Here is a 57671-nt window from a genome sequence, read left to right as displayed (position 1 = left end):
AGAGCGGGGATCAATTTTATAACGATGCTACCTGGAATGTTACTTATATTGACTCCCATGACTATGCGCCTGACCAAGCACCAGAAAATCAAAGATTTGCGGGGACACAAGACACTTGGGCTGAGAATCTCGCTTTGATGTTCACCTTCCGAGGAATACCTGCGATCTACTATGGTTCTGAAGTTGAATTCAAAAAAGGATCAGTCATCGATGTAGGTCCAAATGCACCACTCAGTTCAACAGGGCGTGCTTACTTTGGAGATCTCATTGAGGGTAGTGTTACGGTTCAAGATTACGGTAAATATACCAATGCTACCGGCACACTTGCGGATTCATTGAATTATCCTTTGGCAAAACATATCAGACAACTCAATTTAATCAGAAGAGCTGTCCCAGCCTTGCAAAAAGGCCAATATTCTACAGAGAATGTAACGGGTGATTTGGCATTTAAAAGAAGATACACCGACAGTACGAAAGGAATTGATAGCTTTGCACTGGTTACAATTTCGGGAAATGCTACATTTACCGGAATTCCGAACGGAACCTATGTGGATGCGGTAACTGGCGATACCAAGACTGTTACGAGCGGCACGATTACTCTGATATGCTCCGGCAAAGGAAATGCAAGAGTATATGTATTGAACGGTAACGGTGGAATTGGAGTGACAGGAACCTACCTGAAGTAGAGTGAATATCCATATTATTACCTGTGTTTAACGCAAACTTCATGGCACTTCACTATTCTTGAGATGATTTGAAAATGCCTAATCGCAATAATAAGTAGACAATGCTAAAAGACCACGGAACCTTGGGAATAGGTTTCGTGGCCTTTTAAATTTATTCTTTTGGCAACTCTTTTGGAGAGAAAGCTCCTTACGTTTCATCTCGGTTTAATCAATTCACAGGAGTTAAAAGGCGGATTAAACCGCTAATTTCTGTGGTTCATTTCCAGAGTGACGTCCGCTTACCACAAGCATGATTGTAGAAATAATGACGAGTATTAAACAGAATACAAATGAATAACGGTAGCCTACAATACTGGCTAATCCCCCGCCAACAAGACTACCAATTAATCTTCCGATCGTTGATGAATTAGAGTAGAGCGTGGATGCATACCCAGGCATGCTTGGAAGCAGATCCTGGATGTAGCTAATGCCAATCGCTGAAATGACAGCAACAAAAACAGCGAGCAGAATTTGGGCTGCAAGCATCTGCCACATCGCTCCTGAGAAAATGACAACGAGATAATAAGCTCCTCCTAGAATGGCCCCACACATCATCAAGATTCGGTTACTGTACTTTGCGCTGAGTAGACCGAGCATAATCATAAAAGGGATTTCTAGCGCAGCGCAAATACTGCTAATTAGACCGACATCACTTGTCGTTCCCCCTAGATTGTTTGTAATAAAGAGGGCGGTATTGAGGCTGCTCGTCCAGTGAGCTATATACATGAGTATGAGAATCAGAAAAGGAATCAGAATATTACGGTTCTGACTCAGCCGGAAACTGGATACTTTTACTTCAGCAGTACTGGTTTTTAGTTCTGTATTTGATTTGAGAAATAGGAAAATAAGTAAAGCAACAAGCAGGAAAACTCCGATCGTACCCGAGAATATCCCCTTAAACCCAACAGCGGCGATTAGCAAGGTGCCGATTAAAGGACCTGTTATAAAGCCGAGAGAGAAAGCAGATCGCAAGGTAGAATTAGCAAAGGCATGATCAGTAAAATCGCTCTTAGTCACTGCTTCTCTAGCAATGGCGAATAATTGAGGCATCCCTGGTGCACCAAGGGCGGTGAACACAATCATGTAAATGAACAAGATTGTAAAATCCTGAATGATCAAGTATCCGCAATAAGCAAGAGCATTACAGAGCGTGGCGACAAGGTAAATGCTTTTTCGGTTCAAACCGAGGTCAGAGCGTCTCCCAATTAGAGTACTGATCCATATCCCGGCAATTAATGTGGCCGCTAGAAAAATACCAAATATCCCGACTGAAACACCAAGTTGTTCAGTGAAATAAATCGATAAGAAGGGTACGCTAAGTGAAACGCCCATTCCCTGTAGAAACATACATAAAAAAAGTAAGGCATAAGAGGGGATGGAAAATAGTTCAGTGAGTCGTTTGATCATAATCGTAATGTTACTCCTCTGTGGTTGTTTAGATAGTCAATCTGATTATAGTATACTTGAAAAAGACAGTAACAATATATGCGATATTTGACTGAAACCTTATCATTTAAGGGAGGGGAAAGGAGGGAAAGTGACGGAGAGTAGAGAATACTAATTAAAACTGGTTCGGCGTGATTCAAGAAATGAATACTCTGATGCACTTAGCAGCAAAATAAATGATGAGTTCACTATTTTGTAACAGTTCTCAGATTAGAATCATTATAAAATAGCTTGACTTATTCCGTTATTTAGTTGAGAATGATTATTAACAAGTGTATTCAAATTGTTTTGTTAACAGCTCAAGAATATACTATCAACTATAAAACAAACTAAAAGGAGATATAAAAAACATGTCACTAATTGGAACAGAAATTCTACCATTCAAAGCAAACGCATTTCAGGACGGCAAATTCATCGAGGTTTCCGAAGAAAATTTCAAAGGTAAATGGAGTGTAGTATGCTTCTATCCAGCTGACTTTACATTCGTTTGTCCTACAGAGCTTGAAGATCTACAGAACCAATACGAAACTTTAAAGAGCCTTGGAGTTGAAGTGTATTCCGTTTCAACGGATACTCACTTTACACACAAAGCATGGCATGAAAGCTCTGCTGCAATTGGTAAGGTTAAGTACATTATGATCGGTGATCCTTCCCATGTGGTTTCTCGTAACTTTGATGTCCTGATCGAAGCTGATGGTCTAGCTGATCGTGGTACATTCATCATTGACCCAGACGGTGTGATCCAAACTGTTGAGATTACAGCTGGTGGCATTGGCCGTGATGCAAGTACTCTTGTAAACAAAATTAAAGCAGCGCAATATGTTCGTAACCATCCAGGTGAAGTTTGCCCAGCAAAATGGTCGGAAGGCGCAGAAACACTGAAACCAAGCCTAGATCTTGTAGGTAAAATTTAAGGTGGTAATATAAATGGCACTAGATCAAGAAATAAAAAACCATTTAGTACAATATCTCGGTCTTTTGGAAAGTGATATTGTACTTAAAGTTAGTGCAGGCGCCGATGATGCATCTGCTGAGATGCTTGCTCTGGTAAATGAACTTGCCAGCATGTCTTCTAAGATCACGTTGGAGCAAACAGAATTACCTAGAACACCAAGCTTTAGTGTCAATCGTATAGGTGAAGACACAGGTGTAATATTTGCTGGAACACCATTGGGACACGAGTTTACTTCATTAGTACTCGCTCTACTACAAGTTAGCGGACGCGCTCCCAAGGTTGAACAGAATGTAATTGATCAAATCAAAAGCATTCGTGGCGAATATACATTTGAAACTTATATCAGCCTAAGCTGTCATAACTGTCCTGATGTTGTGCAAGCTCTTAACTTGATGAGTGTCCTCAATCCTGGTATTACTCATACGATGATTGACGGTGGAGCATTCAAAGAAGAGGTTGAAAGCAAGGATATTATGTCTGTACCAAGCGTTTACCTAAATGGTGAATTTTTCGAAAGCGGTCGTATGACCGTTGAAGAAATTCTTGCTAAGCTGGGTAATGCTCCAGACGCATCAGAGTTTGATAATAAAGCTCCTTATGATGTACTTGTTGTTGGCGGTGGCCCAGCAGGTGCAAGTGCTGCGATTTATGCGGCACGTAAAGGTATTCGGACAGGTATTGTTGCTGAACGCTTTGGCGGCCAGGTCAATGATACATTGGGCATTGAGAACTTTATCAGTGTGAAACATACTGAAGGTCCTCAGCTCGTGGCGAATATTGAACAACAAGTGAAAGAGTACGACATTGATGTGATGAAACTTCAACGCGCTAAGCGTCTAGAAAAGAAGGATCTCATTGAAATCGAACTCGAAAACGGTGCTGTTCTCAAGAGTAAGACAGTAATCCTTTCGACAGGCGCACGTTGGCGTAATATGGGTGTACCTGGTGAAGTAGAGTTCAAGAACAAAGGTGTGGCTTACTGCCCGCATTGTGACGGTCCTTTATTCATCGGTAAGGATGTTGCGGTTGTTGGCGGCGGTAATTCAGGTATCGAGGCGGCAATTGATCTTGCTGGTATTGTGAAGCATGTAACCGTTCTTGAGTTTGCTCCAGAGCTTAAAGCTGATGCTGTTTTACAAGACCGTCTTTACAGCTTACCTAATGTGACTGTGCATAAGAACGTTCAAACCAAAGAAATTACCGGAACGGACAAAGTCGACGGTATTTCCTATATTGATCGTGAGACAGGCGAAACACATCATGTTGATTTACAGGGTGTATTCGTACAAATCGGTCTTGTTCCAAATACAGATTGGTTAGGTGACACAGTTGAACGCATTCGCGGAGAGATCGTTGTTAATAGCCATGGTGCTACGAACGTTCCTGGCGTGTTTGCTGCCGGCGATTGTACCAATGGTCCGTATAAACAGATCATCATTTCAATGGGATCTGGCGCTACTGCGGCTTTAGGTGCTTTCGATTATCTAATCCGAAATTAAGCGGTATTTTTTTAAAAGTAAATTGCGATGGTATACCCCTTTAGATATGATTATCTAAGGGGGTATTTTTATGTCTAACAGGTGAGGGTGACTTTTTAAAATACTATCGTTGAAAAAAGAAACATAATAGAAAAATATAGAGATTTATGATAGTGTTTCTACATACATATATTAGCATTAAGAGGGAAAAAATAGATGGAGGTAGATATGGAGAATATACAACCAGAATTCAGACGAGGCCACACAGTAGATCGGAATGGCTGTGCAGTAGCCTCATTTATTTCAAGTCTAGTGGGCTTATTTTTATTTGTTATCTTGTTAGTTAATGATGTTGATGATATCCCAGATAGTATATTTATAGTATTGTTTCTACCCATGATTATCCTACCTATTTTGGGAGTGATATTTGGTTCTTTGTCTTTTAACTCCATGAGGGGTAAAGGAATGGGGATAGCTGGATTTGTTATAAGCGTAATTTTACTTTTGCTTATCTTTCTTCTATTGATTGCTGGTAGTATGGTATAGAGCGATCGCCGCATAAGTTATAATTTTTTCTGTTACTTCTGCTTTTGATGATGTCGAGTTGTACAAGCAGTAAGATATTTAATTAAGCTAATTCAGAAAAAAGAGGTTATCCTACGCAGGCCATAATCATGGTTGCTACAGGATAACCTCTTTAATTACCGATCTGACTATTAATTTCTCATTCCCAATTTATATTGCAGAAAGTGTTCGTATTAGCCGATTCGTTCGCCTTTAAGCACATTAATGCGCTTAGGAGACCGTCATCCAGTGTAGTGAGAGATTGCTCTTGTCCTCGCATAACCTGGATAAAGTTATGGAGAAGCTTGGAGTCTCCTCCCGAATGTCCATTGGGATCAACATCAAGTTGATGCGTTTCAATTCGTGGTTCATGATGCATATGGATCTCCAGTTTATTCGTATACCAATCAAATTCCAACGTTCCCTTATAGCCGAGTAACCGTACTCCTCGTTTTGCTGCGCCACGGCGGGCGAAGAAGTTTTGCGAGTAAGAGAGATGCATCCCTGACTCATAATGAATTAGCGCGCTACCTGAATCTTCGTTACCTGTATCCTCTGCAAAGCTGCAGTATTCTCCAATTTGATTCACAATCGTACTTTCGGCGCAAGTATACTTTTCATCACAATCCGTACACTTCAGATTGGCGGGTTTATCTCCTTTAAAGATCTGCTTAGATTTCATTGCGCAAATGGCTAAGGGCTTATGTCCTACTAAATAGTTAATATAGTCGAAATCATGTGTAGCTTTCTGCAGAAATAAGCCTCCGGTAATCTGCTCGTCTCGATACCAACTGTGATAGTATACACCGCCATAGGGAACATTGTTCACAGCTTGTACGTGCTCTACAGTGCCAATTTTACCAGAGTCAACGATCTCCTTAGCTAGTTCAACCAATGCTGTATGGCGCAAGGGGAAGGAGACAACAACTTGCGACTTCGAGTTTTCATATCCTGCTTTTAATCGAGTTAAATCATAGATGTTCGTAGCCACCGGTTTTTCGAGAAAAAGTGGCAAATTCCTCTCCAGTATCTTAAGTGCGATATCCGTATGTAAATCACATCGTGTACCCACCATGACGCCATCTAATTGCATATGCTGAAGCATCTCATCTGCACTTTCAAAAAAAGTGATAGATTCCGCTTCAGCCCCCAGATCTGTTCTGATCTCCTCTATACGAGGATCGACAATAGCGACGACTTTGCAATCCGGGAATACTTTCGATAAGAGAACGTGCAGAGACCTAATCCGTAACCCGTATCCAATTATACCAATTTTCATAGTGATCCCCCTTAGGATAGCTCCATAAGAATTTCGCTGATAATTTCCTCATAATCTGCATTCTGCAATGAGAAGAGTTCTTCTCTTTTCTTCCTAGCGCTTGGATGAAGTTCATCAATTGTCTGCCATAGGAATACCTTTTTCATTTGCTGACCAAGCTTATCCCGATCCCCACCTTGCTTGATGTAACTATTGAGGATTTCGTAATCCCGAATTCCTTTTTGGAGATGTTTATACCTCAGTGTAAGCAAGGGCTGTCCGTCTCTTCCGGGATAGACAAAGTTAGTATCACCTGCCGCGAAGATTGGATAATGGTAAGCGATCTTATGGAGTGGATCATTTGGCCAAACCGTATAATTCCATCTTAAGAAGCCATCCATGTTCATGTGAAAGGCTAGCCAAGGAATAAGTCTACTTTCTAGCAAATGAGAGCTAATGAATGTGTTGGGAAGTTCAGGAACACAGCAGACATAATAGGTCATGCTTCCCTTAATTTCATTCTTCAATTGTTGTATTTTTTCGAATTCACTGGTGATACAGTCCAGAACGGGAACATAATCTACAATTCCTTCGATCTTTTGCTCTATGAAGGAGGCATGATTAATGGCCGCTTTATATTTTAAGGAGGGTGCCATTTTTTTTAACTCGTCAAGTCGGTCTGTGAAGATCTCGATATCAGAGGGTTCATCTGCGATTACACGTACCTTATCGATCCAACCCTTATGGATGAAATTTTGTTCTAAGGCCTGAACATATTTCTCGAAATCCTTCTTATGCTTCATAAACTTGTAGGTATTGCTATGCTCATCCCAATACCGGATTCGGACTGCATCATTGTAATCCTTCATCACGCCGCCGAAACCTGCATCCTCAAGAACCCAAATATTAATCAGTCCGAATACCTCAATTTCTTGAGTTATCCCGTGCTTCATACCCAATTCTATATATCGATTCAAGGCATTGAAGTCAAAGTACCAATCGCCATTTTTCAACAGCGTTGCTTTCACAATATTGTATTCAAACATGTTAGCAGGATCAATTTGATCATAGCTGGACGCCTGTCCCGACCAGGGGATTTCTGAGACAATAACGCTTAGGGCCTTTTGCCCGAGATCGGCCAAAGAGGAGATATAGTTATCCATGATGGCAAAATGCTCATCACTCCATAGGCTTAGGTCGTATTTTCTAGCAATATTAGAATTGTGCTGCCATAAGTTCAGGTTAAATGAATAATCCTTCGCATCGCTTAGCGTCGTATTCATGACCTGTATTTCAAATGACAATTGTCTAATCAATTCCTCGTCTTCAAACATTCGATGTCCTAGTACGGTGATCTGAGGAGTATAAATACCAGGTTCAACATCTTTATCAATCTCAACTTCGATCCATACGGGTTGTATTCTTCTACCAACGACATGAATGAATGGCTGCTGAAGGATTATATCGGATTTTAATTGTCGATCATCATCCTCGACAAGCCCAATTAGGTTAGCTTTAATGCTACCCTTTTTCAGACCAGGAACTTCCACACTCACGCGGACAATGTCGATAGCACCTCTTTCATAGAAGCAAGTATCCTCATTTACACATACCAGCATTTCCTGCTCGGAATAGACAAGGAGTTGAACGGCAACACGATCATTTTTACCGCACACAAGTGAAATGTGCTTATTTTCGTTCATAGAAAAGCTAGGTTTGTTCAAAACTCCATATACGTACTTATAGCTTGCATCTTCTAAACCCAGTGATATATTCATAGGGAACCCTCCAGCTAATTCAAGTATTTGTCATTAAAAGTATAGATCCCTATTGACCGAAACCATATGCATATTTCCCTTATATATATGGATTTTTCACGTATCAAAAGAAGATTATGCTAGAATATATTCAAGAGGTGACGAGGGTGAAATATTCTAGCACATATCGTATTCCGGACGAAGATGATAGGGGAAGTATTGATTTAAGTAGCTTTTTACTTGTAAATTCCGTCGGTTTCTACGAATATGAAGCTTATTTTAGAATGACCCATAGGAAAGAAGGGCGTAAGGACTTTTACCTTGCCTATAATTATTCTGGACCGATGACAATACGCAGTAAAGGGCAAGAGCATATCTTACAACCAGGTAGCTTGTTTATATATCGTCCACATGAAGAGCAGTACTACGGTCATTACGCCGAACAGAAGTTTATTTCCTACTGGGTGCATTTTACTGGTTACGGAGTAGATGAGCTTCTTATTAACGCCAAGCTTGCCGAAGATGGCCCATTCTTTGTGGGTATTGATAACGATATAGCTGCAAAATTTGAAGATATGATGAATGAAATTCGTGATAAGAAAGTAGGATATGAACTTGCTTCTGCCTCAATTCTTTCTTACTTGCTGTCGATGATATCCAGACAGATTGAGCAAGGGTCGAACGTTAGAGCCAATAACAACCGAACAGAGATCTATGAATCGATCAAATATATACACGATAACTATGCGCAGGAAATATACGTGACTAAGCTTGCCGAAATCGCGTACCTTAGCACCGATAGGTATACAACACTGTTCAAAATCATGATGGGGACGACTCCGTTGCAATATATCAATAGATTCAGGTTGCAGAAGGCGTGTGAGCTCATGAAGCATACGCACTTAAATATTCAACAGATCTCAAACCTTGTAGGCTTTGAAGATCAGCTTTATTTCAGCAGACTGTTTAAGAAGTACTATCATGTGACGCCTTCTGAGTACCTTACAAGGTTTAATTAAATATTAGCTAGTCAAGAAAGAATTTGAGCCCGTGCAGGGTTATAGATTAGGGGGATTTTTGACATGGATTTGCAATCATTTTGTGAGGGGATAAGACTTATCCCAGACGCCAGACAGGTTTTGTTCGATTTTCATATGGATGAAGAAGTATATCAATTACATAAACAACAGTTTTATAACGATAGATTTTCTTTCTTTGAAACTGTAAGGCAGTCTCCGAATCATCGACAGTTATTCTTATATTTGTATGTCAGATTTGCTGTAGACGCTTATGAAGAGTATGTCATCAGAGGCATCGATGATCAGATTTATTTCGACACGTTTTCAGACATAGAGCTCTGGTGCTCTAACTGCAGACGAGATTTTGGTGAATATGGTATTCAAGAATATGAATGGTTACAAGAACATATCCAGCTGCGGTTATTCCGATTGGGAAGATTACAATTTCAACCCTGCGTTTTTGATCGTGAATTAGAGGTAGAGGGCGATATAATCTATAAAAACCAAATTGTACTAAATGTGCACATCCCATCGGGAGAGCCGTTGGAATCTCAACAAGTCGAAGAATCCTTTGAAAGTGCAAGGAGATTCTTCAGAGGGATTACGCCGGTCTTCATTTGTAACTCATGGATGCTTTGCCCGCATTTAAGCGAAGTATTACAACCAAGCTCTAATATTATGAAGTTCCAAAAGAAGTTCTTTATCTATCAGGTGGATCATGAAGCAAGACAGGCCGAAGAACGGATATTTAGTAAGGTAAGTTCCGACCCGTCCGAATACGAGGAGCAGTCATCTTTGCAACGAAACGCGAAGTCCTATCTGATGGCAGGAAATAAACTGGGCACTGGTTATGGAATCATGGTAAGTAAAATTTGCATATAAAAATATGACAAAACGCTTGGATATAAATCCAAGCGTTTTCAATGCGTCAAGGTTGAAAAAAAGATGAAAAGTAGACGAATTTGGCTGTTTAGGTTATATTGTGATACACCTCAAATTTGGCTGCTAAGCTTGCAAAGAAAGAAGGATGTATAACCGTGTTAAAAGATGTGAAATTAAAAACCTTATTCTCAAAGCTTGTACTTCTTATTTTTATTTTGATTTTTGTTATGGGATATAATGCTCTGTTTGGAGATGTTAATTTACTCATGGGGGTAGCCATTATCACGGGGCTACTTATGTTTTTGAACATGGATATTGGAATTAAAAAGATACAAGCATCTCTACTCATTGCAATTACATTTCCCGTTATTGGAGTCTTATCGTATGTATCTGGCATGAATCCAGTGCTGGGTCTGATGGTTCACCTTGTTACCATATTCCTTATTATGATGCTATTCTCAGAGAAGATGGAGACAAAGGCATTTTTGCCTATTATGCTATGTTATGTGTTTGCTCAAGGAAATCCAGTAGTGTATTCCCAAACTGGGTCCAGAATATTTGGTTTGCTGGTGGGTGGTGTACTAATTAGTATTATTTATTATGTTAAGCACCGTAAAAGTGATGATACGACTTATGCGAATTTATGGAGTCTTTTTGGTCAATTTGATAAAAATGCTGTTCGTATTGAATATGCCATCAAGATGGCGGTAGGTGTAAGCTTAGGGATGCTAATTGGTGATTTATCTCATGTTCAAAAGGGCATGTGGATTAGCCTTACGATATTCTCTATCCTGCAACCACATTATACTCATAGCAAGCAGCGGGTAAAGCACAGACTTATGGGAAACATCATTGGTGCTGTTGTATTTGTTGTTCTATTCATAATGTTGCCTCCACAGTTTAGCATGGTTATCACACTAGCACTCAGCTATATTTATATGTTTGTTGTAGAGTACCGTATTCAGATGATTTTTGTAACCATTAATGCATTAAGTGCCGCACTCGTATTATTTGATTATTCGGTCTCTATTCCGATGCGAATCAGTTTTATTATCATAGGAGCTTGTATCGGAATCGGAATTAGTATAATCGATCTAAAGGGTATATTCGCAAGAAGAGGTAACGCTAATAGTTAAGTTATATGATATTGAATTGAATATAAAAAAATAGGCGATCTCCTTCCGGGTAAAATACGGAAAGGTGATCGCCTTTTAATTTACTTAAAAACAAGTAAATGAACTGATTTGGTTCAAATCAATCCCAAAGTACGCCCATCTTCCTCCGAAAAATCTAAAACCGGCGACGGACCTAGGTCCGACAAAAATGGGGAAAAACCAGAAGCTATCTCTATTTCTCAACCATACGTAAGTATTTCGAAATAAACATCCGGAAATAGCTCCTGGGTCAACAGCATAGGGCGATATCTGTGGTACAAACGAAGGGGGAGGAGCAGTTGGTGCCTGTTGTCCAATAGATCCTGGAGGCCCTGGTGGTGGCCCCGGAGGTCCGGGTTGTGGAAAAAATGGTCCGAACGGTCCTTGAGAAGGTGGTGGCGGTGGTGTAAACCCCATAAGACTTCACTCCTTTTAAAGTAGGCTAAAACAATGTATGTTGGAATGAATTCATGGGTTTGGGCAGATACCTAATAAAGAGCAATTAACTTTGTAGGTGGTATGGAAACCATTAGTCTTGATGAAATGAAAGTAGTTCCATCCCATGTCAGCAGGTTTTGAATATAGCCTAATGTGTCCGCATTAATTGTACCAATGATTCGTTGCAAAGCTATTAAATCATAACTCGAACTTTGTAAATCTGTAACAATGGGATACAGTCCGCCTAGCGCAAGAACCTCGCCTTGGACCGGACTTTTGAGCTTTCCATTATCATTGTAATATTGGGATAAATAATCGGCGCCCTTATTACTTATATCTATTATGAACAGCACATCTAGTTGAGGACTTCCGATACTAACTTTGTAGTAGTCTTCATAATTCACATTGAACTTATATTGACGATTATAGGCTTCGCTATCAAACAATTCCCGAAGATGGTTATCTCTGAAGGAATAGATATAAGCACTAATGTATCCTCCGCTTCCCCCTGAATCAATATTTACTAGAATATCTGCTATACGGTCCTTATTGAAATCCCCAAGAAACAGTCTCGCGTTATATCCGGCGTTATCCTTAAGATTAACCACTGTTCTTTGGTGAGAGTACCCGTCTTGGATGACAAGGGTAATGTTATCAGCAAAGATGCCTGATGCGCCATCGGGTTTATTTCCATACAAAAAAACGGTATCCAATAGTCCATCTCCGTTTATATCAGCTTGTTTCATATCCAATAAGAAAATAGTACTAGAAACTGTATTCGTTCCAAATCTTTGATGGGGGTATTCATATAATTGCCAACTCATTGTAGAACCTCCGTTTACGATTAGCATAGTTTCTTCATCATACGCAGATGCCTAATGGAGGGTGCTTTTATATTTAAGGTTGATGTAAGGTTCACATTAAAAGGGTGTAAGATGGACAAATTATAATAGCCTTAACACAGTTAACAGGAGGTACTTATGAGATCCATACTAAAGGCTATAAATGTACAAAAAGTATTTGGTGTTAAAGGCAATGTATACAAAGCATTGGAAGATATAAATTTAGAGATTCAAGAAGGTGAGTTTGTTGGGATCATGGGTCCATCAGGTTCTGGCAAATCAACATTACTCAATATTTTGTCTACAATTGATACACCAACATCAGGTGATATCATTATCGATAATCAGAATATTATCAAAATGAATGAGGAACAATTGTCTGATTTCCGTCGCAATAAGTTAGGCTTTATTTTTCAAGATTACAACTTACTTGATACGTTAACCGTTAAAGAAAACATTTTGCTTCCCCTTGCCTTGTCTAAGGTACCTGCTAAGGAAATCGAACAACGCGTAAATGAGATGGCCGATACCTTTGGGATTCGGGAAATTCTAAATAAATATCCATACCATATTTCTGGAGGTCAGAAGCAAAGAACAGCGGTCTCGCGGGCGATTGTTGCAAATCCCAGCTTAATCTTGGCCGATGAACCAACAGGCGCATTGGATTCGAAATCTGCTACAAGCTTACTCGAAAGCTTAAGCACGTTAAACAAAGTGAAACAAGCGACCATTATGATGGTCACCCATGATGTGTATGCAGCAAGCTTCTGCAAACGGGTGTTATTTATTAAAGACGGTAGGCTTGTTACGGAACTTCATAAGGGACAACTGCAACGTAAGGAGTTCTTTCAGAAAATATTAGACATCCTCGCTTCCCTCGGAGGTGGTGACAATGACGTTATTTAGTATTGCTAGTAAAAGCATAAAGAAGAATTTTAGTAATTATTTTCTTTACTTTGCATCGATGATATTTAGTATTGTCATTTACTTTGTATTCGTGTCGTTGAAATACGATACTACGATTCAGGCTACAACTGAAGCTTCACAAAAAATCAGCTCCGTATTTAGCGGAGCGTCAGTTGTGTTAATCATTTTTGTAGCTATTTTTATTTGGTACTCTAACTCGTTCTTTACACGGAAACGTAAAAAAGAAGTCGGATTATATTCCCTACTCGGAGTACGTAAGAAACAAATTGGTCGCATGCTTTTTTATGAGAATTTTATTATGGGAGCTTTAGCCCTAATTGTTGGAATTGTGCTAGGTTCGGTATTGTCGAAGTTTTTTGTGATGATCTTAATGAAGGTTATGGGCTATAGCGTTATTACGAATTTCACCATTTCAATTGAAGCGATTCTGAACACGATTGTTGTATTCACTATCATTACGCTCGTTAAATCGTTCCATGGATATCGTTTAATTTATCGTTTTAAATTGATTGAGCTTTTCCAAGCAGACAAAGAAGGGGAACAAGAGCCGAGAGGATCTTTGATCATAGCTTTGTTATCCGTAATATTCATTGGGATTGGTTATGGACTTGCACTCCAAGATTTGATGGATTCAGCGCTGTGGAGAACAATGGGGTTTATGATTACCCCGCTGGTCATCTTAATCACCGTGATCCTCGGGACGTACTTCTTATTTAGTACCTTAACGGTATATTTATTGAGGATTTCTCGAAAGAACACGAAGAAATATTGGAGTGGGATTAACTTAATTGGCACATCCCAGCTATTATTTAGGATCAAAGGCAATGCCCGCACCCTAACGGTAATCGCCGTGCTTAGTGCTACGACATTAACAGCCGTTGGAACAGCTTATAGCTTGTATTACAACAACAGAAGTACTGTAGAAATGGCTGATCCAAGTAGCATGATGTTTATTATGGTAGACAATAACGTAGATGAAAAAGTAAAAGACTTAGTCACAAATAGTAAAGACCATGAACTGGTCTATCATGAGACGATACCGACGCTTCAAATAGATGCAGATGTAACCAACCTAAATAGTCTATTTTCAAGTGATGAAATGATTTATACCGTTATTTCAAACGGTGGTTATAATAAATTAGCAAAATTACAGTCCAGAAATGAGATGCTTTCTTTAAAAGCAAATGAAGCAGCTGTTTTGGATGCTGCCTACAACGAAAAGTTTTCACCTGCATATGTCGGGTCAACGGTTTCTTTAAAGGTGAATGGTCAAAATGAGGATATTACGTTTAAGTTTTTGAAGAAGTTTAATGTACTCAACTTAAGAACTGCTGGCGCAACTATTGTTGTTAGTGATGAGTTGTTTACCAGTTTGAAACAAGAAACAACCCAAGAGAACATGGTCGCATATAAAATCACCAAAGAAGATGATGCAAAGAAATTAACTGAAGAAATTCAAGCGATCATGCCAGAGCAAGCTAACTTCTCTAGTTTCTATGAAGATTATGCTGCGGGCTTAGAGTCATCAGGTTTAATGATATTTATGGGCGGGTTTTTAGGACTAGTGTTCCTTACGGCAACAGGTAGCATTATCTACTTCAAACAATTAACAGAAGCCAGCTCAGACAAAGAGCGTTATGAGATTCTACACAAAATCGGTGTGAATAAAAGAGAAGTAAAAAGAACCATTGCCAAGCAAATGTTATTTATCTTTGGCCTACCTTTGCTGGCCGGCATTGCGCATTGTGCTGTGGCATTAACTGCTTTTTCAAGGTTGCTACAGATGAACTTAGTTATTCCAGTACTGATATGTATGGGGGTTTACACATGTATCTACATCGTTTATTACTTCTTAACTGTACATGCTTACTATAAAACCGTGACGACAACAAAATAAAAGAATGTGAGGGAATAATTCATGAAAAAGGTAATCATAGTTGTATCAGCCATGATCGTAGTAGTCGCTGGACTATTGATTTTTTTGCAAAATGTTAATTTAAACAGACTAGGTGCAGATAATTATTATGTTCAGATTAAAGGTGGGGGAGAGAAGACAGAAAGTAAATTAGGTAATGGGGAGAAGTTTGTAACGTATGAATATACATTACCCGCCTTTAATGAAGCAGGAGAAGAAAAAGTATTTACATTTACAAGTAGTAAGCAACTTCGTGAAGAAGCGTATCTAAACTTATTTGTGAAGGATGATAAAGGGGTAACTTCCTATCAAGAGGTACAGAAAGAAGAGATTCCAGATAAAGCAAAGGCAAAACTAGAAGGGATCTCTTGAGAAACGTGTGACGAAGGACTTAGTTATTCTGATCAAAGATAACTAAGTCCTTTTTTTCACTATGAAATAACACATCAATGAAATGCTGTTGTTTCGTTTTCTTTTGTTTAAACGGGTGATCTATGCATTATACTAACACTACTAAAGAGGATTTGTGGGGGAAGGAGTCGTTAATTACATGTCACTTAAAGAAGCCAAGGTTTTGATTATAGATGATGAAGAGGATATTTTAAGAATTTTGAAAACCGTGTTAACCAAAGAAGGAATAGATCGTGTATATACCTCGACAACTGTAAAAGACGGATTTATGCAATTTAAGCAAACACAACCTGATATTGTTTTACTGGATATCATGCTGCCTGATGGAGAAGGGTACGAAGTTTGTAAACAAATAAGAAGCATCTCTAATGTTCCCATTCTATTCTTGTCTGCAAAGACAGAGGAGATTGATAAGATTCTGGGATTTGCTATTGGTGGGGATGACTATATTGTAAAGCCATTTAGCCCTAAAGAAGTTGCTTATCGTGTAAAGGCACAATTACGTAGAGCTGAATATATTCAGACCGATAAAGAAGATCATCTATTGAAAGCGGGTCCCTTCGAATTAGATGAGCAAAGAACAGAGTTCAAAAAAAATGGGGAAACCATTGAATTAAGGCCTAAAGAACTTGGGCTAATAACGTATCTGCTTAAGAATGTGAATCGAATTATTAGCAAAGAGAGCCTATGTGAGCAGGTGTGGGGAGAAGACTTCATAGGTTTTGATAATACGGTCATGGTACACATCCGCAGGTTAAGGGAGAAAATTGAGGAGCAACCTTCAGATCCACAGTATCTAATTACAGTAAAAGGCTTGGGTTATAAACTTGTTGTGAGGGACGAATAATCTATGAAGTGGTGGTTAACTGGAAGATATTTATTATCTGTTGTTTTAGTCGTCATACTAGTGATTATTATTAATATTGTGCTTGTATTGGTGTTACTTGTGGCTCAGACTACGGCTAAGAAACCTCTTTTTTTCCAAAACTCAGAGATCTCTGCAGAAGCATTTACGACAGCATTTCGTGATTATGTAACGATGACTAATGATCAGGTGACAGTTACTGAAACAGGAAAGGAAGAGCTTGAAGCCAAGAAGGCTTGGATACAAATATTAGATGAAGATGGTAGTGAAATATATAGCTATAGACTGCCTGAACAGGTACAGAAGAAATATACACCGTTAGATGCTATTCAAATGTACAAGTATAAGGAAGTTGATGGAGAGACTACTGTTTTTGCTAGTGGAAAAGAAATAAATCAAAAATACTACAGTTACTTTATTGGCATTGTAGATCGTAACATCGGTAAATATGTCTTGTCATACGATTATCGGACCATTTTCCAAATTTTCAAAGTAGGCAGCGTTACTTTTATAATTGTTGATGGATTAATTGCTTTATTGATCGGCTATTTTTTCAGTAAAAGGCTTGCCAAGCCAGTAAACTCGTTAATTGAGGGGATCAAACGGTTAGCTAATAAAGAATACAATTTAAATTATGAGCCAAAAGGAATCTATAAAGATGTGTTTTATAATGTTAATTATTTATCCAATGAACTCAGAGTAAACGAGAACGAACGAAAAAAACTAGATAAGATGAAGGAAGAGTGGATTTCGAACATTTCTCATGATATTAAAACGCCTTTAGCTTCCATTCTAGGTTATGCGGAAATGATGAAAGATGCCGAATACTATTTTTCATTAGAGGAAATGATGGAATACGCTGAAATTATTGAGAGTAAATCACTATATATTAAAGAAGTAATTGAAGATTTAAACTTAACCACGAGATTGAAGAGTAAAGAATTAACTTTAAACACAAAGACGATCAATATGGTGACTCTTTTACGGAATATGGTAATCGATATCCTGAATGACGCCAAGTATGCTGACCGACACATTGAATTTCAGTGTAATCAAGAAACGATATTGAGCGATGTTGACGAGATCTTGATTCGGAGAGCCGTTAATAATTTGATCTATAATGCGATTGTCCATAATGATAACAATGTAAAAATTGTTGTTCGTATTGAAAAAAAGGAACGGATCCACATTACCATACAAGACGATGGAAAAGGGATTCAGAAACAAGAACTCGATAGAATCTTTGATCGCTATTACCGAGGAACAAACACAGGCGAGTTACATAAAGGTTCGGGGCTCGGTATGGCTATTGCAAATGATATTGTCAAAGCACACCATGGAGAAATAAAAGTTAATAGTATTATGGATCAGGGGACAACGATTGAGATTCAATTATAAAACAAGCTCTAGAATTATTTCTAGGGCTTTTTTACGTATGGGAGTCAAATTTGACCTATAAGAGGTAAAAATATGACCTGTCTAAGGTCAGTATTCATCCTAGGATTTCGCATTGCTTACTCTATATTAGAGGCTAGGTGCTAAATATTGAACAGACTGAATCAGGGGTGAAATTATGGGTAATAGCAACTGTAAATTAATAGAGAATCGGCCAGCTAGTGTTTGGACAGAAGCATTTCCTATTGGTAATGGTCGTTTGGGCGGGATGGTTTTCGGTGGCGTGCAGAATGAACGAATTCAATTAAATGAAGATTCTATATGGTACGGTGGCCCCTTGGGGAACGACAACCCGGCATCTGTAGGAAAGCTGGAGGAAATCAGAAGGTTGATACAGGAAGGTAAGCCACAGGAGGCTGAAAGATTGGCCCTACTAAACATGACCAACGCACCTCATTATTTTGGTCCATATCAACCGTTAGGCGATGTATTAATCAAAATTGAAGGTGCAGAGACAACGTCCGACTATCAGCGAGAACTTGATATTCAGACAGGTGTGGCTTCAGTTAAATATAAGGTAGGCACTACTGAGTTTAGTAGAGAAGTCTTTTCAAGCGCAGTCAGTCAAGTTGTGGTCCTGCATTTGACGGCTTCGCAACCAGGCGCTCTTTCATTGACAGCAAGGCTGAGTCGCAGACCCTTCGAAGGAGAAGTTGGCAAGGTAGATGGCGGTATACTCACAATGCAGGGTCAGTGCGGACCGGATGGAGTAAGTTATGCAGCAGTATTACAAGCCGTTGTTGATGGGGGCGGAACACAGGTTGTTGGAAATTATCTAGACATTCGCCAAGCTAATTCCGTTACCTTAATCCTTGCGGCACAGACCTCTTTTCGATATAACGATCCTTATAGTGAGGCGATAATGCAGGCAGCTTGGGCAGCTTCAATACCGTATGCAGAGCTTAAGAAAATGCATGTTCAGGATCACCGCCAATTATTTGATAGGGTTTTATTAAAATTAGGCAGTAATGACAATAAAGAGATTGAAGAAATATCTACTTCTGATCGACTTTTGAGTTACAAGAAGGGGAATACCGATCAGGGTCTTGAAGCACTATTCTATCAATACGGGCGCTATCTTCTTATCGCAAGTTCGAGACCTGGTAGTCTGCCCGCCAATCTGCAAGGGATATGGAACGAAAGCTTCACACCGCCTTGGGAATCCGATTTTCACTTGAATATCAATTTGCAGATGAATTATTGGATCGCGGAGACTGGTAATTTACCAGAATGTCACGAACCGCTATTCGATCTAGTTGATCGTTTGGTTGTGAACGGTCGGGATACAGCGCATAAATTATATGGTGCAAGGGGATTTGTCGCCCATTCTGCAACTAATATTTGGGCGGAAAGCGGAATTTTCAGCGCATGGGTTCCGGCCATTTTTTGGCCGACAGGAGGTGCCTGGCTAGCACTTCACTTATGGGAGCATTACAGGTACAACGGTTCGGAATCATTTCTGCGTGAACGGGCATATCCGGTACTTAAAGAAGCTGCGCTATTCTTCTTGGACTATGTAGTCGAAGATGGAAGTGGTCAGCTTGTAACTTCACCATCTCTTTCCCCAGAGAACAGCTATCTAACAGAAGATGGGGAGATTGGTGTGTTATGTGCTGGACCTTCTATGGATTCACAGATATTGTTTGCTCTATTAACCGCCAATATGGAGGCAGCAGAACTTCTCGGTCTTGATCAATCATTCCAGCAAGAATGTATGGAAGCTCGGAGTCGGCTTCCTAAACCGCAAATTGGTCGTCATGGTCAGATCATGGAATGGTCAGTTGATTATGAAGAAGCGGAGCCCGGTCATCGCCATATTTCACATTTGTTTGCCTTGCATCCGGGCGAACAAATTCTGCCTCATCGTATGCCGGAATTAGGAGCAGCAGCACGGGCTACACTTGAACGGAGGTTGGCGCATGGAGGCGGACATACCGGGTGGAGCCAAGCTTGGATCGCGAATTTTTGGGCCCGGTTGGGTGATGGTGATAACTCGCATAATAGTCTGCAAGACCTTCTAAGCAAAGCTGTGCATCCCAATTTATTCGGCGATCATCCTCCGTTCCAGATTGATGCCAACTTTGGAGGAGCAGCAGCAATTCAAGAGATGCTCTTGCAGTCGCATGGGGGCGAACTCCGCCTGTTGCCTGCACTTCCATCTGCATGGACCTCAGGTATTGTTAAAGGGTTGCGGGCAAGAGGTGGGTATACCATCGATATTGATTGGTGTGATGGTATTTTACACGAAGCGAAGATTTGTGCAGAATCCGAAAGGGAGTGCGCGATTTATAGCGAAGTGCCGCTTGAGATTCGCGGGCCTGAAGGTAATCTTATAACGGTTAATAAGATGGAGTATACTCATTATTTCATTATTCCAGCTGGAGTAATGTACCGAATTAGCATATTAAGAGCGCCCATTTGATATTTCAGAGAGCTCCGACCTTTATATTCTGTTTGATCATCATGGTGCACGAAAAGGTCAAAATTTTGCACATCCCTACAATAATTTAAACCTATTAAACTAGAATATGTTTGCTATGATGGATCGTATTCAATGATCAAGTATATGGGGGTTATGATACCATGATGTGGAAAAATGCGATTAATGACGCTATTACCAAGACGTTAAGAAATATAGACAGATTCGGTGAGAAATTCCCTCACATCAGTCGTAATGCAAATTATGAATTAATTGATAATAATGACTGGACCAACGGATTCTGGACCGGAATGCTCTGGTTATGCTACGAATATTCCAATGACGAGCGTTTTCGCAATGCGGCGGATAAATCGGTGGCTAGCTTTGATCAACGGTTACAAGATCATGTAGTGCTTGATCACCATGATATCGGTTTTCTGTACTCGTTATCCTCCAAAGCACAGTGGATTGTGGAGAAGGACGATTCCGCTCGGCAATTAACGCTGCAAGCAGCAGACGTACTTATGAATCGGTGGCGTGAACCAGGTCGCTATATTCAAGCATGGGGGAAGAAGGGAGATTCTAAGGAGGAAGGGCGGATTATTATCGATTGTCTGCTGAACCTTCCGCTGTTGTACTGGGCGAGTGAACAAACAGGTGACTTAACATATAAAGATGTTGCTGTAACCCAAGCAGAGAAATCAAGACGCTACCTCGTAAGAGGCGATGACAGTTCCTATCATACATTCTTCTTCAACTCGGAAACGGGGGAGCCGATCGGAGGGGCGACGCATCAAGGTTATACGAACGGATCAACATGGACGAGGGGGCAGGCCTGGGGCGTATACGGATTCGCACTCTCTTATCGATATACGAAAGATCCCCTATTCTTGGATACCTCCAAGCGACTTGCCCGGTACTTCCTTGAACATTTACCGGAAGATCATGTAGCTTACTGGGACTTTAATGCTCCTGTAGGGGCAGATACCTATCGGGACAGCTCGGCTTCTGCGATTGTAGCTGCTGGTCTGCTAGAGTTGATATCCCACATGGATGAGCAGGACACCGAGCGTGATTACTTTCAGGAAATGTGCATGAAGTCGATGACATCACTTGTTGAACGTTATGCCACGATCGGGGAAGAAGATGCAGAGGGATTACTCAAGCATGGTTCGTATTATGTACATGGAGGGTTATCACCTGATGATTATATGATCTGGGGAGACTATTTCTACTTGGAAGCACTAATAAGACTGGAGAAAGGAATAGGGGGTTATTGGTATGAACGTGAATAACCCAATAGGTTATGAAAATAGTCGTCTATTTAGTCCGCTTAACCTTGATCATCCGGGTTTGGCTCGTGTCAAGAAGGCTGCTCTTAATGAACGGTATGATGAAGGCTTGATAGCGTTCAAACAATATTTGTTGTCCAGAACCTATCCTAAGATGTTTCTCTGTAAGGAAGATCTAGCAGAAGTTTGTGAGTATGTAAGTTTGCATTGTCCAGAAGAATTACGGGAAGTGATGAAAGCGGCGGATGAAGTCGTTGCTCAAACTTTCCTCTTCCGTTTCCCATGGGATATGGAACGTACTTGTGTACCCGTAACCTTTGACGGTCCAATAGACTGGGATCATATCCCCGACGGAGATATCGAATGGGCTTACATGCTCAATCGCCACAGATACTGGCTGGCACTTGGACAAGCATATCAGATGACCGGAGATGAGAAATATGCGAGTACCTTCTGCCTCCAACTAGAGGATTGGATCGAACGGAATCCTGTTCCCTCTGAGCAAACTACGGGTACGTTAACGTGGCGTTCTATCGAAGCTGGGTTGCGTTGCGGCAACTGGATCAAAACATTGCCTTTTGTGATAAACAGCCCACATATGACATCGCATCTCCTAACGAAGGTATTCATCTCAATGCATGAGCATGCCGAATATCTAGCCTCTTCATTTACAGGCTGGAAACATATTAGCAATTGGGGCGTACTTGAAACATGTGGATTGTTTGAGATGTCTGTATTTATGCCAGAATTCAAACGATCGTTTCATTGGCAACAGTTGAGTATCGAGAGAATGGGAGAAACGGCCAGGCTACAAGTAATGAAGGATGGAATCCATTGGGAGCAGTCTCCCACTTATCATCATGAAGTATTGAATTGCTATCTAGATATGTTGACCCTGACTATCAATAATAAGATTGAAATAGAGTATTCCATTACGGAAACTATTCGGAAGATGGCAATTGCTTCCCTCTACTGGGCTAAGCCAAATCATAGGCAGATCATGCTAGGAGACAGTGATAATAATGATATCCGGTCGGTTCTGACCGCTTCGGCAATTGTGTTACAGGATGCTACGCTTCGGTTCGGCGGATATGATCGTATCGATTTTGATAATGTATGGAATTTCGGATCAAACGGCATCCGCTATTATGATGAATGTCCTGTTTTGGTGCCACCACGGCTATCCCACGCATTTGGACATTCGGGACATTATGTGATGCGATCTGGTTGGGATGAGCAAGCTTTATATTTGTATTTTCGCTGCGGTCCTCTTGGAGGGGGACACGGACATGCCGATATGCTTCATATTGATATTCATGCGTACGGTAAAGAACTGCTTACTGATCTAGGTAGGTATAATTATAGTGATCATACGCCTCTGCGTAGGCAACTTAAACTATGCAGTTCCCATAATACAACTGTGGTTGATGATATCGAATTTACGGAAGTTATCGATACATGGCAATTTGGGAGAGTAGCTTCAAAGACATGTAGCGAATGGATTACGGAGACCGGCTATGATTACGTAAGTGGGAGCCATAATGGATATAAACATCTCGATGATCCAGTATATCCCTCCAGACAAATTATTTTTATTAAGCCATACTATTGGTTATTGGTAGATTACTTTGATAGTCAGCATGAACATACATGTAAGCAATACTTTCATTTTGCACCGGGTGAAATAAGTACTTCGCAGGAAACGGGCATTTGCCGAACTGAAAATAAGCATGAGGCCAATCTTTGTATCATTCCTGTTCATGCTTCAGAATTAAAGGTAGAGCTAAGCGAGGGTGTTATTTCTTATGAATATAATCTGGTAGAACCAAACTATCATGTAAGTTACGAACGGACCCACTCCGGAGCGTTCTCTATGATGCAGGTTCTGTACCCTTTACGGGCCGGGGAAACTACTCTTCCGATCGTCAAGAAAATACCGGTATTCCTGTACACCGGGGAATTAGCCGACGACAGTAGCGTAGAAGCGTGCAAGATTATGTTGCCACAATCCGATGAGGAACATATTATTGTTGTATGTCATAGACCACCTGCCCGAGCTATCGACTCTTATGTGGTTGATGGGATACAAATATTCGGTGAGGTCGTGCTTATAGTAACAAAGGGCGAAGGTAAAGAGATCACGGTTATAAAGTGAAAAAGCAGCATGAGAGAGGCGCGGTAAATCATGTTTAAGTTGACCTTTTACCGAAGAATACAGCTATCGTTTCTTCTTTTCATTATCGTACCCATCATTACCGTTTCGGTCATCTCTTTTATTCTAATTAAAGAAACAATGGTAGAGAAGCTGCAGTTAAGTAATGAGAACTTCTTGAATGTAATTATTGATGAAATTGGAAAGACGATTGATGATGTTACGTTTTCCTCACATTTTATTGTTAACGATACGAGTTTTAGGACGTATTTGAAAAAATTTGCGGATGCGGACAAGCTGCGTACTTATGATGATTATATAAATTTTAACGAAATCAAAGGTGTATTTTCCTTAATTACATCTAAACCATTAAATAATAACATTAGTATGTATCTGGTAAATAGAAAGCGCTTTATCATTCCTTCTAATGAAGAAGACTTGAAGCTAGTCAATCGGAACCTAGATCATTTGTATGAAAAAATCGATTTCAACAAGCCTGAAACCCTTCAATGGCTCGGTATGGTCACAGGTAAGTCTAGTAACGAGGGTACCTATTATATGGCCAGAGTGATTCATGGTAGTCATGAAAAAGAGTATCTATCTGTTCTTATCATTGGGATTTCGGAATCGTATTTTGAAAGACTACTTAAGCCAGTCGAGTTTGGGAAGATTGTTCTTTTTGACGCGGGAGGAAATCGAATCGCAGGAAATACTAAACTTTCGTCGCATGATTCAGACCCAAAGAGTTCTAACCTTCGCTCTGAGGTCACATTAGACAAAACGGATTGGACTCTTGTGTATGAAGCGAATAAAGAAGCATTTACGGGTAAAATTTCAAGAACATTTTTTACGGGTATTGGAGGGGTTATTCTTTTCTTTATCCTTTTCAGCATAACATCCTTATTTATGGCCAGAAGACTGCACAGACCTATTCAAAAGTTGCAGCGAGTGATTCGACAGTTTGGAATGGGGAACCTGGACGTAAGGATTGAAGTGAAGGGGGAGATGAAATCGCCGAGTTAGGACACACGTTAAATACGATGATGGATCAACTTAAGGGACTCATTTACGATATTGAGCAAGAGCAGGAACAAAAAAGGGTTATGGAACTGGATGCATTGTTTATGCAGATTCGGCCACACTTTTTGATTAATACGCTAAACTCCATCAAATGCAGCCTGATATTGCAAAAGGATCAATTGCATAGCGGAGTGATTGATTCATTAATGAGTCTGCTCCGCGCCTATTTGAAGATCAATGAACCTACAACATTACTGGAAGAGTGCGAATTGCTAGGGCATTATATAGATATCATGAAGATCAGGAATGAAATTCCCTTGGAACTGGTGGTTGATTTAGAGCCCGACTTGAAACAATGGGTTATTCCTAAGTTGATGCTGCAGCCATTAATTGAAAATGCAATTGTACATGGTTTAGTGGACAATCCTGATGCGAAAATATCGATTCATGCTAGAAGAGATCAAAATTGTATTATGATCGATATCGAGGATAACGGAAGTGGTATGGAGGAAGAACAACTATCAGTGCTGAATCAACAGCTCCAATCAAACGATTCGGATCAGCACGCCTCTTATACAAGAGTAGGGCTTATTAATGTGGTCCAAAGGTTGAGGCTTTCATTCGGTCCAACTGCAACTTTATGTCTATATCAAAATAATATGGGTGGAGTAACTGCCTTCCTCCAAATTCCTGTTCATGATCATCAAGTTTTCATACCGGGAGGACGAAGCTATGATGCATAAAGTTATGTTAATTGATGATGATGTCCCTATGCTTAAAGTTTTGCAACAGATGGTAGAGTGGGAGTCGCTCAATCTACATGTTGTTGGATCAACCTACTCGAGTGCAAAGGCTCTTCTAATGTTTAAGGAAACATCACCTGATATTGTCATCACTGACATCGGATTGCCCAAAAAAAGCGGAATTGAACTTGCAGCTATCTTCCGTCAAATGAAGCCGGATATTAGAGTGATATTTTTGACCTGTCATGAGGATTTTCATTATGCTCAGCAAGCAGTAAAGCTGAATGCCGACGATTATCTTCTCAAGGATAAATTGACTGCGGAGCAGCTCGAACAAAGTTTGAAAAATTCAATACGCTTGTTAGAAAAGACAGCAAGTAGATTAGATAAGGATGTATCAAGTTATAACAGGGAACTGTTCAAACAAGGTCTAATTCAAAAAGTCATCGATGGAGCTCCTCCTGAATCAACTGTGGAATATGCAGCCCAACTTGGTATTTCATGGGGATACCCTTGCTTTATGATGGGGACGGTGAATATCAAGTTCTCAACATACGAACGACTGTATGATCAGAGCAACCTTCCTTTAATATTCTATGCCATTTACAATATTGCAATGGAGTTATCTGTGTCTTATGAGGGAATCACACCATTTATGGATCAAGAAAAACTTGTTGTTTTATATAATTACAGGGTCAACCTGGCGAGTAATGCCTACCTCCATTTTCAAAAGTATTTGCAGGAGCTGGAGGATCGTTGTTCCCGGTTCTTGAAATTGCAATTAAGCATGGTTACCGTGACAGATAGAATAGGATTACAGTCGCTTGGATCTTTCTATCATCAGATTGTTCAACATAAAAATGAGTTTTATGAGAGTAATGAACTAGTAGTTAAGGATGTGCAACTCTTGTTACAGCATATATTCTTACCCTCACCTCAAGGGTTGTTGGATCCTTATAAGAGTGATATTGAACGTGCAATACTGAAGGATGATACAGAAAGTATACGTAACATTGTCTCAACCATGGGAAGGAACGCACAAGAGAAACGTATTGAGCCAAGTGAATTCGTCCAGGATTTATTAATTCTATTGCGCAGTATTGATATCATGTTTTCAAAATGGAAGTCGAATGAAGCGATCTATTCTTACCTGTCATTTGCAAGGACGTTAGAGGATGTAACGGAACTGGTAGTAAGTAAACTTACACATATTACACAATATCGCCAGAAGGGTTCTGGAACGGCTGTCAAAGAACCCAAATTGCAGATTATTCAACAATTTATCGATAAACATATATCTGAGAATATTACTTCAATCGATATGGCGCACTACTTATATTTGAATTCAAGTTACTTTTCACGTTATTTTAAGCGATTAACCGGGATCAATTTTACCGATTACGTTCATCAATATAAAATGGGGATTGCTACAAAGATGATGAAAACGTCTAGTCAAACGCTTGAATCTTTAGCGATGGGACTTGGATATTCGGACAGGACTTATTTTTCGAAAGTATTTAAGAAGTATATTGGAATGACCCCTAGTGAATATAAGACAAAGCATGCTGTAAGCAGGTATGCAAAATAAAAGAACTACTCTTTATGAACCATGTAAGATAACCTGTCCATTTATGGATAGGTTATTTTTCTTTCTTTAATTCATATTTTCTGTCAATACTGCGCCAAAAAAGGTCAAAATATTACTCGTACTTGGTCAGAATCCATCCTTCGTCTGTTGTGATTTTTAATTATCATAAGTATTAACTTATTAAATGTTGAGGTGATACGAAGTGGAATCTGCTAAACCAACCATTACTCCTGAAAGGCTTCAGATGCCAAGTAAATTCTGGACTCCGAAGCGGAAAGAAGCTTTGATAGGCTGGTTATTTCTAGCTCCGGAGATCATAGGCATGCTATTGCTAAATGTATTTGCTCTTGGGTTCTCTCTTTACTTAAGCTTTACCTCTTGGGATCTGTTGTCAGGGGTATCAGGAATTAAATTTTTAGGGCTAGACAATTTCATTCACATGTTTCAAGATCCAACCATCATGAAAGCATTGAAGAACAATTTGATTTATACGGTGTTAACGGTGCCCATTCCGATGGCCATTTCACTGGTATTGGCAGTTCTTATCCATAACAAGGTGTTTTGGAAGGACTATTTTAAGGTAGTGTTCTTCATTCCTTATATCTCGTCCATTATCGCGATTGCAGCAGTGTGGAGTGCATTATTTCACCCTTCGTTAGGACCTATTAATCAGTTTCTTATGGATCTTGGGATTTCCAGTCCGCCGAAATGGCTTGTGGATCCTAAGACGTCGCTCTTGGCTATAGCGATTATCAGTTCTTGGGCTGGACTTGGATATACAATTATTATTTACTTGGCTGGGCTCACAAGTATATCGAATGAACTATATGAAGCAGCAGAAATTGATGGTGCAACTTCAATAACAAAGTTTTTCAAAATCACGATTCCGTTACTTCGCTCCACTACCTTTTTCTTGTTTATTACGATGTTGATCGGTTCATTTAAAGTATTTGATATCATCTCCTACTTGACTGGAGGAGGACCGGACAATTCCTCTACGGTTATTGTATTCCGGATCTATCAAGAAGGATTCGTGAATTATAACATGGGATACGCTTCGGCTATATCGTGGCTATTGTTTGCCATCATTGCTGTGATTACTGCGATAACCTGGAAGTTCAGGAATGAGGAAGATTGATAAAAAGGGAGGGACTTCTGTTGCTATTCATTAGACAAAACATTTCCAAATTGATCACTACCATTCTGATGGGAGTGCTATCCATTTTCTTTTTGATTCCATTTGTATGGATGATTTCATCTGCTTTTAAATATGAAAAGGATGTTATGCGTTTCCCCATTGCGTGGATTCCTAAATCCACAAATGTGGTGTACAATTTCAAAGCGGTTTGGATGGGGAAAGTACCATTTCTTCATGTTTATTTTAACTCGATTAAAATTGCTGTTATTGTAACATGTATTACTTTGATCATTTCAACAATGGCGGCTTATGCATTTACGAAACTCCGCTTTCGGGGAAGAAATTTAGTGTTTACGGCTCTGTTATCATTTATGATCATACCAGATCAAGCCACGTTGATTCCTCGTTTTATGCTGATTCGCTGGTTAGGCCTTTACGATACTCACGTAGCACTGATTTTCATGAGCATGTTTTCTATTTATTTCACGTTCTTACTCCGTCAGTTTATGGTTGGCATTAGTGATGAGTATCTTGAAGCGGCTAAAATTGATGGAGCAGGTCAAGTTAGAACATTCGCGTCTATTATCATTCCGCTATGTCAGCCAGTACTTGCAACCGTTGCTATCATAAAATTTATTTGGTCATGGAATGACTACCAGAACCCACTTATTTTCTTGCAATCCAAGGCACTTTATACGATTCCGCTCGGCATGACCTTGTTCAGAGATGATTATACGACAAATGATGCCATTATGATGATGGCGTCCTTATCAGCCATTATTCCTTTATTGATTTTATTTGTCACTTTGCAGAAACAAGTTATTAGTGGAATTGCACTTGGTGGTGTGAAAGGCTGATGTTCGAAAGGAAAAGGTCAAAATAGTAATCCTTTTACCTCAAAATCTTACACTTGCACTAATAAGCCAGTCATTATACTGATGTTGATAGATGATTGCTTATTTTACAAAACAGGGGGCAAGAAAAATGAACCAAAAGAAGAGTACACGTAATTTTTTAGTTTCAATATGTCTATTGTTAGTTGTTTTTTCTGTGTTAAGCGGCTGTGGTAGCAATTCCAAATCAGCTGAAAACTCTAACGGTGCACCTGCAGGGGATAAGAAAGAAGAGCAAGTAACTATAAAGTATTACAACTGGGATAATGCAGATCAAGAGATTGGTACTAAAGCGATGCTTAAAGAATTCGAGGTAGAGAATCCCAATATCAAAGTTGAGCAGGTCATACTTGTTCCTGGTAATTCGGTCGAAATGCTAAAAAAACTAGATTTTCTAATTTCGTCTGGGGAAGCTGTCGACGTAGTCAGCGTTCCGAGTGAGGGATCAGTTGTTGAAAGAGCAGCTAGAAATGCATTGGCTCCGTTGGATGAGTTCTATAAGGCCGAAGGCCTTGTTCCTGAAGATGAATATTATGTTAATCCAAAGATTGATGGTAAATATTACGGCATGCAAATGACAGCTGGTTACCAGTTTGTTTTGCTAAACAAGGATGCTTTGGATGAGGTTGGACTGCCTGTGCCAACCTATGGATGGACATGGGACGATTACCGCGATTATGCTAAGAAGTTGACCAAAGGAGAAGGGGTCGACAAACGTTACGGATCGTATTTCCATACATGGCAGCTTTATATGAATGCTCCAGCACAGACGGTTATGAAAGATCCATTCCGATATGATGATGGAACGACTATCTTGTCAGACCCGACTTATAAATACTTCTTCCAGTTACGCAAGGATATGGAGTCTGTGGATAAATCGGCTAAACCTTATGCTGATGTTCTTGCAGCTAAACTTAACTACCGAAGCGAGTTTTTCAGTGGTGATGCTGCTATGATCCTTTCCGGGAGTTTCATGATCCCTGACCCAGGCAATACAGAACAATATCCACATGATTTCAAGACTGCATTTGCTCCAGTACCGCTTCCAACTCAGGATGCGTTGCCGAAAGATTATGAAGGCGGAAAATATTTTGTAGGTGGCTCGCAACTTGTAATGGGGGCGACATCGAAACATAAAGATGCATCATTTAAATTGATGCGGTTCATGACAACGGCGGAATCGGAATCAAGAACGGAGTTTTCGGGCTCTAAGAAGTCGGATCAAAATGCACTCATTGATCGTTTAATTGGCGATAATATCGACAAATATGATGTTGATTCACTCAGAAATACATTGTTTGGTCCTGACATTAAATATTTGGATGCGACACAAATTGTTACAAAAAGTTCGTCTGATTTAACTAAAATTATCGATGATGGATTTAGTAAATTTATGTTAAGTAACGATTCGATTGATGATGTACAGAAATGGATGGTTGATGAAGCAACGAAAATCATTAATGAGAAAGAGTCTGAGTAAAGAAATAGTTAGATGAATTAAGAAAGGAGGAGCTTGGAGCAGTCTAGACATGGCTGCTTCAAAGCTCCTTTTTTCGTGACGGATCAATGAGAGCTTCAATAAAGTTGTATAGAAGGGAGATCTAGAAATGGACAATTCATCTACATCATTACCGATTCCGACAAAGCAGCAACATCGCTGGCAGGATCTTGAACTAGGAATTTTCTGCCACTTTGGAATGAACACTTTCTGTGATCAGGAGTGGGGCGAGGGAAATGATTCACCGTCCTTATTTAATCCGGTTAAGCTTGATGCTCGCCAGTGGGTACGTACCGCCAAGGAGGCAGGATTCCGCTATTTTGTGCTCACGGCCAAGCATCATGACGGCTTCTGTCTTTGGCCGACCTCAACGACCGATTATTCGATAACCTCTAGTCCTTGGAGGGATGGGAAAGGGGATGTTGTACGGGATTGTGCCGATGCTTGCCGCGAAGAGGGAATTGGATTTGGTCTATACTTATCCCCTTGGGATCGACATGAACCGTGTTACTCCGATCCGCAGGCGTATGATAATTTCTATGCTAATCAATTGGAGGAGTTGCTGACGGGTTATGGCCCGCTCGTTGAGATCTGGTTTGATGGGGCAGGCTCAGAAGGCAGAGAATATGATTGGAAACGAATCATGAACTTGATCAAGCAGTATCAGCCGGATGCTATGGTATTTAACATGGGAGCACCAACCATATGCTGGGTAGGTAATGAAGATGGGCTTGCCCCTTATCCTTGCTGGAATACCGTTGAATCCGCTCGCGAGAGTATGTTTAGTGAGGCGTCTTTGAAATGGCTAACTGGGACACCCCGCTGGGTACCAGCCGAATGTGATGTGCCCATTCGCAAGGATCGGTGGTTTTGGCATCCGGATGAGGAACATTTACTGCTTCCCTTGGAGCAATTAATGGATATCTATTACCGGTCGGTTGGTCATGGGGCAACGCTACTTCTGAATTTAGCGCCGGATAACCGGGGACTTATACCTGAGGTGGATGTGAATCGCGTTATTGCCTTCGGGGATGAGATACATCGCCGATTCGATCATTCACTTGCAGAAATATCGGGTGAGGGGGAAGTGATCGAAATTGAGTTACCAGAGAGTCTCATCATTGACCACATTATCACTATGGAAGACATTGCTTTTGGAGAGCGGGTACGGGACTATATAATTGAGGTTCACTCCGGTGGCGAATGGATGGAGATTATCCACGGGAGTGCAATCGGGCACAAAAAGATCGACAGGTTTAAGCCAATCTCTGCCGACAAGGTACGCTTAACGGTACTCGAAGCGTTTGAACATCCAATGATAAGACGATTTGCCTTGTTTAATTGTAAATAAATAAGTTTGTATGTTAACGATGTTGAATTTCGCTCAAGATGAATAGTTCCGCTAGCTGAGCAAAACCGATGTGTTCATCCTTGGAGTACAAGTTATAAGTGAAATTGGATCTTTAATACGAAGATTCTTTTCAATATCTCATAAAAAGTATAAAACTACCATATATTGTGAAAAATAGGACATAAGGTTTTTAAATTGGAAAGGGGTGAGTGTATTGGATGCTACACTTGGTGCAGATGAGGTTATTAATCGAATAAGGCTACTCCAATCTAATGGAGGCGCGGTTGGTAAAAAACAAGTAAAGCAAAGTGATCCTGAGTTAATGCGGAATGCGTTGTTTTATTTTCCAAGTTGGGATCATGCATTGAAGAACGCGGAGATTTTATAGGTAAGATAGTAGAGTGTTGCCAAGATATATGATTTTAGATACTGGAAAGAGCCCTATACCTACTTACGACAGGTATAGGGCTCTTAGTGAGTTTTAAGTTAATAATGTTTACCAAGCATTCACACCGAGCTTCTTGATCGTTTCACTAATAAAGGCTGGCTCGTCTTCTGGTTTGCGCGATGTGACTAGATTGCGATCAACGACAACCTCTTTATCTACGTAATATCCTCCGGCCGCCTTAATCTCATCGGCTAGTCCGGGATAGGACGTTAATGTACGTCCTTTAAGTAAGCCTGCCGCATTCAATATTTGCGGGCCATGACAGATGGCTGCAATCGTTTTGTTTGCTTTGTCTGCTTGCTGCACGAACTTTTGTATATCCTTGTTGTTCATTAAGTGAGCCGGGGAACTGCCACCGGGAATAATGACAGCGTCATAATCATCCACATTTGCATCTGTTATAGACATATGTGCCGTATAGCAAATCGTCCCCTGTTTACCTTTCAATTCTTCCGTATCCTTCAATCCAATAATAACGGCTTCATGACCGTTCTTCACCATTTCATCGTACGGATTCTTCATTTCAGAATCCTCAAAGCCATCAGCCAGCAAGAAAGCAACCTTTTTCATTTGTTCCATAAAGACACTCACCTTTCATATTTCGAGTTAAAGTACATTACCCCTAGAGAAGTCATATAATCAGGAATTTATTGACACATCGATCAAATAATTTTATTCTATTATTGTAGTAGTTTTATTGAATTTAAGGGCAATGCATGTCTTTTCAATCCGCTGTTAATGGGTGAAGAGCACAACCCCAAGCCAATTTACGGGGGGTGTGCTCTTTTTTGATGGTTATTAAAATTTTAAATAGATCAGGAGGAATTTTATTATGAACAAAGAGGCCTTATATCATCGTCCCAAGAACAATTATGCCTATGCCTATGATGTGGATACTTTGCATATCCGACTCCAAAGTAAGAAGGGCGATCTGGAGAGTGTCAAACTGATTTACGGAGATCCATATCGTTGGGCAGAGGATGCGATGCTTTCGGATAAAATACCGATGCATATATCTGGCTCAGATGAACTTTTTGATTACTGGTTTATCGCAATCAAGCCGGAGAATAAGAGATTCGTTTATATGTTTGAGGTATCGGACGGCACCGAGTGTCATGTATACGGAGAAAAAGGATTTACACCGGATGAGAAGGAGAACCGTTTCTTCCGTTTTCCTTATCTGAATGCGATCGATGTATTTGATGCACCGGCGTGGGTTAAAGACACGGTCTGGTATCAAATTTTCCCGGAACGATTTGCTAATGGTAACCCAGGGCGCAAAAACAATGTTACCGATACTTGGGGGGATGATCCTAAGCCTGATAGCTTTTTCGGCGGGGATCTGGAAGGGATTACTGAGCATATAGATTACCTTGTGGATTTAGGGATAACAGGTATTTATCTAAATCCTATCTTTGAATCTCCTACGAATCATAAATATGATACGACGAACTACATGGAAATAGATCCACAGTTCGGGGACAAACAAACCTTCAAGCAGTTTGTCGATGTGTGTCATGAACGTGGAATCCGTGTCATGCTGGATGGGGTATTTAATCATTGTGGATACCAGTTTGCACCGTTCCAGGATGTGCTGAAGCGTGGGGCCGAATCACCTTATGCAGATTGGTTCCATATATACGAGCATGCCGTAGAGGAGGGCGAACTTCCATCCTACGAAACATTCGCTTTTGTGCCAGAAATGCCAAAACTAAACACGAGTCACCCTGAAGTGAAACAATATTTACTTAGCGTAGCAAAGTATTGGATTGAGGAATTTCATATCGATGGCTGGCGTATGGATGTGGGAAATGAAATCGATCATCAGTTTTGGCGGGAGTTCAGACAGACCGTGCGATCGGTTAATGATGAACTTTATATCATAGCTGAAATATGGAATGATGCGATGCCTTGGTTACAAGGAGATCAAATGGACTCGGTTATGAATTATCCATTTACGGAATCTGCGATCGACTTTACCGCCAAGAATAAAATAGGGGCACGTGATTTTGGAAATCAAATCGTGAAGCATCTCCATCTTTATCCCGAAAATGTTAATGAAGTGATGTTTAACTTGCTAGGTAGTCATGATACCGCTAGAATTTTGACGCTATGCGGTGAAGATACAGAAAAGTTGAAATTAACTTACTTACTTCTGCTTACCTATCCGGGCTCACCTTGTATTTTTTACGGAGATGAGATTGGGTTAACGGGAGATGGGGATAACTTTGCCTACTATCGTAAATGTATGGTTTGGGAGAAAGAACATCAGGATACCGATTTGCTTACTTTTATCCAAAGACTAATCCAACTTAGAAAAACGCTCAAGCCACTCACTGCGGATGCACAGTATTCCATTGTTGAGGCGGATAATACAACGAATCATCTCGTCTTCAGTAGAACATATGGCAATGAGAAAATTGTCGTTGCTCTGAACAACGGCGAGGAAGACACAACAATTGTGTTGTCAGACCACATTGTGGGCAAGACACCAACAAATGCATGGACCAATGAATCATTGCTTCTTGAGTCAGACAATCTCCATATTACTCTGTTGCCAAAACAATTTATCTTCATCCATACTGTACTATAAGATGAGAATAATTGTTGCACGGTGAAAGATAGAGTTGCCGGAGCTCCATCCAGGAGGAAGACATGGCCCAACTGATTTTTGATCAAGCTGGCTATTTAGTTAAGAGTGGCACGGATACGATTGTACTGTTGGCTAAAGAATATGCTTTGCTTGAATTTCTCTACTACAATCGCAATCACACATTTACACGGGAGCAATTGCTGGACCGAGTATGGATGCTGGAATACCCTTCGGAAAGAACCGTGGACGATCATATCTATCGCTTACGGAAGAAGCTTCATCATTGGGATCATATAACCATTAACACAGTCCGAGGATATGGATATACTTTAACGCTAAACGAACGAAGACAGGTTGATAATCCATCAGTTCATGATGAAGAAATGAAGAATGCGATTGGGGAGATGTTTGAGAAATATCATCGGTTTGGGCAGAGTAAGTCCATGTTGGCTCTGGAAACTCAGCAAGATGTATTAGGCTTTGAGATGGACCCGTTCTATCAAGTGTATCTTCGGTTTATTCAGGGTGATATTCCATGGTTTCTTGGAGCGGAGGAAATACCACTCCAAGAGCGGCTATATTGGCTGTTACTTCTATATCGGGGAATGTCATCTGACCCCAATGATGTGTTGCGGAAGTGTCAACTGGCACTGGATTCGGGTATCCTGCCGCCAGAGCAACATAGAGAAATGGAGATATTGAATATACTAGAATTATACGGTGAGGCAGGGCTGCCACTTGAAGCTATTTCTAAGTTTCCTATTACTCGCAAGCGAATTGAGGAGGATAAATTATCTTCTTTCGCGATGCCTGTAGCTTTAATGCAAATGTATGTGTGCTTACTTGCGGAACAAATGATCGAGGTTGAGCGAATATCTTGTCGGTTGGAACGATTTTTGAAGGATACACCTTATTTACGTGAGATCGGACGATATCACATTTTAAAAGGGTTATGGTTATTAGCGCAAGGGAAGAGAAGCCAGGGTGTTGATTTGCTTGATGAAGGACTGGAAGTACTCCGTATGTCGATAAATGCGCCGCTGCTTTTAATTTCTGTATCCCAAATCCTGCTGTATGTACAGAATCATGTGCCTGACTCTGAGTTGGAACACAAATATCAAGGAGTCTATGCTGCGTTAGATAGAGAGTACGGCCTGTCCAAGTATCGACACGACGTGGAACGTACATTAGAACAAGCGTTGAATGTACGTTGATCCTCTGATATTCCTCTGATAATTGTAGGATACGCTAATTGTATCTTACGGATCATATGGAGGAATTACAGATGAAACTTAATAAACGCGTGGCACTACTATCGAATCGTAACTTTCGGCACATGTTCATCGCTTATACCCTTGCTTCCTTTGGTGATTGGTTTGACGCTATCGCGATTCAGGTCCTGGTTGCTTATCGCTGGGGCGTTGACCCGTTCATGTTGGCGCTTATCCCAGTAGCAATGGCACTGCCCGCTGTTCTACTCGGCTCCTTCGCAGGAACGGTTACGGACCGTGTGAACAAAGCAAGACTAATGATAGTATGCGACCTTGTGACTGCTGGACTGACTTTGGCTATACTGTTTGCTCCTAATATGCTGCTGTTACTACCATTGCTTGCACTTCGTGCAGCTGCCAGCGTATTTCATGGACCCGCACAGCAGGCGTTGACCAGGCAAGTCGTTCCAACAGAACAGCTGTTTCAGGCTACGTCTTTGAATGGATTGGTTAATCAAGGATCGAAGGTGGCAGGACCGTTGTTAGGTGCTATTACATTGGTACTTATGCCTGCTCAAGCATGTATTATTTTGAATATAGGTGCTAGACTGTTGTCTGCACTGTTTCTCTCAAGAGTATCGCAGAGTTCACAAACTGCCTTATCTGAAGTAGATGAATCCAGTAACAAGATTGAAAACAAGAAGCGGAGCTTTTTTGCTGAGTGGCGGGAAGGGTGGATGTTTCTCCTGCGAGCCAAAATAGTACTTCACACCATACTATTTGGCTTTATTGGACTGATATCAATATTGATGATCGATTACCAGTTTCCTACATTGTTGCGTGAGATAGATCCTACTAATGAATCGTTAATCGGTTGGCTTATATCGGCCATTGGTGCAGGGGCTGTAACAGTTCTTCTAGTGTTAAATCGCTGGAACCGTATCTCTTATGGATTGGGACTTGGTAGTGGTTGTGTACTGATTGGGACGGGGATCGCTCTACTAGGGTTATGTCCTCCTGGAACAGGGACCATTCTCCTCCTGGTATTCGGGTTCTTGCTTGGCATGGGAAATGGTTTTTACATGGTCACTCAGAATTATATATTACAAAAGGAGTCACCTCCAGAAGTCATTGGACGTGTGTTCGGTATTCAAAATACGATTTCAAGCCTTGTTATGTTGACCGCTCCACTTGCGGGAGGAATTCTTATCCGTTCAATCCAAGTAGGCCATGCCTTTATGTTAATCGGGATTACGAACGCAACTTTGGGGATATTAGCTATTTTATTTGGAAGGATGTTATGGCCACAGCCGGTTACGAGAAGCGAATTCGGTGATCAAGTCGTTAAGGACATGCAATAAAATGAAATGGATCAAAGGACCACTGGAGTGTATTTCTCCCGTGGTCCTTTTGCGTACCAATTTCTTTCGTATTGGACTCCATTGGATTGTTTATATTTTTTAAGTGGATGCTCAGCTTTCATTCATGTAAGGTTCAGCAAAGCAGACTAGGCTAGTAGTAATAGGAAAATTGAACCAACTATACATAAGAGAGCTGGAGGGATTCTGTTATGCAACGACTACCACTACGCTCAATCCGCTACAAAATTTTAAGTGGCTTCACTGCTGTGATCCTGCTGTTCATCGTGGCTATCGTGAGTAACACCGTGTTACAAGGAAGAATAACTTCAATGACAGATCAGATTAACCGAAATATGGACAAACTCTCATCGATTCAGCAACTCACTGATAAAATTCGACAGGCCGACGAACTGGGTGCCCGCTACCTCATGAGTGAGTCAGACGAAAAGATGAGCACTTATTTAACTGCCTTCGATCAATCGCTTGTAGAGGTTACTACGGACGTTGAACAGATGAAGAAGAGCAATCTAAGTGAGGATGAGCAAGCAGCAGTTAGTTCTTTCGAGACACAGTGGAGCAAATATTTAATTGATTTTAAGGAAGCTTCTCAATTGCTGCAGAACAAGAAATTTGCGGAGGCTCATGATAAGTTCACTGAAATATCTTTGGATTCTGTTATAAAGTCACAGCTAGATTTTGAGGATATATTATCGAAGCAAATCGATGACCAGCAGCGTAAATCGGAATCGAGTCGGTCACTTGCTATGAAGATCATGTTGGTAGGTACCGGAGTATCCATCGTATTAGCTGTGGGGTTTTCCTTGTTCTTAGCGAGAGCCATTTCGAGGCCCATTAAGGATGTAAACAATCAACTCAAAGAAATAGCGCAAGGTGACGCGGATTTGACGAAACAGCTCACGGTGAAATCGAAAGATGAGGTTGGCGATTTGGCGAGGAACTACAATTTAATGAAAGAAAACCTTAGAATGATGATCATTCAAATAAGTGCGTCTGCGAGTGATCTTGAGCGTTCCTCTGCGAAGCTTACTTCTGACAGCAATGTGACAGCTCAGGCAACGGAACGTATTGCTGGTATCATGCAAGAGGTATCAAATGGCAATGAACAGCAGATGAACGATTTACATAATAACATGGCTACCCTCATGGGAATTTCCAGTGGGATAGGGCAAATCGCACATAGTATTACGGAAGTATCTGGAGCCTCACTTCGTTCTTCTGAGTTCGCATGGATAGGAAATAACTCCTTACAAGCAGCTAATTCCCAAATGGATAACATTAACCATTCTATTCAAGAACTATCGAGTATAATTGAAGGTTTTGCGATTCATTCCAAGGAGATTGGAAAGTTTGTAAATATTATTACCGAGATCTCAGCTCAGACAAATTTATTAGCACTTAATGCATCGATTGAAGCAGCGAGAGCCGGCGAACAAGGAAGAGGTTTTGCAGTTGTTGCTGGTGAAATTCGCAAGCTGGCGGAGCAGTCTGCTACCTCTGCGAGTCACATCGCCAAGACGGCCAATATAATTCAAACCGAGGCTGACCTGTCAGTGTCAATGATGAGAAATAGCATGAAAGAAGTTCAAGCAGGGACGACCGTTATAGGGACGGCGGATAAATCATTTGGAGAGATTCGGGAGTCAGTTGAAGGATTGACCGGCCAGGTTCAGGAGGTCTCAGCCGCCATTGAGCAAATTACAGCCGCTACGGATGAGATTTTACATTCGATTCAGTGTGTAACCCATATCTCAGAATGTAACACGGTCAAGGTAGAAGAGGTTTCTGCAGCTTCTCAAGAACAGATGAGCTCCGTAGAGTATATTGCTCATTCCGCGGAAGGGCTTAGCAACATGGCTATAGAATTACTGGAACAAGTGAAACGGTTCAACGTTTAGACAAGGTTAGATTTACAAGAGGTCGTTATGGTATCCTATATGGGATCATCATATCGGCCTTTTCCTATTTATATAGGAAAAAATATAGTGGTGATATCTATGGTGATTCAAAGCTATAATAGAAATATATATTTACAAAAGGAGGGCGAATATGAACGGAGCTTTGGATATCATGGATTATTTAACAGAACAGAATCTTGAACTTCTGCTGTTGAAATATCGATCCATGGGACCTCTTCCTGGAATTTTCCTTACATTTATGAAATCATTCATTCCTCCCTTGCCCACGATCTTGATTGTTGGTGCGAACGCTGCCATTTATGGCATGTGGATGGGATTCTTATATTCATTGTTTGGCTTAGTAGCGGGCTGTATGGTAACCTTCTTAATTATTCGTAGAGTAGCTACTTCTTCCTTCTTACAACGTTGGGAGAGAAAACCGAAGATACAGAAAGCGATGGTCTGGGCTAGAAAGAATGGGTTTAGCTTTGTCTTCTTATTCAGTATGTTGCCGGTCGGCCCATTCGTAGTCATCAATATGGCAGCGGGCCTAACTCGCATGTCAATTCGTTCGTTTCTAGTAGCCGTTGTTCTAGGTAAGGGAATTATGGTATTCTGTGTTTCATATATCGGAACTCATATTTCAGATTTTGCATCGCAACCTCTGAAGCTACTAGGAGTAGTCGCATTCATTGCTGGATCCTTATGGTTGAATAGAAAGCTGCAAGCTTACTTCATGGCAACTCGGAAGAGCAGTGTACTTCCTACACCTGAACAACCACCACAAGTATTTGTAGAATAAAAAAACAAAGGCAACGGCTTACAGCGCCGTTGCCTTTGTTATATAGATTTACATTTTCTCTAATCGTTCAATTCTAGATTCGATTGAAGGATGAGTGCTGAACCAACTTGTTCTTTTCTTCTTTCTTTCCTTGCTAAACGGACTGGAGAAATACATAGAGGCGGTAGAGCCTTTTGCTTTCCTTACATCGAGATCGCTGCCGCTGATTTTGAGTAGAGCGTGCTTGAGTCCTACTGAATTTCTAGTCAATTCTACAGCTGTTGCATCAGCTAGATATTCCCGGTTCCGTGAAACGGCGAAATGAACAAATCTAGCTGCAATCGGAGCAAGTATGACAAAGACTAGGGCGATTATAAGTACTGCTGGATGTGTCTTCTTATTGTCATTACCTCGTCGGTTATGGAATAACATACGTGTTCCCATATCAGCCAAAATTGCTACAACAGAAATGAGCGCGATACTGATAGTCATTAAGCGAATATCGTAATTGCGAATATGTCCAATTTCATGTGCAGCTACAGCTTCGAGTTCTTCCCGATTCAGTCGTTCTAACAGGCCGGTTGTGAATGCTACCGAACCTTTCTCTGGTTTAATTCCTGTTGCGAATGCATTGGGAGAAGGATCATTAATTATGTAGATCTTAGGCATCGGAATGCGTGCTGGAATACATAAGCTTTCAACAATGTTGTAAAGCTGGGGGTGCTTCTCTGGGGTAGCCAGTGTAGCACCCGATAATCCTAGCACCTGCGCATTTGCAGACATGTATGTAATCGGGATATAAAATACAAGCACCACTGCCGCCACGATTAGACCAAGCAAGATATCTCCATAGCCTAGGTAACCAATGGCACCGCCTATGCCTGCTATCAAAAGACAAAAGAACATGACCAACATAATCGTTTTTCGTTTGTTTTGCTCGATTTGTTTATACAGCACAGAAATCACCTTACTTTCATGAATCAATCCATCCAATATCAAGGCAGATTAAAATGTAATCTTAGGAACTTCCTTCTCTGCTTCTGGAGTAACAAGTAATTGTTCTACCTTGAAATTGAATATCCCGGCAATCATATTTGTAGGGAACGATTCCCTTTTTGTGTTATATTCGGCTACTGTTTTGTTATATAGCTGGCGGGAATAGGCTACTTTGTTCTCCGTATTTGCGAGTTCCTCTTGAAGCGACACAAAGTTCTGATCGGCTTTCAAATCAGGATAAGATTCACCCAGTGCAAATACCGACTTCAAAGCTCCTTGGAGCTGACTATCAGCTTCGACACGCTCACTCGGTGAGCCTGAGATTAACCCATTACGAGCTTGGATGACTTTCTCTAAAGTCTCTTTTTCATGCTTAGCATAACCTTTAACTGTTTCTAGTAAATTGGGGATCAAGTCATGACGACGCTTTAACTGAACATCAATCTGACTCCATGATTCTTTAACCCAGTTCCGAAGTTTTACTAAACCATTGTAAGCGACAATAACATAAATTAAGATGATCGCTACAACACCAATTACGATCCATTGCATGTACATCATTCCTTTTCTGTTTAATAGACTCCAATTTACTATAGGAAATCAATTTAATTGTACCATAAATATACAATGGAAAATGTTGATGAATCATCAAAATCTACTATTGTCTCTACTAACTTCTTGATTTCGTTCAAAAGCAACAATCCACTCACCTTGAGTTGCGGCGTATCCGGTATCTCCTTCGGCGACAAGTCCGTAAATATTTTTGACATCTAAGTATTCTTTACGTTCACCATTGTCAAACTGCAGTGTGATGTAATAATAAGTATGTGAAGAGTTGGTGGTATGCATTTGATCGTTAGCATCGGTATGGGAATAGAACTGCACATCCATGCGCTTGGAAGTAATGGTTGCATATACAGATTGCCGGGGGGAACTGGCGTTGTTGGCGTAACGCGCACCACTTCGGATCATACTAAAGATAATTAGTGCAAGAATGATAATGAAAAGAATTGGGAATAACGTACTTATCAATTCAAAACCGCCTCCACCAGTTGAAGGGAAATTTGGCATAATTATTCCTCCTCTAATATCTATAGGTAAACTGAGTCATGTAGATAACATATGAGGTTGTTCATTTGAACATACTTATGGTAAAATAGACTTAATTTACATGAACGGAGGGTTTCCCGTGTTATACATTAAATTCCGTTTTTCCACTTTGCGCGGCTAATTGAATAGTGCTCAAAGGCTCTGCTCCTGTGCAGGGTGAACGGGATTGGTCTGCTATGATAAGGGGAACTTTAGAATAGAATATACCGACTTGTTGACGTCGCTTACGGTAAGCGTTTATTTCGCCGTAGGTCCGCTATGGTCATCATATCTCGTTTGCATTCTACACAGGCCTGCTGCCTGTGTTTTTTATTTTTTCTTTAGGAGGAATGCAGTTTATGGAACAATTAGAACAAAAGGCGATATTAGTTGGGGTTAATCTGAATCATCAAGCTGATTTTGAATATTCGATGGAAGAATTAGCGAATTTGGCAGAGGCATGTGAAGTTGAGGTTGTAGGAACAATGACTCAAAACTTGCCACGTGTGAATAAATCTCATTACATTGGAACAGGAAAAAGTACAGAGGTGCTTGCACTACTAGAAGGGGTGGAAGGCAATCTCGTGATTTTTAATGACGAGCTGTCACCTTCACAAATTCGTAATCTCGAAGCCGATTTGCAGTGTAAGGTGATCGACCGGACGATACTGATTCTTGACATCTTTGCACGACGGGCGAAGACGCGCGAAGCTCAGTTGCAGGTGGAAGTAGCGCAACTTAGATATATGCTACCTCGTTTGATTGGGTTAGGGGAATCACTGGGAAGACAGAGCGGGGGAGTAGGTACTAAGAACCGAGGTGCGGGTGAGACGCGACTTGAGCTTGACCGGCGGCGGATTGAAGAGAAGATCACGGTGCTGAGTAAAGAACTAGAGGTGCTCGTTGCTCATCGGCAGACCCAACGTAAACAGCGGAAGAAAAATGATGTTCCTGTTGTTTCACTCGTAGGATATACGAATGCTGGAAAATCTACGATTATGAATGCCTTGATGGAACAGTACAGTATAACTCCAGAGAAGCAAGTGCTTGAGAAAGATATGTTGTTCGCCACGCTGGAAACGTCAGTTCGTGACATTCCACTGCCGGACAATAAATCATTTTTGCTTACGGATACAGTTGGATTTGTAAGTAAATTGCCGCATCATCTCATCAAGGCGTTTCGTTCGACGCTAGAAGAGGTGGCCGAGGCAGATCTGCTGATTCATGTGGTCGATTATAGTAATCCGGAACATGAACGACTGATCGATATTACTGTTCAGACGCTGAAGGAAATTGGAATTACAGATATTCCGACGCTTTACGCTTATAATAAATCTGATCTTATGGAACGGAGTATTCCCGAGGTTGATGGGGATAAAATATATATTGCCGCAAAACCACGGATCGGTATTTCTGAATTGGTCGAGGCTATCCGAGAGCGTATCTTCAAAAATTACATTCAATGTGAGATGCTTATTCCTTATGATCAAGGGGCTGTGGTGTCTTATTTCAATGAAAGTGCAAACATTCTGTCTACAGAATATGAGTCTGAGGGAACAAAGATCACTATGGAATGTAAGCTAAGCGATTACGGTAAATACAAACAATATGTCATCGAAGTAACGGAATAAAGGGGTACCTGATCGTACAAGAGGCCGAGAGTTCAAGCACATCAATTGTGCTGAATCCTCGGCTTTTTAATGTGTTATTTTAAAATAGGAAGTACCACTTGAAATGTTGTTCCTTCTCCTACTTCACTATAAACGCTGATACTGCCGCCATGAGCTTCGACAATGGAATGTGTTATCGAAAGACCTAATCCAGCACCACCATGTTTACGAGTACGTGAAGAATCACTACGATAGAAACGTTCAAAGACATGGGGTAAATGCTCTTTAGAGATACCCTGGCCGTTATCCTTAATGGTCAATTTGGTGCGATCTTGATGGGAGGATAAGGTTAGTGTAATAGCGCCATCAATCGGGTCGGTGTGTTGGACGGCATTATGAAATAAGTTTAGTATGACTTGCTTTATCTTATCAGAATCGTACATACCCGGACTGCAAGGCGATATATTCAATTGAAGATTTCGTTCTCCCGCAAGAATTTGCAGACTGGGCTCCATTTCTGTAATAAGCAAATCTAATCGTGTCTCGGTTAGTTGAAGCTCAGGGGCACGATCTAACTTAGCTAACATCAGCAGATCTTCTACCAGCTTTTTCATGCGCTTAGATTCCCCATGCATACTGTTCAAGGCGGCATAGAGCTGTTCTGGTCTATCAACGGCACCACGTAAAAGGACCTCCAAAAATCCGTGAATCGAAGTTAACGGGGTGCGTAGTTCATGCGATGCATCGGCGATGAATCTTCTCATCTGTTCTTTGGCTTCCCGTTCAGCATCGAAGGACAACTCTAATCGCTCAAGCATACCGTTAAATGAATTGGCTAACCGATCGATCTCGAGTTGTCTCTGCGTATCGGGGAATCGATGATTTAAGTTACCTGCATTTATGGCCTCAACGGTTTTTATCATTTGGTTGAGCGGATTAAGTGATCGGCGCAGAACCGGTAAATAGAGCATCAATCCTCCTGCTAGAGCAAGTAAGGATAAGATAAGAAATGTCCTAAGTTGCCTTAAAGCGATCTCTCGTATTGGAGCGGTGAGTGTACCCATTTGAATGAGCTCGTGACGATTTTCGGGTCCGCCAGTCTTTATGATCACGATAAGTTGTTCGTTTCCAGCAGTGTCTTGAACAACTTGATAATTGCTATGGTCCTTGTATCTTGTGTTTTCAATAACTTCAGTGTATTGTGCACCGCTAAGACGGGGGGACGGTACACCGTATTCTTCTGTTAAGTCCGTGAAAGTACCGTCTTCACTGATGTAAGCCAGAGAAGTGCCAGTAAGGAAAAAGATAGGTCCACGATTTCCCTTGTCGGGGCTAGGTAGATCGGAATTTGAAGCCGCTTCGTCTCTCCATTCAGGGGATCGAGTATTCGTATTAAGCAGGTTCTTAGGGATACTCCGCAATTGAGAGATCATCGTCTCCGACTGACTGCGGTATAAGAAGTCTTTCATCAGAATGTACTGCAGTGATCCGATGAGTAATAGCAGAGCCGCTAAGATGAACAAGGAGCGAGAGAGTAACTGGAAACGAAGAGAGCGGGGGGCAAAAAATGTTTTGATTTTGCCTAACAACCCCCTCTTCATGGCAGATCGACGCGGTAACCCGCGCCACGGAGCGTGCGAATGAGCCGATGCTCTTTGTCGTTTAATTTCTCGCGAAGCGATCTTATATATACTTCAACGATATTCTCCTCACCACCGAAATCATAACCCCAAACTTGATCTAAGATCGTTGACTTACTTAATACAATGCCTTGATTAATAACCAAATATTTAAGCAACTCGTATTCGGTTGGAGATAGCTCCAGTACCTGCTCAAGATAGGTTATTTCTTTCCTGCGGTCATCGATACGAAAGGGTCCTAGCATGACTTCTCCAAATAGAGTTGGAAATTGGTTGCGTAATCGCGCTCCGATTCGTGCTAGCAATTCTTCGAAGCTGAAGGGTTTGACGACATAATCATCAGCGCCGATATTTAGTCCCTTAACTCTGTCATCAACCTCGTCCTTAGCTGTCAACATAATAATGGCGATGTTGCTCATGTTTTTCTTCAATAATCGACAGACTTCCCAGCCGTCCATTCCCGGCATCATGACATCGAGCACGACGATATGGGGATGGAATTCAGCTGCTATGTTAATAGCACTCATTCCATCACTAGCTGACCGTATATCGAATCCTTCATTAGTTAAGCCGAATTCTAGAAATTGAAGAATATGTGGTTCATCGTCGACAAGTAATATTTTGATACCCTTCACGTTGTTCATGTTATGTGCCTCCCTAACTATTAAACCTTACTCATAGTACATATTATCTATGATTAGGCTGAGTGCCTGCTGAAGACTACCTGAGTGAAGACTTAATGTCATTCTTAGGACTTATTATCTCCTTGACCCTAGTTTGTTTGCAATGCGTAATAAATATTAAAGCTATCATCTTGATTGTCCAGCTAAATCTGAGATATACTTTTCTAAGTTGATGACGAAAAGGAGAGTAATTAGATGGAAAAAGTATTGATTTTCGGTCATAAAAATCCCGACACAGATACCATTTGCTCAGCAATTGCTTACGCAGACTTGAAATCCAAGCTAGGTTGGAACGTTGAACCTGTTGCATTAGGCAACGTTAACGGGGAGACGGCGTTTGCTCTGGATCGTTTCGGATTTCAGGCCCCTCGGGTTATCGAGGCGGTAGCTGGTGAAGTGAAAGAAGTCATTCTAGTTGATCATAATGAACGGCAACAAAGCGTTTCGGATATCGATCAAGTCCGGGTCGTTGAGGTTATTGATCATCATCGTATTGCTAACTTTGAAACGAGTGGACCGCTTTATTATCGCGCTGAACCCGTTGGTTGTACGGCTACAATATTAAATAAATTGTATAAAGAAAACGGAATTGCGGTACCCAGCAATATAGCTGGCTTGATGCTGTCTGCTATTATTTCGGATTCACTACTATTTAAATCACCTACATGCACAGAGCAAGATGTTAATGCTGCTCGCGAACTAGCGGAAATTGCAGGCGTAAATGCTGAGGAATATGGTCTTGACATGCTGAAGGCAGGAGCCGATTTGAGCGACAAGACAATTCAGCAACTCATCTCCCTTGATGCTAAGGAATTTGATATGGCTGGATCTAAAGTGGAAATTGCTCAAGTAAATGCAGTGGATGTAAACGATGTGCTGTCACGGCAGTCTGAGATTGAAGCCGCTCTTAACGGAATCATCGAGAGTAAGGGACTGGACTTGTTCTTGTTTGTTGTAACTGACATTCTCAACAACGACTCTGTAGGACTAGCACTCGGTAAGGATTCTGCTGTTGTAGAAGAGGCTTATAGTGTGAAACTAGCCGATAACAAGGCAGTACTCAAAGGCGTCGTATCCCGTAAAGCGCAAATCGTTCCGGTATTGACGGACATTTTTAACAAACGATAAGCAAACTGGCTATATATTAAGAAAGAGTCCTGTGCAAAGATGATCCCTTGATCATCTTTACCAGGACTCTTTTTATATGCAAGTAATTTATGCAGGGTTAGCAGTTTCTGCTGTTACAGTAGGTGCTGGTTTATGTTTGAATATCGGAATGAGAATGAGTGCACCTATTAACATTACGATACCAGATATAACGAAGATTTCGACCAGCGGAAACATTTTCTTGAGAACTCCGGCCACCGACATCATGATGACCATCATCCCCATAAACATCGGACTAAGCACTCCGTTTACCCGGCCTACATAGGACTGTTCTGTCCATTGAAGGATCATGGTGTTAATCCCGATTTGGATGCAGGGCATGGTAAGTCCGTTTAGGAATTGTAACGCCAAGGTTAATGGGATACTAGTGGAGAGACCCATACCAACAATACATACAGCACTAACGGCTATACCAAAAGCGAGCAAGACTTGCGGAGCGATCTTTTTGGCAAGCGTCATAATGACGGCTCCACCGAGCAACATAGCGACCCCGTTGACCATCATCAGAAACTGTAAGAACTCTTTAGGTTGACCAAGCCGCTCTGTAACGATGAAGAGGGAAAGTGTCTGGATGGTACCTATGGAGAATCCAGCAATCGCAAATGTGAGACCGAGGACTTTCAATACAGGACTGCGCCATACATAACGGAATCCATCACCAAGCTCTTGCCATATTTTTGTGCTGCGTTCACCCTTGGCCTCTGGCTCCTCATCAGCTGGGAGTCGGAATAACACAACCGCAGATAATAAGAAGGCTACGCCCATGACTCCGATTGAAATTTTAATGCCGAATTGGTGATATGAGAATATACCAAGGGAAGGTCCGAGTACCATGAAGATGGCAACCAGGGATTGAAATAGGGCCATACCTTGCTGTAATTTCTCGGGATGAACATGTTGTTTGAATAGTTTCATGACGGAAGGTTGGGAGAATTGTGATAGTATGGCCGAGACGAATGTTGCTAAGTAGACGGCCTCCCATGAACCATACAGTAGGGTAAGTAGTACAGCGAATACAGAGATGGCGGATAGGAAATCACACCAGATCATGGTTCGCTTAGGCTTCCAACGGTCAGCGAACGCACCTCCTATGAAGGAGAAGACGAAGATTGGAGCAAACTCAACTACAGAAATAAGCGAAATTGCCAGTGGATCGTTGTTAGTCTGATCTGTCACGAACATGAGAATGGCAAAATTTCTAACCCAAATCCCGATTTGTAGAAAGATGTTCGAAATCAGGATCGTTTGGTAAAACCGGTTTTTAAACAAACTGCCTGAAACGGGCGAAGCATGTGCATTACTTGACATCTAATTTCTCACCTCAGTATAGTTTTCTCTCTAATAAAATTTCCCATATACAGAATAAGGTATTATAGTCTCCATGGAAAGAGAAAAAATAAATATAAGAAATTAAGGCTACATCCAAAATCGGAGTGCTACCCTAATCTGAAGCGCTCTAATTGGTCCCAGAGCTCCTCTTGTTGGAGGATTTCACGTTGCTTTGGTCCGAGTAGATCAAAATGGGGGAAGGGGGAGCGATTATGGATGTATTGTGGTGGGAGATCATGTTCGATACACCAGGAAGTTAGACGTTGCAAGTCGGAACAGCCGACCTTGGTAACGGTCGTGATACCGGGAAAACGGGGATCTAGCCAAAAGTGTGTCAAGAAGGCAATCTCCCCGCGGGAAACTGCTTCTTTCCAAGCATTTAGTTCTTCTCTTTTGACGCCGAAAGCCATATATATGATCATCCTTTGTTTGTTATGGGCTTACTCACTTATGAATACCTCTCCAAAGGAAGGATACGATCCCTTCAGCAGCCTCTTCTATGGAAGCAAATAGTTTGTTGTCATCTGTATATTTACGTTCCCCAACCTTTAGCATGGACACGAAAATGTGAGCGGCTATAAAGGAATCGTTGCAAACAATTTCTTCATTTCTGACGGCTGCATCGAATCCCTCTTGTAATCTCTGGTACAACGCATTCTCATGAATAATTAGTGATTCTTGTTGTTCAGGAGATAGATGGTGCCGGACCTTCTCGACCATCCCATCCATATGGACCTGTGGGATTTTTAAATAGTTTGTAGCAATGTTAACTAGACGAGAACGGAAGCTGCTAGGCTGCTCTAGAATTGTTCTAATACGTTCGTTAACAAAGGACAATACCTCGAGCATCGAAGCCATAAATAATTCTGTTTTTGTTGGAAAATAGTAATAAACGGTCGCTTTAGTTACGCCGGAAAGTTCTGCAACCTGATTCATCGAAACGGATTCAAATCCTTTTTCTATGAAGAGCTTCGAGGCAGCATGTAATATAGTCTTGGAAGTAGGTAAGCCTTCTTGTTGTCCAGAAGGTCTTCCTAAAGGCCTTTTTTTCGGGGATTTCATCCCAATCACCTCAATCCCTTGTACTGACGAACTATTATACCATAAGCGATTTGAGGAGAACAAAGGTGGAATTAAATTTTCGATTGATAATTAACCTTCCGGTATATATAATTACATTATGATTTATGTCACACCACTAATCAATGGAGAAAATGGAGATGGAGAAGATATGGATATCCTACTGGAGCGTATGGGTCGCTGGGTTGCTGGGGGAAGAACGAAATGGGTCACACTGGTCGCGTGGATTGTTCTTGCTGGTGTGCTAAGTGTAGTCTGGCCAGGCGTTAATCAGAAAGAAGATAATACTGCGGCTAATCTTGATTCTCTTCAGCCATCGGTTCAGGCGGGACTATTATCCGAGCAAGAGTTTCCAAGTGATTCCGGATTACCGGCGTTGCTCGTATGGAAACGAGATGGTGGACTTCTTGATGAGGACTACGAGAATATACAGAAGTTAACCGCTTATTTTACGCAGAATCCGCTTGAGGGGCAGGAGTTAGTCGTACCCTTCGATCGTATTCCTCTGCCAGCGTTGAAACAGCAGGCGTCTGAGGATGGAACAGCTATTGTATTGCCGTATTTCTTCAACAAGAATATTGATTCTGATCTGCTAAAGCAAGGGATTGCCCAGATTCAGGAGCAAGTGAAGACCGACTTCGGGAGCGATCCGTTCGCTGCTAAGCTTGATGATCATGGTGAACTATCCGTCCGTGTATCAGGACCTGCGGGAGTTTCACTCGACGCGGTAGGGTTATTCTCCAATGCAGACGTTTCATTACTTATGGCAACTGTACTGTTAGTTCTGGTCTTATTACTGCTTATTTATAGATCGCCTATCTTGGCGATTATACCTTTGATTGCAGTTGGCTTCGCTTATGGAGTAACTAGTCCGATACTGGGGAAAATGGCCGATATGGGCTGGATCACATTTGATTCACAGAGTATTTCAATCATGACTGTCCTTCTGTTCGGTGCGGGAACGGATTACTGTTTGTTCCTCATATCCCGATTTAGACAGCTCCTGATGGAGGAAAAGGATAAGTCAAAAGCGTTGGTAAGAGCGTTCCGAGATTCATCTGGTGCTATTGCAATGAGTGGATTCACCGTGGTCATGGCATTACTGGTATTGTTATTTGCTAAGTATGGTTCTGTCCACCGATTCGCCGTTCCTTTTAGCTTGTCGATTCTGATTATGGGCATTGCCAGTTTAACCTTGGTTCCGGCGCTGTTGGCCATCTTCGGACGGGTTTCATTCTACCCGCTTGTTCCTCGAACACCAGAGATGGCAGCTGAAAGGGCTCGTAAGAAAGGGAAAGCAAACATTTCTAAATCGCACAAAAAAAGCGGAGGTTGGGTCGGACGTGTAGTAACGAAGAGACCATGGCTAATTGTAATTGTGACCCTAGTGATTCTTGGAGGGTTCGCTGGTAATGCGCTACGGATTGAATACACCGTGGATATCTTATCTTCTTTTCCGGAAGATAGTCCTTCTCGTGAAGGATTTGCCGTTATTGCAGATAAATTTACGCCAGGTGAGTTAGCACCAGTTAAGCTTATGGTAGATACTCAGGGGAAGGAAGTTCCACTTGAGAAGACCTTCTCTGAATTGCCTTTTGTTAGCAAGGTGTCAGAGATTACCCAGGGGAAAAATAATAATGAGATTAACGCTATAGATATCGAGTTTAATTTAAATCCATATTCTAATGAGGCAATGAAGCATATTCCTGATATACGAAACGCTGCAGTGCAAGTTTTAAAGGATGCCGGTGTAACATCGCCAGAGGAGCGGGTTTGGGTTGGGGGATTGACGTCAACTCAGTTTGATACGGAAGCGACTAATGCACGAGATCAACAGGTCATTATTCCGATTGTAATCGGCTTGATCGCCATTTTATTACTTGCGTATCTTCGCTCCGTAGTTGCCATGATCTATCTAATATTGACAGTCGTGTTATCTTACTTCTCCGCACTTGGATTGGGCTGGTTCGTTATCCACGACATCATGGGCGCTACGGCGATTCAAGGTCTGATTCCACTCTATGCCTTCGTGTTTCTTGTGGCGCTAGGTGAGGACTATAACATTTTCTTGATCTCAAGCATTTGGAAGAAGCGAAAAAGTATGCCGCTCAAGCAGGCCATTCAAGAGGGAGTTACGGAAACAGGGGGAGTCATCACCTCTGCGGGCTTAATATTGGCGGGTACCTTTGCTGTGTTGGCAACATTACCGATTCAGGTATTGGTACAATTTGGCCTGATTTGCGCCATTGGAGTACTACTAGATACATTTGTAGTCCGTCCACTACTTGTTCCGGCAATTACGATGCTACTGGGACGATGGGCTTTCTGGCCGGGAACAGTGGAGGGAAAGACTGAAATATCTCAGCAAATTCATACCACAAACAAAAACAACTAAAATGATATAGATCGCTTTGGGCAGGACTGCGGGATGATTATATTCCGGTGTCCTGCTTTTTATTTTCGTTTTTTAGATAGATCGACTTGCAAAACTAATGGCATTAGTTATAATATAAACTAACGACATTAGTTTTATTGTAGAAAAGTAATGAAATAGACTGATAAGGTGAGAGGGAGGCAAGGGTTCATGAGAATAATTCAGAAGGAAAACTTATTTCAATTATCATTTCTCCCAAGAATTTTCCCTGTTAACTGCTATATAGTTGAAGAAGAAGACGGGGTAACGTTGATCGACGCAGCGCTGCCTTACAGTATAAAGGGGATAATTCATACGATCGAAAAAATAGGTAAGCCATTATCACGTATTGTTCTGACACATATCCACAATGACCATGTTGGTTCTCTAGATGCCCTGAAGTCTCGATTTCCACAGGTTCCAGTATATGTTTCAACAAGGGATGCGCGACTGATGGATGGAGATCTCTCCTTGGATCCGGGTGAACCACAGACTCCCATTCGTGGAGGAGTGCCCAAGACGCTACAAACTCGCCCAGATGTTCTCATTGCGGCTGGTGATGAAATTGGATCGCTGTTGGTTATCGCTAGTCCGGGTCATACACCGGGATCGATATCTCTGCTAGATCAACGAACCGGCGCACTGGTGGTTGGCGATGCCATGCATACTCGCACAGCCGTCGCGGTGAGTGGGATGATGACTCCTCTCTTTCCGTTCCCGGCTATGGCTACATGGAATAAGCAGGTGGCGCTGGATAGCGTTCGGAAGTTAGTAGCGTTGAATCCAACGCTATTAGCAGCAGGACATGGCAACCTGATCTTAGACCCCATTCAGGCTATGGGCAGCGCGGTTAAGAAGGCGGAACTGGCATTTGGATCTGTGTCAGGCGAAAGCGAGAGGAGTGAACCCCATGTCACCTAGAGCCGGACTTAATGCAGAGTTGGTTTTACAAGCTGCCTGGGAGATTGCTGATACTCAAGGTATAGCTGCTGTAACTTTGTCATCCGTAGCTCAAAAACTAGGGGTGCGTTCACCTTCACTTTACAATCATGTCAGTAGTCTTGATGAGCTTAGAAGAATGCTGGCTGCACAAGTTCTGAATCAATTGCATGAACGTATCGTTGCTGCCATAGATGGACTTAATGGAGAGGCGGCGATACGTGCCTTTGCTAGTACTTATATTAACTATGCTCTAGAGCATCCAGGATTATATGAAGGTGCCCAAATAGCTTCTGATCAGAGAGATCATGAGGTTACCAGGGCGGGTGGAGCTATTGTAGATTTAACGCTTCAGTTATTGAGTCACTATTCTTTGAATGAAAAAGAGGCATTGTACGCTGTACGCGGATTGCGAAGCCTGGTACATGGTTATGCATCTTTAGAGCGACTTGGTGGATTTGGACTTCCACTCGATTTGCAAGAGAGCTTTGAGTTTAATTTGAACATCTTTCTTGGGGGACTGAGGCACGGCAGTTGTTGACAGTATTTTTAACTCTGTGATACTTTAGGTTTGAACTCACAGTAAAGTCAGAACTAACCGAGGTGAACTGAAAATGGCCAAAAAGAAATCACGTCCAACGCCTCCCGTTACTTCCGGTGATCAACCAGCTACGCTAAAAGACTTGCTCAGCCCTGATATTGTAAGCAAGCTAAAGGAGCAGGCTGCGGATATGAAACGGGAAGAAGAGCAACGGAAAGAGGAAATTCGGATCCAAGCAGAGGAAGAACGTAAGGCGAAACAGAAACAACTGGATAATAACTTTGAGCATTTGCTAAGTAAAAGTGATATGGATTGGCATAAATATAAATGAACTGGAGCTCCGGATAGGAGCTCTTTTCTATGTATTGTTGCGGTATTATCAGGAGTCTTATTGTATGATGAGCAGGTAACGATTACAATACTACTATGGATTCAATATAGTTTAACGAGCGATGATTCCCTGTGACTACTGGTTAGCTAGCGGCACAAATAATAAGTACGAAGGTGGATGAGTTTTTTATTTATGAGTAAATTCAAACGAGACTATATCATAATGATGGACGATATTATACGCGAAGGCGACCCCATTCTCAGAACTGTAACGGAGCCGGTAAGTGTTCCTCCAAGTGAGGAAGACAAAGAAGAAATGGCGGCAATGATGCTCTTTCTGAAGAATAGCCAAGACCCTGAACTAAGTAAAAAATATAAGCTCCGGGCAGGGGTAGGCTTGTCTGCTAATCAAATTGGTTTGAATAAGCGCATGTTCGCAGCGTTGCTAACTGATGATAAAGGTGTAGATAGAGAAATTGCGCTATTTAATCCAAAGATTATTAGCCACTCGACCACCATGGTCTATATACCGGAAAGCGAAGGTTGTCTCTCGGTAGATCGGCCGATCCAGGGCTTTGTACCGCGATATGAAAAGGTACAGATTAAGGCCTGGAATGAGAAAGGTGAGGAAATAAAGGTTCGTTATAAAGGTTTCAATGCGATTGTGATGCAGCATGAAATCGATCATTTGAATGGAATTATGTTCTACGATCGGATCAATAAGGATAATCCGTTTAAGCTTCCTACAGATGTACAAATTTCAAGTTTATATTAATAATAGATCAAAATCGGGGGAATTAATGTGAGTATGAAATCGGTCGTGGCTAAGATAGACCACACTTTGTTAAAAGCTGATGCAAGAAAAGAAGATATTGTGCAGCTAGCTAATGAAGCTAAGGAATACGGGTTTGCTTCCGTATGTGTAAATCCAGTATGGGTGGAGACGGCTGCAGAAGTATTAAAGGATGTCCCTAATGTGAAAGTATGCACGGTTATCGGGTTCCCACTTGGGGCTTCTGCACTACAGGTAAAAGCGTTTGAAACGGCACAGGCAATTGCAGATGGAGCCAAGGAAATTGATATGGTCATTAACATTGGTGCTTTGAAAGCTGGGGACGATGACCTAGTTGTACGTGATATGATTGGTGTGGTTGAGAAAGCAGAAGGCAAAGCTCTTGTGAAAGTCATTCTCGAGACATGTCTGTTAACTCCTGAAGAAATTGTTCGTGCATGCAGGTTAGCTGTATCGGCGGGCGTTGATTTTGTCAAAACTTCCACAGGATTCTCTACGGGTGGAGCTACAATAGAGGCAGTGGCACTAATGGCGAAGACGGTTGGCCCTGGAATTGGTGTAAAGGCCTCCGGTGGCGTACGGAGTCTCGAAGATGCTTTAGCTATGATTGAAGCTGGAGCAACCCGGTTAGGTTCGAGTGCAGGTGTGGCTATAGCACAAGGCCTACGTAATGATGGGGCTTACTAAGCATTCAATATAAATTAGATAAACAGGTATGAACCCGCCGGGTATTGGCGGGTTTTTTAATTTTATAATAATTCACATAGGTTTTATCGGATTTGCTATGTTCAAATGGATGATTTTGTGAGAGAATATACAAAACATTAATTAAATCAAATTAAATGTATTTATTCTAAGGAGGAATTATTCATGTCTGAAGAGCGTAAACTTGCGTTGGAAACCCTTGCTGTCCATGCGGGCCAGGAAATTGATCCCACTACATATTCAAGGGCCGTACCATTGTATCAAACGACTTCCTATGGTTTCCGCGATACAGAGCATGCTGCGAACCTATTTGGTTTGAAGGAATTTGGTAATATCTATTCCCGTATTATGAATCCAACTAACGATGTGTTTGAGAAGCGGATCGCAGCACTTGAGGGCGGAGTCGGCGCACTTGCTACAGCATCTGGACAGGCTGCAATAACTTTCTCCATTCTTAATATCGCTGGAGCGGGTGATGAGATCGTCTCGTCTGCAACGCTCTACGGTGGTACGTATAATTTGTTTGCTAATACATTACCAAGGTTAGGCATTGATGTGAAGTTTGTTGATTCCTCCAATCCAGAAAATTTCCGCTCAGCTATTACGGATAAGACTAAGGCGTTGTATGCAGAGACCATTGGTAATCCGAAAGGAGATGTGCTTGATATCGAAGCGGTAGCGGCAATTGCCCATGAACATGGTATTCCATTGATCGTGGATAATACGTTCCCAAGTCCGTATTTGCTACGGCCCATCGAATTTGGTGCCGATATCGTGGTCCATTCCGCTACAAAGTTTATCGGCGGACATGGGACATCGATCGGTGGTGTGATTGTGGATAGCGGTAAATTTGATTGGACAGCGAACGACAAGTTCCCTGGCTTGACGAATCCAGATCCTAGCTACAACGGTGTGGTATACACGGATGCTGTAGGACCGCTCGCTTATATTATTAAGGCGCGTGTACAATTGCAACGGGATCTGGGTGCATCATTAGCACCGTTTAATGCATGGCTATTGATTCAAGGACTGGAGACGCTCCATCTTCGGGTAGAACGTCATAGTGAGAACGCCCTAAAAGTGGCAAAGTATTTAGAAGCGCACGACAAAGTGGAGTGGGTTAGTTATGCTGGACTTCCTAGCCACGAATCCTATGAACTTGCACAGAAATATCTACCAAAGGGTCAAGGAGCAATCCTGACTTTTGGAATCAAAGGCGGAGTGGATGCAGGACGTAAGTTGATCGAGAGTGTGAAGTTGTTCTCACATCTTGCCAATGTTGGAGATTCCAAATCATTGATTATTCACCCAGCCAGCACGACGCATCAGCAACTCTCGGAAGAGGCGCAACTAGCAGCGGGAGTTAATCCAGGACTCATTCGTTTATCTGTCGGCACAGAATCGATCGACGATATCATTTATGATCTAGAACAGGCGATTGAAGCCAGCCAATTGTAGGTGGTGGAGTAAGACGCCTAACTAAATAGTGAATTAGCATAATCGAGCAAAGGTTGCTATTCAGGGTTGAATGATTCCCGGAATAGCGATCTTTTTTTTATTGAATAGAAATATCTGTATTTACAGAAGTAAGCAGAAGGGTTAAAATAAAATTAAAGTTTCACAAAGGAAAAACTGTTGTCCTAGTACAACAATGATTATCATTCTCAATAACATGCTGCTCCGGGGATTCCCGGGGCAGCATGTGTCATTTTCAGGGCATTAACAATAGTATTCATTCTCAATTGACCATTACAAAAGTGGAGGGGATTTAAATGCAAGCCATACACAGGGTGATGCCTGCTACACAGAAATCAATGAATCAGCCAGATCCGGGACGTCGGCCTCGCGCCTCAATTCTAGC

General features: G+C 41.4%; 52 protein-coding genes (2 of these 52 only partly in view). 38 read left to right on the top strand and 14 right to left on the bottom strand.

The features are described from left to right. Positions 1 to 686, top strand: partial view of an alpha-amylase family glycosyl hydrolase gene (locus NST85_RS24850; RefSeq protein WP_341190669.1) — the end only. 2836 nt of this gene lie to the left of the window's left edge; only the last 686 of its 3522 coding nucleotides appear in the window; the start codon falls outside the window, past its left edge; the stop codon is at positions 684 to 686. A 234-nt stretch (positions 687 to 920) separates the two neighbouring features. Here NST85_RS24850 and NST85_RS24845 read toward each other — a convergent pair whose 3' ends face one another. Then, positions 921 to 2132 (bottom strand): sugar efflux transporter, encoded by a 1212-nt coding sequence (locus tag NST85_RS24845; RefSeq protein WP_341190668.1) that lies wholly within the window; start codon positions 2130 to 2132, stop codon positions 921 to 923. Between the two features lie 389 nt (positions 2133 to 2521). On the opposite strand from NST85_RS24845, the gene ahpC reads away from it, so the two are divergent. The 3 genes from ahpC (at position 2522) to NST85_RS24830 (ending at position 5150) form a co-directional block, all read left to right on the top strand. Beyond that, complete coding sequence (gene ahpC / locus NST85_RS24840) at positions 2522 to 3085, top strand: alkyl hydroperoxide reductase subunit C (protein ID WP_341190667.1); 564 nt, start codon at positions 2522 to 2524, stop codon at positions 3083 to 3085. 13 nt (positions 3086 to 3098) lie between these two features. Further along, a complete protein-coding gene (gene ahpF, locus NST85_RS24835; protein WP_341190666.1) occupies positions 3099 to 4625 on the top strand; it encodes an alkyl hydroperoxide reductase subunit F in 1527 nt (508 codons plus the stop codon). Positions 4626 to 4820: 195 nt separating this feature from the next. Then, on the top strand, positions 4821 to 5150 hold the full coding sequence (locus NST85_RS24830; RefSeq protein ID WP_341190665.1) for a hypothetical protein: 330 nt from the start codon (positions 4821 to 4823) through the stop codon (positions 5148 to 5150). 178 nt (positions 5151 to 5328) lie between these two features. Here NST85_RS24830 and NST85_RS24825 read toward each other — a convergent pair whose 3' ends face one another. After that, positions 5329 to 6447: a Gfo/Idh/MocA family protein gene (locus tag NST85_RS24825; RefSeq protein WP_341190664.1), complete on the bottom strand. Its 1119-nt coding sequence runs from the start codon at positions 6445 to 6447 to the stop codon at positions 5329 to 5331. 11 nt (positions 6448 to 6458) lie between these two features. Continuing rightward, positions 6459 to 8204, bottom strand: coding sequence for a DUF4091 domain-containing protein (locus tag NST85_RS24820; RefSeq protein ID WP_341190663.1), 1746 nt, complete (start codon positions 8202 to 8204; stop codon positions 6459 to 6461). 146 nt (positions 8205 to 8350) lie between these two features. Between NST85_RS24820 and NST85_RS24815 the strand changes: the two genes are divergently transcribed. From NST85_RS24815 to NST85_RS24805, 3 genes are all read left to right on the top strand, one after another. Next, complete coding sequence (locus NST85_RS24815) at positions 8351 to 9202, top strand: AraC family transcriptional regulator (protein WP_170220230.1); 852 nt, start codon at positions 8351 to 8353, stop codon at positions 9200 to 9202. Between the two features lie 63 nt (positions 9203 to 9265). Continuing rightward, a complete protein-coding gene (locus NST85_RS24810; protein ID WP_341190662.1) occupies positions 9266 to 10084 on the top strand; it encodes an acyltransferase domain-containing protein in 819 nt (272 codons plus the stop codon). Positions 10085 to 10239: 155 nt separating this feature from the next. After that, on the top strand, positions 10240 to 11220 hold the full coding sequence (locus NST85_RS24805) for an FUSC family protein (protein ID WP_341190661.1): 981 nt from the start codon (positions 10240 to 10242) through the stop codon (positions 11218 to 11220). An 84-nt stretch (positions 11221 to 11304) separates the two neighbouring features. Here the strand turns inward: NST85_RS24805 and NST85_RS24800 are convergent, their stop codons facing one another. Further along, the gene (locus tag NST85_RS24800; RefSeq protein ID WP_307401247.1) at positions 11305 to 11655 is read right to left on the bottom strand and encodes a collagen-like protein; all 351 of its coding nucleotides are present in this window, start codon (positions 11653 to 11655) and stop codon (positions 11305 to 11307) included. Between the two features lie 71 nt (positions 11656 to 11726). Further along, complete coding sequence (locus NST85_RS24795; RefSeq protein WP_341190660.1) at positions 11727 to 12500, bottom strand: VCBS repeat-containing protein; 774 nt, start codon at positions 12498 to 12500, stop codon at positions 11727 to 11729. A gap of 156 nt (positions 12501 to 12656) precedes the next feature. Here NST85_RS24795 and NST85_RS24790 point away from each other — a divergent pair, with 156 nt between their 5' ends. The 16 genes from NST85_RS24790 (at position 12657) to NST85_RS24715 (ending at position 32573) form a co-directional block, all read left to right on the top strand. Then, entirely contained in the window at positions 12657 to 13424 is a 768-nt protein-coding gene (locus NST85_RS24790; RefSeq protein WP_341190659.1) for an ABC transporter ATP-binding protein, read from the top strand. Next, positions 13411 to 15342, top strand: coding sequence for an ABC transporter permease (locus tag NST85_RS24785; protein ID WP_341190658.1), 1932 nt, complete (start codon positions 13411 to 13413; stop codon positions 15340 to 15342). The genes NST85_RS24790 and NST85_RS24785 overlap by 14 nt, the downstream gene beginning before the upstream one ends. 21 nt (positions 15343 to 15363) lie before the next feature. Next, positions 15364 to 15732, top strand: coding sequence for a YxeA family protein (locus NST85_RS24780; RefSeq protein WP_127193582.1), 369 nt, complete (start codon positions 15364 to 15366; stop codon positions 15730 to 15732). Between the two features lie 178 nt (positions 15733 to 15910). Beyond that, positions 15911 to 16618, top strand: a complete 708-nt coding sequence (locus NST85_RS24775; RefSeq protein ID WP_341190657.1) for a response regulator transcription factor — start codon at positions 15911 to 15913, stop codon at positions 16616 to 16618. Positions 16619 to 16621: 3 nt separating this feature from the next. Then, positions 16622 to 18034: a sensor histidine kinase gene (locus NST85_RS24770; protein WP_341190656.1), complete on the top strand. Its 1413-nt coding sequence runs from the start codon at positions 16622 to 16624 to the stop codon at positions 18032 to 18034. A 175-nt stretch (positions 18035 to 18209) separates the two neighbouring features. Next, positions 18210 to 20513, top strand: a complete 2304-nt coding sequence (locus NST85_RS24765; protein WP_341190655.1) for a glycoside hydrolase family 95 protein — start codon at positions 18210 to 18212, stop codon at positions 20511 to 20513. 164 nt (positions 20514 to 20677) lie between these two features. Further along, entirely contained in the window at positions 20678 to 21805 is a 1128-nt protein-coding gene (locus NST85_RS24760) for a glycoside hydrolase family 88 protein (RefSeq protein ID WP_341191165.1), read from the top strand. After that, entirely contained in the window at positions 21792 to 23957 is a 2166-nt protein-coding gene (locus NST85_RS24755; protein WP_341190654.1) for an alginate lyase family protein, read from the top strand. Before NST85_RS24760 ends, NST85_RS24755 begins: the two co-directional genes overlap by 14 nt. 30 nt (positions 23958 to 23987) lie before the next feature. Then, the gene (locus tag NST85_RS24750) at positions 23988 to 24977 is read left to right on the top strand and encodes a HAMP domain-containing protein (RefSeq protein WP_341190653.1); all 990 of its coding nucleotides are present in this window, start codon (positions 23988 to 23990) and stop codon (positions 24975 to 24977) included. A 17-nt stretch (positions 24978 to 24994) separates the two neighbouring features. After that, positions 24995 to 25717 carry a sensor histidine kinase gene (locus NST85_RS24745; protein WP_341190652.1) on the top strand — a complete coding sequence of 241 codons (723 nt, stop codon included), beginning with the start codon at positions 24995 to 24997 and terminating at the stop codon, positions 25715 to 25717. Continuing rightward, positions 25707 to 27305, top strand: a complete 1599-nt coding sequence (locus NST85_RS24740; RefSeq protein ID WP_341190651.1) for a response regulator transcription factor — start codon at positions 25707 to 25709, stop codon at positions 27303 to 27305. The genes NST85_RS24745 and NST85_RS24740 overlap by 11 nt, the downstream gene beginning before the upstream one ends. A 244-nt stretch (positions 27306 to 27549) precedes the next feature. Continuing rightward, positions 27550 to 28443 (top strand): carbohydrate ABC transporter permease, encoded by an 894-nt coding sequence (locus NST85_RS24735; RefSeq protein ID WP_127193622.1) that lies wholly within the window; start codon positions 27550 to 27552, stop codon positions 28441 to 28443. A 68-nt stretch (positions 28444 to 28511) separates the two neighbouring features. Next, a complete protein-coding gene (locus NST85_RS24730; protein WP_341191164.1) occupies positions 28512 to 29300 on the top strand; it encodes a carbohydrate ABC transporter permease in 789 nt (262 codons plus the stop codon). A gap of 127 nt (positions 29301 to 29427) precedes the next feature. Beyond that, positions 29428 to 30816 carry an ABC transporter substrate-binding protein gene (locus NST85_RS24725; RefSeq protein ID WP_341190650.1) on the top strand — a complete coding sequence of 463 codons (1389 nt, stop codon included), beginning with the start codon at positions 29428 to 29430 and terminating at the stop codon, positions 30814 to 30816. A 127-nt stretch (positions 30817 to 30943) separates the two neighbouring features. Then, a complete protein-coding gene (locus NST85_RS24720) occupies positions 30944 to 32185 on the top strand; it encodes an alpha-L-fucosidase (protein WP_307401216.1) in 1242 nt (413 codons plus the stop codon). Positions 32186 to 32390: 205 nt separating this feature from the next. Beyond that, a complete protein-coding gene (locus NST85_RS24715) occupies positions 32391 to 32573 on the top strand; it encodes a hypothetical protein (protein WP_341190649.1) in 183 nt (60 codons plus the stop codon). Between the two features lie 108 nt (positions 32574 to 32681). Here NST85_RS24715 and NST85_RS24710 read toward each other — a convergent pair whose 3' ends face one another. Continuing rightward, positions 32682 to 33203: a type 1 glutamine amidotransferase domain-containing protein gene (locus NST85_RS24710; RefSeq protein ID WP_127193620.1), complete on the bottom strand. Its 522-nt coding sequence runs from the start codon at positions 33201 to 33203 to the stop codon at positions 32682 to 32684. A 262-nt stretch (positions 33204 to 33465) separates the two neighbouring features. Between NST85_RS24710 and NST85_RS24705 the strand changes: the two genes are divergently transcribed. The 5 genes from NST85_RS24705 to NST85_RS24685 all read left to right on the top strand — a co-directional run bounded on the left by NST85_RS24705 (position 33466) and on the right by NST85_RS24685 (position 40516). Beyond that, a complete protein-coding gene (locus tag NST85_RS24705) occupies positions 33466 to 35226 on the top strand; it encodes an alpha-glycosidase (protein ID WP_127193574.1) in 1761 nt (586 codons plus the stop codon). Positions 35227 to 35288: 62 nt separating this feature from the next. Then, positions 35289 to 36440: a winged helix-turn-helix domain-containing protein gene (locus NST85_RS24700; RefSeq protein WP_127193573.1), complete on the top strand. Its 1152-nt coding sequence runs from the start codon at positions 35289 to 35291 to the stop codon at positions 36438 to 36440. Positions 36441 to 36511: 71 nt separating this feature from the next. Further along, positions 36512 to 37798, top strand: a complete 1287-nt coding sequence (locus NST85_RS24695) for an MFS transporter (protein ID WP_246054259.1) — start codon at positions 36512 to 36514, stop codon at positions 37796 to 37798. Between the two features lie 209 nt (positions 37799 to 38007). Further along, positions 38008 to 39714 (top strand): methyl-accepting chemotaxis protein, encoded by a 1707-nt coding sequence (locus tag NST85_RS24690; RefSeq protein WP_341190648.1) that lies wholly within the window; start codon positions 38008 to 38010, stop codon positions 39712 to 39714. Positions 39715 to 39865: 151 nt separating this feature from the next. Beyond that, positions 39866 to 40516: a TVP38/TMEM64 family protein gene (locus NST85_RS24685; protein WP_127193570.1), complete on the top strand. Its 651-nt coding sequence runs from the start codon at positions 39866 to 39868 to the stop codon at positions 40514 to 40516. A gap of 48 nt (positions 40517 to 40564) precedes the next feature. Here NST85_RS24685 and htpX read toward each other — a convergent pair whose 3' ends face one another. From htpX to NST85_RS24670, 3 genes are all read right to left on the bottom strand, one after another. Next, positions 40565 to 41452 (bottom strand): zinc metalloprotease HtpX, encoded by an 888-nt coding sequence (htpX, locus tag NST85_RS24680; RefSeq protein ID WP_127193569.1) that lies wholly within the window; start codon positions 41450 to 41452, stop codon positions 40565 to 40567. Positions 41453 to 41500: 48 nt separating this feature from the next. Next, on the bottom strand, positions 41501 to 42043 hold the full coding sequence (locus NST85_RS24675) for a LemA family protein (RefSeq protein ID WP_127193568.1): 543 nt from the start codon (positions 42041 to 42043) through the stop codon (positions 41501 to 41503). A gap of 96 nt (positions 42044 to 42139) precedes the next feature. Further along, on the bottom strand, positions 42140 to 42562 hold the full coding sequence (locus NST85_RS24670; protein WP_127193567.1) for a DUF2500 domain-containing protein: 423 nt from the start codon (positions 42560 to 42562) through the stop codon (positions 42140 to 42142). Positions 42563 to 42939: 377 nt separating this feature from the next. Between NST85_RS24670 and hflX the strand changes: the two genes are divergently transcribed. Next, positions 42940 to 44211: a GTPase HflX gene (gene hflX, locus NST85_RS24665; protein WP_341190647.1), complete on the top strand. Its 1272-nt coding sequence runs from the start codon at positions 42940 to 42942 to the stop codon at positions 44209 to 44211. 74 nt (positions 44212 to 44285) lie between these two features. Here hflX and NST85_RS24660 read toward each other — a convergent pair whose 3' ends face one another. Next, positions 44286 to 45791: a sensor histidine kinase gene (locus NST85_RS24660; protein WP_341190646.1), complete on the bottom strand. Its 1506-nt coding sequence runs from the start codon at positions 45789 to 45791 to the stop codon at positions 44286 to 44288. Then, positions 45788 to 46474: a response regulator transcription factor gene (locus NST85_RS24655; protein WP_341190645.1), complete on the bottom strand. Its 687-nt coding sequence runs from the start codon at positions 46472 to 46474 to the stop codon at positions 45788 to 45790. The genes NST85_RS24660 and NST85_RS24655 overlap by 4 nt, the downstream gene beginning before the upstream one ends. A 234-nt stretch (positions 46475 to 46708) precedes the next feature. On the opposite strand from NST85_RS24655, the gene NST85_RS24650 reads away from it, so the two are divergent. Then, positions 46709 to 47641 (top strand): manganese-dependent inorganic pyrophosphatase, encoded by a 933-nt coding sequence (locus NST85_RS24650; protein ID WP_307401134.1) that lies wholly within the window; start codon positions 46709 to 46711, stop codon positions 47639 to 47641. 87 nt (positions 47642 to 47728) lie between these two features. Here the strand turns inward: NST85_RS24650 and NST85_RS24645 are convergent, their stop codons facing one another. The 3 genes from NST85_RS24645 to NST85_RS24635 all read right to left on the bottom strand — a co-directional run bounded on the left by NST85_RS24645 (position 47729) and on the right by NST85_RS24635 (position 50071). Further along, a complete protein-coding gene (locus NST85_RS24645) occupies positions 47729 to 48988 on the bottom strand; it encodes an MFS transporter (RefSeq protein ID WP_127193562.1) in 1260 nt (419 codons plus the stop codon). Positions 48989 to 49116: 128 nt separating this feature from the next. After that, positions 49117 to 49419, bottom strand: a complete 303-nt coding sequence (locus NST85_RS24640) for a hypothetical protein (protein WP_127193561.1) — start codon at positions 49417 to 49419, stop codon at positions 49117 to 49119. Positions 49420 to 49453: 34 nt separating this feature from the next. Beyond that, positions 49454 to 50071, bottom strand: coding sequence for a TetR/AcrR family transcriptional regulator (locus NST85_RS24635; protein WP_341190644.1), 618 nt, complete (start codon positions 50069 to 50071; stop codon positions 49454 to 49456). A 169-nt stretch (positions 50072 to 50240) separates the two neighbouring features. Between NST85_RS24635 and NST85_RS24630 the strand changes: the two genes are divergently transcribed. From NST85_RS24630 to NST85_RS24595, 8 genes are all read left to right on the top strand, one after another. Then, complete coding sequence (locus NST85_RS24630; protein ID WP_341191163.1) at positions 50241 to 52484, top strand: MMPL family transporter; 2244 nt, start codon at positions 50241 to 50243, stop codon at positions 52482 to 52484. A 189-nt stretch (positions 52485 to 52673) separates the two neighbouring features. Next, positions 52674 to 53423, top strand: coding sequence for an MBL fold metallo-hydrolase (locus NST85_RS24625; protein ID WP_341190643.1), 750 nt, complete (start codon positions 52674 to 52676; stop codon positions 53421 to 53423). Next, positions 53413 to 53982 carry a TetR/AcrR family transcriptional regulator gene (locus tag NST85_RS24620; protein ID WP_307401118.1) on the top strand — a complete coding sequence of 190 codons (570 nt, stop codon included), beginning with the start codon at positions 53413 to 53415 and terminating at the stop codon, positions 53980 to 53982. Before NST85_RS24625 ends, NST85_RS24620 begins: the two co-directional genes overlap by 11 nt. Positions 53983 to 54055: 73 nt before the next feature. Beyond that, positions 54056 to 54313: a YqkE family protein gene (locus NST85_RS24615; protein ID WP_341190642.1), complete on the top strand. Its 258-nt coding sequence runs from the start codon at positions 54056 to 54058 to the stop codon at positions 54311 to 54313. 192 nt (positions 54314 to 54505) lie between these two features. Then, a complete protein-coding gene (gene def / locus NST85_RS24610) occupies positions 54506 to 55087 on the top strand; it encodes a peptide deformylase (protein WP_307401113.1) in 582 nt (193 codons plus the stop codon). 33 nt (positions 55088 to 55120) lie between these two features. After that, the gene (deoC, locus tag NST85_RS24605) at positions 55121 to 55792 is read left to right on the top strand and encodes a deoxyribose-phosphate aldolase (protein WP_341191162.1); all 672 of its coding nucleotides are present in this window, start codon (positions 55121 to 55123) and stop codon (positions 55790 to 55792) included. A 183-nt stretch (positions 55793 to 55975) separates the two neighbouring features. Then, positions 55976 to 57268, top strand: coding sequence for a homocysteine synthase (locus tag NST85_RS24600; protein ID WP_127193554.1), 1293 nt, complete (start codon positions 55976 to 55978; stop codon positions 57266 to 57268). Between the two features lie 314 nt (positions 57269 to 57582). Next, on the top strand, positions 57583 to 57671 hold the 5' end (the start) of the coding sequence (locus NST85_RS24595) for a heavy metal translocating P-type ATPase (RefSeq protein WP_341190641.1). 1849 nt of this gene lie beyond the right edge of the window; the window shows 89 of its 1938 coding nt (coding positions 1-89); the start codon lies at positions 57583 to 57585; the stop codon falls past the right edge of the window.

This window comes from Paenibacillus sp. FSL K6-2524 (assembly GCF_038005525.1).
Classification (GTDB): Bacteria; Bacillota; Bacilli; order Paenibacillales; family Paenibacillaceae; genus Fontibacillus; species Fontibacillus anaericanus.
Note: the sequence above shows the minus strand (reverse complement) of the source record. Positions and strands in the feature narration are given on the sequence as shown.

What these genes read in the sequence shown, in the direction of transcription:
- NST85_RS24625 (WP_341190643.1), top strand. Translation starts at nt 52,674, where the DNA reads ATGAGAATAATTCAGAAGGAAAACTTATTTCAATTATCATTTCTCCCA.
- NST85_RS24800 (WP_307401247.1), bottom strand. Translation starts at nt 11,655, where the DNA reads ATGGGGTTTACACCACCGCCACCACCTTCTCAAGGACCGTTCGGACCA.
- NST85_RS24620 (WP_307401118.1), top strand. Translation starts at nt 53,413, where the DNA reads ATGTCACCTAGAGCCGGACTTAATGCAGAGTTGGTTTTACAAGCTGCC.
- NST85_RS24775 (WP_341190657.1), top strand. Translation starts at nt 15,911, where the DNA reads ATGTCACTTAAAGAAGCCAAGGTTTTGATTATAGATGATGAAGAGGAT.
- NST85_RS24760 (WP_341191165.1), top strand. Translation starts at nt 20,678, where the DNA reads ATGTGGAAAAATGCGATTAATGACGCTATTACCAAGACGTTAAGAAAT.
- NST85_RS24825 (WP_341190664.1), bottom strand. Translation starts at nt 6,447, where the DNA reads ATGAAAATTGGTATAATTGGATACGGGTTACGGATTAGGTCTCTGCAC.
- NST85_RS24755 (WP_341190654.1), top strand. Translation starts at nt 21,792, where the DNA reads ATGAACGTGAATAACCCAATAGGTTATGAAAATAGTCGTCTATTTAGT.
- NST85_RS24770 (WP_341190656.1), top strand. Translation starts at nt 16,622, where the DNA reads ATGAAGTGGTGGTTAACTGGAAGATATTTATTATCTGTTGTTTTAGTC.
- NST85_RS24675 (WP_127193568.1), bottom strand. Translation starts at nt 42,043, where the DNA reads ATGCAATGGATCGTAATTGGTGTTGTAGCGATCATCTTAATTTATGTT.
- NST85_RS24765 (WP_341190655.1), top strand. Translation starts at nt 18,210, where the DNA reads ATGGGTAATAGCAACTGTAAATTAATAGAGAATCGGCCAGCTAGTGTT.
- NST85_RS24750 (WP_341190653.1), top strand. Translation starts at nt 23,988, where the DNA reads ATGTTTAAGTTGACCTTTTACCGAAGAATACAGCTATCGTTTCTTCTT.
- NST85_RS24780 (WP_127193582.1), top strand. Translation starts at nt 15,364, where the DNA reads ATGAAAAAGGTAATCATAGTTGTATCAGCCATGATCGTAGTAGTCGCT.
- NST85_RS24630 (WP_341191163.1), top strand. Translation starts at nt 50,241, where the DNA reads ATGGATATCCTACTGGAGCGTATGGGTCGCTGGGTTGCTGGGGGAAGA.
- NST85_RS24830 (WP_341190665.1), top strand. Translation starts at nt 4,821, where the DNA reads ATGGAGGTAGATATGGAGAATATACAACCAGAATTCAGACGAGGCCAC.
- NST85_RS24640 (WP_127193561.1), bottom strand. Translation starts at nt 49,419, where the DNA reads ATGGCTTTCGGCGTCAAAAGAGAAGAACTAAATGCTTGGAAAGAAGCA.
- hflX (WP_341190647.1), top strand. Translation starts at nt 42,940, where the DNA reads ATGGAACAATTAGAACAAAAGGCGATATTAGTTGGGGTTAATCTGAAT.
- NST85_RS24670 (WP_127193567.1), bottom strand. Translation starts at nt 42,562, where the DNA reads ATGCCAAATTTCCCTTCAACTGGTGGAGGCGGTTTTGAATTGATAAGT.
- ahpF (WP_341190666.1), top strand. Translation starts at nt 3,099, where the DNA reads ATGGCACTAGATCAAGAAATAAAAAACCATTTAGTACAATATCTCGGT.
- NST85_RS24600 (WP_127193554.1), top strand. Translation starts at nt 55,976, where the DNA reads ATGTCTGAAGAGCGTAAACTTGCGTTGGAAACCCTTGCTGTCCATGCG.
- NST85_RS24705 (WP_127193574.1), top strand. Translation starts at nt 33,466, where the DNA reads ATGAACAAAGAGGCCTTATATCATCGTCCCAAGAACAATTATGCCTAT.
- NST85_RS24820 (WP_341190663.1), bottom strand. Translation starts at nt 8,204, where the DNA reads ATGAATATATCACTGGGTTTAGAAGATGCAAGCTATAAGTACGTATAT.
- NST85_RS24650 (WP_307401134.1), top strand. Translation starts at nt 46,709, where the DNA reads ATGGAAAAAGTATTGATTTTCGGTCATAAAAATCCCGACACAGATACC.
- NST85_RS24695 (WP_246054259.1), top strand. Translation starts at nt 36,512, where the DNA reads ATGAAACTTAATAAACGCGTGGCACTACTATCGAATCGTAACTTTCGG.
- NST85_RS24720 (WP_307401216.1), top strand. Translation starts at nt 30,944, where the DNA reads ATGGACAATTCATCTACATCATTACCGATTCCGACAAAGCAGCAACAT.
- ahpC (WP_341190667.1), top strand. Translation starts at nt 2,522, where the DNA reads ATGTCACTAATTGGAACAGAAATTCTACCATTCAAAGCAAACGCATTT.
- NST85_RS24645 (WP_127193562.1), bottom strand. Translation starts at nt 48,988, where the DNA reads ATGTCAAGTAATGCACATGCTTCGCCCGTTTCAGGCAGTTTGTTTAAA.
- NST85_RS24615 (WP_341190642.1), top strand. Translation starts at nt 54,056, where the DNA reads ATGGCCAAAAAGAAATCACGTCCAACGCCTCCCGTTACTTCCGGTGAT.
- def (WP_307401113.1), top strand. Translation starts at nt 54,506, where the DNA reads ATGAGTAAATTCAAACGAGACTATATCATAATGATGGACGATATTATA.
- NST85_RS24795 (WP_341190660.1), bottom strand. Translation starts at nt 12,500, where the DNA reads ATGAGTTGGCAATTATATGAATACCCCCATCAAAGATTTGGAACGAAT.
- NST85_RS24685 (WP_127193570.1), top strand. Translation starts at nt 39,866, where the DNA reads ATGAACGGAGCTTTGGATATCATGGATTATTTAACAGAACAGAATCTT.
- NST85_RS24785 (WP_341190658.1), top strand. Translation starts at nt 13,411, where the DNA reads ATGACGTTATTTAGTATTGCTAGTAAAAGCATAAAGAAGAATTTTAGT.
- NST85_RS24655 (WP_341190645.1), bottom strand. Translation starts at nt 46,474, where the DNA reads ATGAACAACGTGAAGGGTATCAAAATATTACTTGTCGACGATGAACCA.
- NST85_RS24730 (WP_341191164.1), top strand. Translation starts at nt 28,512, where the DNA reads ATGGGAGTGCTATCCATTTTCTTTTTGATTCCATTTGTATGGATGATT.
- NST85_RS24710 (WP_127193620.1), bottom strand. Translation starts at nt 33,203, where the DNA reads ATGAAAAAGGTTGCTTTCTTGCTGGCTGATGGCTTTGAGGATTCTGAA.
- NST85_RS24740 (WP_341190651.1), top strand. Translation starts at nt 25,707, where the DNA reads ATGATGCATAAAGTTATGTTAATTGATGATGATGTCCCTATGCTTAAA.
- NST85_RS24690 (WP_341190648.1), top strand. Translation starts at nt 38,008, where the DNA reads ATGCAACGACTACCACTACGCTCAATCCGCTACAAAATTTTAAGTGGC.
- NST85_RS24635 (WP_341190644.1), bottom strand. Translation starts at nt 50,071, where the DNA reads ATGAAATCCCCGAAAAAAAGGCCTTTAGGAAGACCTTCTGGACAACAA.
- NST85_RS24810 (WP_341190662.1), top strand. Translation starts at nt 9,266, where the DNA reads ATGGATTTGCAATCATTTTGTGAGGGGATAAGACTTATCCCAGACGCC.
- NST85_RS24660 (WP_341190646.1), bottom strand. Translation starts at nt 45,791, where the DNA reads ATGAAGAGGGGGTTGTTAGGCAAAATCAAAACATTTTTTGCCCCCCGC.
- deoC (WP_341191162.1), top strand. Translation starts at nt 55,121, where the DNA reads ATGAAATCGGTCGTGGCTAAGATAGACCACACTTTGTTAAAAGCTGAT.
- NST85_RS24845 (WP_341190668.1), bottom strand. Translation starts at nt 2,132, where the DNA reads ATGATCAAACGACTCACTGAACTATTTTCCATCCCCTCTTATGCCTTA.
- NST85_RS24725 (WP_341190650.1), top strand. Translation starts at nt 29,428, where the DNA reads ATGAACCAAAAGAAGAGTACACGTAATTTTTTAGTTTCAATATGTCTA.
- NST85_RS24790 (WP_341190659.1), top strand. Translation starts at nt 12,657, where the DNA reads ATGAGATCCATACTAAAGGCTATAAATGTACAAAAAGTATTTGGTGTT.
- NST85_RS24700 (WP_127193573.1), top strand. Translation starts at nt 35,289, where the DNA reads ATGGCCCAACTGATTTTTGATCAAGCTGGCTATTTAGTTAAGAGTGGC.
- NST85_RS24745 (WP_341190652.1), top strand. Translation starts at nt 24,995, where the DNA reads ATGATGGATCAACTTAAGGGACTCATTTACGATATTGAGCAAGAGCAG.
- NST85_RS24735 (WP_127193622.1), top strand. Translation starts at nt 27,550, where the DNA reads ATGCCAAGTAAATTCTGGACTCCGAAGCGGAAAGAAGCTTTGATAGGC.